The organism is Agriterribacter sp. (assembly GCF_035445465.1).
GTDB lineage: Bacteria > Bacteroidota > Bacteroidia > Chitinophagales > Chitinophagaceae > Agriterribacter.
This window is the reverse complement of the sequence record NZ_DAOMQT010000008.1, coordinates 5,860-63,530: the sequence shown is the minus strand read 5'-3', so window position 1 is coordinate 63,530 and position 57,671 is coordinate 5,860. Positions and strand designations below refer to the sequence as shown.

Sequence of the window (57,671 nt, the reverse complement as noted above, 5' to 3'; positions counted from 1 at the left end):
TTGTGGCCGCTCACTCCGGGAGGTATCGGTTGAAGAGGAAGGTACGCCAAAGTCCCATTGCCAGGCGTTTGCTACTCCATAATCTGCTTTTGTTGTGTCTGTAAAACGGATAGGCACATCCTTACAGCCTTCGCTGAATGTAAACCCGGGAAAAAAGCCCGGATACACTTTAACGATGCTAAATGCAGAGTCTGAACAATTATCATTTCTGTTGGTAATGAGCATCACCCTGTATGTGCCCGTGTCGGGAAAACTAAAGGATGGGCGTGCAAGGGTTGATGTATCGTCTGTTCTTCCGGGTACGCCAAAATCCCAGTAATGCGTTTTAATTAAAGAGCTGGTGCTCCTGTTCCGGAAGTCAACGGTAAGGCCATCGCAGCTTATATATTCGGGTTCAAGCGATGCTGCCGCCATGGAACAGGAAGCTACTTTGATCTGTATATCTTTCCGGTGCACATTAAACAATACGCCCCGCCGGTATTCGCTTACACATACGGTTATCACGTACACACCCGATGCGGGAGCTATGCCCGATACAAGCCCTGTTTTGGTATTCAACGTTACATTAGCCCCCATTGGTGAAGACGCGCCGAATCCAAAAGCGTAGGGAACAGCGGAATAAGGCGGTGCTACTGCAGGGCTGGGCTGCGGATCTCTTGAAGACCCACCCACATAGGCAGAACAAAAGCTGTACGATAAAGAATCATTCTCCTTATCGGTTGCCCCGAAATCGTAGGTAAAGAAATTATCCTCGCAAACGATCACCGTATCCCTGGTAGCAAAAACAGGGCTGCTGTTCTTAGGTGCATCGTCCAGCACAAGCGTACCCGGTATATCGGCTGTATACGTTGCGCCAACCTGCCCGGAAGCAGCCACATTCGACATGTTTTCGATACGGCAGCACCTTTGAAAAGAAACCGTATATCCATAAGGAGACGCCGGTAGTGTAACCGTAAAACTATAAACCCCTACTTCATAGCATACTGCCGGTGGGTTATCAATGCATTCGCCCGGGCTGCCTAACCGCAGCACATCCTTCCTGGTCATGCTGATATCATAATTCTTAAAAAATGATGAACCGGATACATTTTTCTGGTAAACAGTAATGGGTACAACCGGATCTAACTGGGCGCCTGTAGAAAAGCAATCCCGGTATAATTTGAGGGTAACCTGGTAAGTGAAATCAGATCCGGATGAGCCTGTATAAATATACGAAAGCTCGCCTCCCGTAATATGTCTTGCCTTAAGGACAGCGCAAAACCCCAGACAAATAAGAGTTGCAAAAAAATATTTTATTATCTCAGGCATCACATACGTAATTAAGGAACTTCATAACGGTGTCATTGGCCTGGTCTTTCCGTTCCCACATTCCCATGTGAGCTGTATCAGGGAGGATATTAATGAACGCTTTAGCAGGAAGATAGCACTGCTTAAGGCTATCTTCTAAAGATACACTTTTATCCTCCTCTCCTATAATAAATAAAACCGGAATTGTAAGTTTTTTTAAGGTTTCCGTTCTGTCTGGTCTTTTTATCATTGCCCCGTAATACTGTACGAGGGCGGCAGCCGTAAAGTTGCCTGCATCCTTCATAAGCGTTTCAATTTGTTCCGGATGCTGCAGGGTGAATGCGCTGCCAAACAAATTAGGAATAGATTGTTTCAAAAATTCCTGAGCCCCATATCGTTGTATGAATGCTATCCCTTTCCGCCGGGTTGCTTTCTTATCCTCATTATCGGCAAAGGCGGTGGAATGAACAAGTCCCAGCGCGTTTAAACGTTCGGGGTAGTGTTGTGCGAAGGCCAAAGCCACGTATCCCCCCATGCTATGGCCGATAAGAGTACACTGCTTAATATTTTCCCTGTCGAGTACCTGTTTCATGGAATCCGCATACATTTCAATCATAGAAGCAGTACGCTCAGCAGGAACGGAAAGTAAATCTGATTTGCCGCTTCCCGGAAGGTCGGGAATGATAAGGTGAAAATGGCTTTTTAAAAATGCACGCTGGTAATGCCACACCCGGCCATCCTCCCCGAATCCATGAACAAACATTACCGGCGGTCCGTTACCTTCTGTTTCATAATAAATGCGGCTATTATTATATGTGAGCAACTTTCTGTGCATTTTCTGATCGTTTAAACTGTTTCCAGCTTCGCCAGCCTAATAAAACAATTAAAGGAACCAAATCCTTATTCAGCTCCTGGGGTAGCATTACCCAGAAAGCTAACACCAAAGCATACACTAAAACAGAGAGCGCCCAGTATTGATGCATCAATTTTCTTTTGCTCTTCAGGAAAAACGCTGCAATGGCATGGAAAGGTAATGCCCATAACAGGTTGTAATTATTACGGCACAATACATGATCGGTACCCAGCCACATACCCACAAGCAAAATACCCAGTAAGCCGGCACATAAAAAAAGCAAAAAATCAAGAGACTCCAGCGCTTTTTTGCTCCACTGCCTCCGTATTACCGTTAGCGCTATAAACACCATCAGCGCTGCTGCAAAAGCAATGAAAGGAGTAAAAAATGATTTTGGCGATGCGGTTGCAGATGGCGCGGTGTAAACAGAATGCCTTTCCCTCACCAGAGGTTTATTGCCAATAGCGGCGCTGTCGAAGCCTTTGAAAAGATAATCAGGCAAAAACATGGTTTGCTCATTCTGTGCTGGTTTGTCGAGTCCCCTGCCTAACAGAATATCTATTCCCAGCTTGCTCCAGTACATACCGCTCCTGTTCAGACTATTATGAATAAGCTCGCGAAATGAAACATCCGGGTAGGGTAAGATGTTTTTTATTGTAACCGCTTCCGTTGTATTGTTTTTTACAATATCACGGATGCGCGTAGCACAGTTGTCAAACAAAAAATCATATTTATAGAACTTATTGCTGCCTGAAGCGTTAAGTTGTAATGCAGCATTCAGCTTTATCTTTTCTTCTCCACTCAGGTTCAGTTCCTGTTCAATAATGCTCCGTTGTTCCAACTGATAGCTATAGATGAAATCAGGATACGTTTCTACAGAAAGATAGTACAACAATTTGCCCCGTATGAACTTTGGATAAAAGTCGGGATTGAAATCAAAAGTGCCGTAATTGTATACCTTATCCGTAAAGGTGGCGCTATCGGTAACCCGCAAAGCGCTATGCCCGAAAGTGGAATACAATTCCTCACCGGGGCTGCAGGTGAGCAGCGTAATCCGCAAATGCGATGAGTCTGTTTGGGAATAAGCCGTAGCAAAAGCAAAAAAGGCAATGAAGAAAAAGGGAAGTATTTTTTTCACGAATCAATTTTCCGACAAGTTCGGGAATAAAGCGGGAAATGCGATATAAAAGAACCAAATAACAAGAACCAAATAAATTGAAAAAGCCCGGAGCTATAAATTCGAAATTCGAAGCGAAATGCAACCATAAACCACAAATCATAAAATCCGAAGCCGGAAGACCGAAATCCGATAGAATGCAAAGCACCAGGAAGCCAAATTACAAAAAACAAATAGATACAGCTGGCTCGTGCCTACTATGATGACAGGCAAATTTAAAATCTGAAATTCGAAGCCAATCCCAACGGTAAACCACAAATGATAAACCAGGGAATCCTATTGAAAACTTAGCCTGTCTTTAGTAGTAACTCATCCTGAAACATGTAACCTGCGACCTGCAACCCGGACCAATCTCAAATCACCTTACCGTACTCTTCTTATAAACGGCTCTTTTGATACTACTCTTTTTACAGGATCAAAAAATTTAATCAATAAGAACCCGGCAATAAACCCGCCAATATGCGCCGCATAAGCAACACCGCCGCTCTCTTCTCCTCCCAATATACCCAGTCCGCTGATTACCTGGAATGCAATCCATAAACCCAGCGCCAGTAAAGCAGGAACGGATACCATATACCACAACAGGATGGCATGTACTTTCCGGGTAGGATATAATAAAAGATAACCGCCCAGCACCCCAGAAATAGCACCGGAAGCCCCTAAGCTGGGCACTAAGGAACTGTGGTTAAGCATCAGGGTTGAAAAAACATGACTCAGGGAAGCAATGATCCCGCAAATCAAATAAAACAACAGGTAACGTCCATGACCAAGCCTGTTTTCAATATTGTCGCCAAATATCCAGAGGTATAACATGTTACCGCCTAAGTGGGCCCAGCCGCCATGCATAAACATAGCGGTAAACAATGTAAAATAAACGGGTACCGGCGTGGGTTGCAAGCCCGGCAATTCAAACTGCTGCCCTGTATGCGGGTCAATGATGATCTGAGATGCGGTGATAAAATCCTTTCCTGTAATAATTTCTGCCGGAACAGTAGCATAAGCATAGGTGAATGCCAGGTCATTACCCGCTCCCTGCAGGAAAATAAATACCAGGATATTAGCAACTATCAGCAGGTAATTGATGTAGGGTGTGATGGTGCGGTCCGAATTGTCGTCTCCAACAGGTATCAGCATGCAGGATGATTTGTTATTTCAAGATAGGCAATATTTGGTAAACCCAAAATTTGAATGGAATACAAAGCACGAAATCCGGTGTGAAAGCATCAAGAACCAAATCACAAAAAACAAATAAATACAGATGATTCGTGCCCCGCCGCGGCGGGCAGGCTCACCATGACAGGCAAATTGCAAATTCCAAAGCCTCCTTTGCCCTTGTACCCTGAAACCTGTAACTTATATGCAACAAACCACAATAATAAAAGATAAGCCCGGATTAAAACCGATTTCCCTGTATCCTGAAACCTGTAACCCCGATCAATCTCAAATTTTAATTTACCGATAAACCACAAATTACCACATCTCTCTTTACAAAATCGTCTTCGTATCTGTCATAAATACCCTGGTGCTCACCGTATAGGTGCCGCCATTCACGGCTTTGTATTTAAGGTCTACGTAAAATGCACGGTAACCCGATGCCGGTAAAGCTTCCGTGATCTTAAGCTTTTTCTTTTGGGAAATATTAAGGTCGTTGCTGGTCCATTTATCATTGCGGAAATCTGTATCGGGCGAATCGGCATGCCATACAATTACATCCGTAAGCTCGTCTTTGGTAGCGTTGATATTTACCTTCACTCCTTTTTTACTTACAGATGTTGTCCATTTACACTCGGGATAAGCCGTTTGGGTTAGCGTGCTGCCAAAGAATGCTCCCAGGGCCTGAAAAGCCTGTGCGCCCCCACCAAGATTGTGCCCCGCATTGGGAACATAGTGCAGCAGGTTTTTCCCGGGAATGCTGTCTATGTAGTTTTTAATATTGTCTACCACCCAATATTCATCATTGGTACCCATGAAAATCAATTTAGGCATGGTAAGTGTTTTGCGGTATGAATAAGGATCCACCATGGTGGTAACCGCCATTCCGCTTTCCGTTTTTGCACCCTGCGGAATGCCCAGCTTTACATAATCCTCGATCTGCACGCTATAATCACCCAGCGCTTTAATCTGGTAGTCTAAGCTCACGGGCATGTTCAAAACATCAATAACCATAGGCGCTATGGCCTGTGCACGCTTATCATTGGCGCCTGTAAGCCAGGTTGTCCATCCGCGTTTGGAGGCGCCGGAAACCACAAAACGGTTTACCGGGTGGTTCAACTGTTGTTTCGAAAACTCCTGTATGGCGTCCATTGCCCTTACCGCGCTTTTTACCATGGGGAACAATAACGGCCAGGAATAGTCGCCATCTTTTTTAAAATTATGCAGGGTAAAGGATATCAGCTCATCTTCTGTGAGATCATTATACAGGGGCTGGTTGGGCGTTTGTCTTAACACCGCCACAATAGCATGATTTGTTGCCGCCATATCAGCCATGCTTACGTTGAACTTATCATCACGCCCGTTCCAGTTGGGTAAACCATTTTTTATGGAACCGCCTGTAATAAACAAAAGGGCGCCATCGTATTTATTTTCCTTCGGAACCAGCACAGTCAACTGGTGCGTCCATACATGCTCCCGCCACTGCTGCGAGGTAAGTAATAACGCATAGGCTTTTACGTCTCCGATATCATAGGTATCTTTTACTTCCCATTTAAATGTTTTATCTCCATTATGTAAATAACTCTGCAAAGCGGTTGATGGTGTAACCTGCGCCTGAACAAGCGTAAGGAATGAAACGAGGAATACGAATACGCTTAGATAAATCTTCTTCATATTAACTACCGGTTTATACTTTGAATTTATTTTGAATTTGTTGTTTGGTTCTTTGCTTTTACTTTCACTTCCAGTTTTGTTCTTCGGGCTTAAGCATTCCAAATCTATTTTATTTAACCGGCGCCGGGTTTTCTTTTACCCACTTTAACACTTCATTCATATATATTTCACCCGTCATTTCGCCCAGGCTGGTACGACTAACATAATCGTATCGCTTAAAGCTGCTGAAGTCTTCTTTAGTAAGGATATAGCCAAAAGCGTCATTCGTTAATCCAAACAAAAAAGGATGTTTGGTGGGCATGTGGCGTTTTACATAATAGCCAATATTAGGCAGGGCTTCCCCCGGTATAGTGAGCACCTGTGCGGTTCCGATATTGAGCAGGTTAATCTGCGTAGTGGCAAAATTTGTATCTGTTTTTTCGCCCGCCAGCTTCAGCGGAGACTTGCTGAGAATATATTTCATGATCTCTGAATCAATGGGAAAACGGATCGTTTTTGCCGCGCAATACAGACCGGGATTGGTTTGTACAGGAGCGCCGGCAACAATACGTAAAGCTTCATCGGCCAGCAATTCGCCAATGCGTATACATTCTTCCCAGTCGTTGGCTTCTCCTCCTTTTTCGAGCCGGTTATCGGCCGTTACCATTCCGCCCTGGGCGCTGTTCATGAAAAGGGCAACTCCACCCGCTTTGGATTCAATGCGATGGTATAATGGCCCGCACAGGTCGGAACTTAAAATACCCTGCGATGAACCAATAACTTCGGGGTGCACCGCGTAATTCACCAACGTGGCAATGGGCTTGTTCTTATTTTTACCGGTAGTTGCTATGGCCTGTATAATACCGCAGCGGGGATCATACAACTGGGGAGCGTAATAATTGTAAGCGATCTTTCCTTTCGCTTCATCCACTGCGATTTTTAATGACGCAGGTTCTAATTTTTTCACGGCTTCATTTACCGCATCAGCTATTTGCTGCACACACCAGTCTAAATATTTCAGGTCGGCATGCGATTGTCCTTTTTCATCCGGGAATCCGTAAGCGTCCGGAGCGCTGTGGGTATGCGTAACGCCTATAAGAATGTTTTCGGGTGCAATACCTTTGATCAACGCCCTCGACCTGTTTCCTAACACCGATGGCCACCCTAAGTTATCAATATTAACGATAGCGATCCTGGTATTGCCTTTTTCCAGCACCAGGGCGCGGGCGTATAAATCGCCCTGCTTAATGGTTGCCGGCTTAGGGGTGCCGATTCCACCAGACACCGGCAGTAAAGGATCGGGTGTAATGATCCTTACTGCAGCGCCGGCTTTGAATGTTTGGGAATAGGAACCAGGGGTAAAACCAATTATACAGAGAAAAAAAATAAAAACTCTTACATACATCTTATAAACAATTATCTCTCCAATTTAAAATATCGGTACAAGGTGTAAGGCAGAGGGTGTAAGGTATAAGGAAGAGGGCGGAAATGGATTTTACCTTACCCCCTTATGCCCTATACCCAATACCCTATACCTTATACCTTATACCTTATACCTTACGCCTTCCCCATCTACCATGGTTTTCCTGTTCCCTGAACAATCCACGGCCTGGACCACGGGCTGTTTTTAGCGCCGTTTCCGCCAAAGTTGGAATACGGGGTAGTTTCCAGTTTATTATTAGCCACCTCTACATTAGCTCCGTTCAGGTTTCTTTCGCCCAACGGGTAGTAAAAACGTAATGGGAGCTCCGGCGCCTGGGTAAATCCGGCTACACCGTGCAATTCAGGATAACCTGTTCTGCGCCAGTCGAACCAGGCTTCAGCCGCCATACTCCAGCTCGCTATCCACTTCTGAGTAATGATCTGTTCAATAGTACCGTCATAAGCTACTTCAGGCTGGGCAATATAAGCCGGTGCATCAGCACCAAATCCCCACACCGAGAAAGAAGCGGCAATTCCCTGATTATAGTGCGTTTCCGCATCGCCCGCATTCCAGCCCTTTGCAGCCGCTTCTGCCAGAATGAAATGAACTTCTGCCGCGGTTATCAGCCTCACCCTTACGCCTCCTGCATTCCCCTGGGCAAATTTTTTGTTCACCCACGATACATGTGTATTGTGAGATGCCTGCTGAACATCAGGACTCAGGTTATAGGTTTGCGGAGCATTTAATGCTACCGGTAATCCCACATAATAAGGATCCTGATTAATATCATTTATGGTTATTCCTTTTGCAGCAATAAATTCATTGGTTATGATCATTACCCTGGGTCTGTGTACACCATTGATTGTAGTATCAAATACCACTTTACTTATATTTCCGGTAAGATCCGCATCAACATATATGGATTCTGTAACAGGCTCGGCCCATGCCCTGATCCTGGGATCATTTTTACTCAACAGCTCTTTTACCAGGGTGTTGCACATTTTGATCCTTATATAATTGGTGCTGTCTGACTGGGGAACGGCATAAGCAGGCCAGGAATCTGCATCGCTGTTTCCGGGGAAAGCCATTGATGGTTCATCTGCAACAGCAGTAATAACCGGATATTTTGTCGGATCCCCTGCTATTTTTTCAATTCCCTGCTGTGCAACCGAAGGGAGTTTTTCCGAGAGGCGCATATAATACCGCAAGGCAAGGGAATTAGCAAATTTTCTCCATTTAAGTGCATCTCCTGTGTAATAAATATCTGCCGGCCCGGTTGAACTGTTAAAGGAAGCCTCGTCTAAAAGCGTATTTGCTTTTTCAAGATTAAGCAGAATACTATCATATATGCTTTGCTGGGCGTCGAATATTGGGAAAGTGTTTTCAGCACCTCCCAGGTTTCCTTTTAAGGCATCACTGTAGGGAGCATCACCCCACAAATCAGTTATCAAACCAAAAATAAGGCTTTTCATCACCAGTGTTATGCCCTGGTGCAATGGATAGTTGAGCTCTACGGCCTTGTCATATACAAACTGGTTATTTCTTAAGATACCGTAATAACCGCCCCAGTCATTAGAATTTCCCCAGTCGTAGTTATTGTGCCCGCCGGCCCAGCCGTCTTTTTGCGTATGCTGCATTACGCCGGCTATATCAAGATAACCCAGATTAACCAATGCCCTTGCCGATTCTGTTAATACGGTAGACAGCACTAAATTCGGATTAGTGGTGGAAGGGTCTGCACCATTAGGATTTTCGTTAAGCTCCACCAGGTGTTTCTGACATGATAGTCCCGCAATCATGGATACTATCGTCAACGATATGATATAAATCTTTTTCATATAAAAAGGTATAAATGTCTTAGAATGTTATATTAAGTTTAACTCCTACCGGTATAGACCATGGTGTTACATTGTATCGTTCAATACCCTGCTTAAATTGTATTCCGCCCTGAACACCTGTTGTGGGTTGAAATGCATTTTCAGGGTCAATACCAATTTTGGCCTTGGTCCATAAAATTACATTCCTGGTATACACACCAAAACTAACATCCTGCATTCTCAACGATTTTATCAACGACTGCGGTAAAGCATAGGTAAGTGATAATTCTCTCAACTTGATATAAGAAGCAGAGAATAAAGTGGGCTCCATAAAATCCCAGGCATTACTTACCGCATAAAGCAGCGGAATGGTTTTTTTCGTTTTATCGTTAGGGTCATCCATACCCAGAATATTTTCTCCCAGGTTCTCTGTATACCCTGTTGGATTGCCGTTAGCATCATAACCTGACGGATAAACTCCCGGGGCAATCAAACCGCCATAAGGCAAATTAAATCCCGCTATAGATACCGGGTAACTTGCCCTTTCCGGTGAAGGCCAACCCACTCGTATAAATTTTTGACCGTGCGGTATTATCAATTCATCTGCATGGGCAACTAAGTAATCCCGCAGCTCTTTGCCGCTCATAGTACCCGGATCCCAGAAATTATCAAATTGCAGCGCAGCCCTGCCGTCCTCAACGCCATAACGATAGGTTTGGGAAACGAACTGTCCGCCATTCCTCCAGTCAACCGTAGCGCTCAGCGTCCAGCTTTTCCAGCTTATGGAAGTTTGCGCCCCCAATATAAAGCGGGGATTAAAATTGCCAATTTTATTTCTGGTTTGGAGTCCGTCCAACGCTACCCATTTGGCGCCATCCTCGTTATTGCCATCTAATAAAGGCCATCCGTAATAAGGTGAAGATTTATCTTCCACTACTCTTACTTTAGGCCCGTAAATATCTCCCACCTCTTCTCCCAAAAACGTATAAGCGCCACCTTTAGCATCTTCCCAATAAGTAAAATAAGGCATTTCATCGGCCAGCTCCATTATTTTCGTACGGTTGCGGGTAAGATTGGCACTGATGTCCCAGCGCCAGTTCCGGCTTTGAAAAGGTGTACCTCCTACAGTAAGTTCATAGCCATAGCTACGGATCAGACCGGCATTGATATTCTTTGAACCATACCCGGTGGAGGATGGCAGGCCTGTACTGAATATCTGGTTCTTATTATCTACCAGGTAATAGGTAGCCGCTAAGCGGAACCTGTTCCTGAACAGGCTAACATCTATACCTGCTTCATAAGAAGTAGCCAGCTCCGGTTTAAGATTTTCATTGAGCAAGGTTCCCGAAGTAGTTAGCCTGGGCACATTTCCCCAGGTGCCTGCATTGCCTAAAACGCTATATAACATATAAGGGCTGGCATCATTACCCGCCAGGGCATAACCTCCTCTCAGCTTGATTAGGTTAATATTTTCCGAAGTAACACCTAATATTTCATTTGCCAGCACACTCAAAGAAGCTGACGGATAAAAATAAGGCTTAGCGCCCGGTAAGGTACTCGACCAGTCGTTACGACTGGTAAGATCAAGATAAATCATATCCTTAAACCCAACTGTTGCCATTGCGTACAAGCTGTTTACCCCCTTTTCAAAGCGATTGTTGTTATAGTTAAGATTGGCAGGGAGGATATTCTGAACGGTGAATACACCCGGAACAACCAGACCTGTACCGTTTTTAGTGGCTATACTTTCAGCAGAACCATTCAGGTAGCGTACATTTCCCCCACCCGAAACGGAAATATGAAATGCGTTAAGATTTTTCTTATACGTGAGCAGGAAATCTGCGTTACTTTCAAAATTCCTGATATTGGTAATACCATAAGCGCCGCGGGGATCGCTGGTGTAGCCATTTGATATTTTAGTTTCTCTCTTTTCATTAAAATTATCCAAACCATAGCGGAGCATCAGGCTAAGGTCGCGGGTGATCTGCCAGTCGGCCTTTAAATTACCATACACCCTGTCTCTTACAAATGAATTATTTACCTCGTAGGCCAGAAAATAAGGGTTATTAGCCGAAGGATGTGTGGATACTACTGCAAGCCCTTCCTGTCCGGGTACCCAGTAATCTTTCAGATCCAGAATATCATTATTTGGCGACACGGCATAAGCCCATTGTAAAGGATTGGCGCCTCTTTCACCTGCAGGCCGGTTATTCGACCTGTTCCTGCTGAAATCAATATTGGTGCTCAGCCGGAAATTATTGCTTACTTTAAGTGCAGAGCTAAAATTAAGCGTATTGCGGAAAAGGTCAGAATTGGGAACAATGCCCCTGTTACGCATGTCGGACAGGGAAACACGGTAATTCATTTTTTCCGTGTTATTGGCAACAGACACACCATTGGTTGTTGTTATGCCTGTTTGTACAAAATTCTTAACATTGTTAGGGTGCGAAACCAGCGGGATGGCGATTTGCTTACCATTTTCATCTAATGGGCTGTTCCACTGGATGGCATTATACCCTCTGTCTAATTCGGGGCCACCAGAACCTCCCGATTCATCTATAATTACATAATCCGGGTTAAAACGCGGATCCGATACCCCGAGCGGATCAGTAAACAGGTTACCCGATATGCCTACCGGAATGGCAGGGAAAATACCGCTTGCATATTTCGTTTGCCAGTTTAAAAACTTATAGGGCTTGTCAAACACGGTATTAGAAATAAAGTTAACTGTGGTTTTGTCAAGTCCCTTACCGCTTTTGGTGGTGATCAGCACCACGCCATTACCTGCCCTTGAGCCATACAGTGCAGCGGCACTGGGTCCTTTAAGAACGGTTACACTTTCAATATCATCAGGATTAAGCCCTCCGATAGCGTTTCCATAATCCACACGGTTATCATTACCTACCTGGCTTACATTATTGAGCGTATTGGCAATGGGTACGCCATCTACTACAAACAAAGGCTGATTATCATTACTGAGAGAGGTAGCCCCACGGATCACCATGCTTACGGAAGATCCGGCTGCACCGGTTTGATTGATCGTAACACCGGCTACCTTGCCCGACATGGCATTCAGCACATTTTCCTGAGCCACCCGGTTCATTTCTTTACCGGCTACTTCCTCAACGGAATAACCCAGTGATTTCTTTTCACGGGTGATGCCCAGGGCCGTTACCACTACTCCCGAAAGTTCCTGCGCGGTACTTTCAATGGTAGCGTTCACTACCTGGCGACCCGACACGGACAGCTCTACCGTTTTATACCCTACAAAAGTAAATACCAGCACACTATTCGTGTTTTTAACGGTAATAGCATAATTACCATTATTATCACTGGTGGTTGCATTTGACGTGCCTTTTTCCGTAACCGTTACCCCTGCAACAGGCCCGTTTTCATCTGTTACCAAGCCGCGCACCGGAAAGTCGGCCGCAACAGCAGCCAGATTTAAAAATAACACCAGGCTAAAGCAAAATAATAACCTGGCAGTAAAGCAGCAAGTTCTCATAACAATTGATTGGTTTAATAAAAAGAATTTGTTTTCAAGTTAGATTAGAATTACAGTCCTCACTATTGCTTTTCAAGTAATAGCTTCATGGGAACATCACCTAAGCCAGGGAGCTTCACAGATATGGCAAGATTTAACCGGGTTGCCGTAATGTTGTTGATCCAGTGCGGATCTCTCTGATCTTTCTCAGGGAATAACGCCAGCACTGAACTGTACACTTCCGTATCCCAGGCGCCTGATCCGCCTGCCAGCACTTTAGCACCACCACCAAAATCAACAATCCCGTCTACTTTATAATTACCATCACCATTGAAGTTGTATGTATTGTTCCGGGTAAACAAAAACGGATTTGCTCCGGCTGCCGCTGTTAAAAGTGCATTAATAGTAGGATCATCCAGCATACTCATACCTTCATTCAGCCGTATTTTTCCAACACCAGGAACAGTAACACTGGTAGATACGCCCAGTTGAATGTCTTTCTGCTTCCAACTGCCGGTTACCCATTCTTTTTTGGCCGCGGCAAGATCTGTTTTAGGCGATTCATCCTTTTTGCAGGAAGTAATAAAAAAAAGGGAAGCAATAAGCAATGGTAAGGCATACGCCTTTAAAGTTCTTTTCATGAGCAGATGGTTGATGTGATGAATAGTATTTGATTGTTTGGTTTGCGAAATTGTGTATTTAACGTACAGGAGATTTATATTTTTATACAATTCATGAAAACATAATATGCGTTAAAAATAACATGCTGTTTTATAATTAACCGGGCATGCATTTCCGGGTTGAAATAAAGCTCAATTTTATCTAAATTCTTCAAACTAACAAATGTTAATTATTATAAAAAAAATAGCTTAAATTACGATAAGACTTTGGCTGTACCATCGGTTTTGATATGTGAGGAGTCGGCCATGCTTCCGGATCGGAGATCCGGGATAACTATACCATACCCATGCCGGTAAAAGATTTTCAGCACATTTGTTTCCGGAGATTGATCATTGCCCGGAAGGCGAGATTGTTCACTGACTGGTAATTCATGCTCAGCTTCACCGCAATCTGCTCGTAAGTGAGCCCTTCAAAGAAACGAAGGCGCACCACCTGCTTTTGCCTTGAAGTAAGCTGCGCCAGTGCCATATTTAAACGGCTTTTTTGCTCTGTGACCCTTTCTGATGATATGATCATTTCTTCAATATTATGGGTTTCCGCCAGACCCTGTTCATTATCATGCAGCTCATTTACAATTAGTTTGCGTTTAACTTTTTTAAGGATGATGCTTTTCAGCACTTTTACAAGATAGCTGTAAGAATGGTTCACATCACCAATACTTACCCTGTAATGCCATATTTCAATGAAAATTTCCTGCAAGGCATCTTTGGCTAATTCCCTGTTATCTGTCATTTTTAAAGCCGCGTGAAACAGCCTGTCAATATACGTATCATACAGGTATCCCAGGGCTTCGGCATTCCCTTCCTTCAACTGTCGCCAGCAGGCAGCATCGTTCTGGTAATTGTAGTCAGCCATAAGTGATAAAATAAGCAATCAAAAAAAATAATGGTACCATTCCGGCACACTTTAAAAAAATGCTTTTTTTCAAACTTCAATTTTATCCCTATTTTAAAAATTGGGCAATGTTAATTCTTATGAAAAAAATAGCAGAAATTATGATAGGGGTAGGTATGGGGTATGGGGTAATAAGGTGGAAGGTATAGGGTAATAAGGTGTAAGGTATAGGGTAATAAGGTGTAAGGTATAGGGTATAGGGTATAGGGTATGAGGCGTAAGGTATGGGAGACAATAAACAGAGCAATAGGTAGATGAAGCTGCTTTAATTTATTTTATATACTGCCGCAGATCCGCAGATAAACCGGTGTGATCTTATCTGTATAAATATAAAACCGTGGCCCGAAGCTGATCCGGACTCACGGTTTTTTACTGCCGATTTAACTATCGCTTTAAAAGGTATACCGTACGGAAGCGCCTATATTACCTGCATAGAAACGGGAATAACTTAAATAACTATACCCATAATAATCAGGTTTAACAATGGCAAATGTGGGCCTGAAATCAGCACTCACATTTAAAGGAATATTACCAAATTTATAATCTACGCCACCAGTGGGAAATAAACCTAATCCAAATCCGGAATAATCTTTGTTACCCGAGAAAGTGTTATAAGCGGTTAAACCCCCACCTACAAACCATTTCAGCCCTTCTACAGAACCGATAGGAAAATGATGCTGGTAGGAAGCAGAGAAGGAAAGATTGAACTGGTTATAGCCGGAATATACGCTCGCGTATGGCCTGAACCCCAGGTTTAATTCTATCGCTCCCGGTTCCGTAACAAAGGTTTTAAATGAAGCGGCGATAATATCATAATATCCGCCACCTGCGCGCAAGCCAATCCCGCTTTTATAGCTGCTTCCATCCTGTGCCTGCAGCGGCAATACAGAGAAGCTCAACATAAATACAACACTTAATGCGATCAGAATTTTTTTCATCATGTTCATTTTAATAATAAAGAATACAAGTATAAAATTCCCGCAAAAATAGAAGAGCATATTCGATTTTAGTGACTGATTTATTTTTATTGCTTTATGCTAAAATTATATGCCCCGGCGCCTGATCTGCCATCTGTAGCGGTATCCCCGGCATATATGGAGTTGCATAACTAAATCCACCTTATACCTTCCACCCTATACCTTATTACCCTATACCTTATTACCCTATACCTTATTACCCTATATCTTCCACCCTATACCTCACACCTCATTACCCTATACCTCACCCCTTACTCAGTTAAACCGGCGGGCATAAAATTCACCGTCTGTGATATTGAACTTTACAGTATACGCTTCGTCATATAACACACCGGAAAAATCACCTTTCATATAGTCGGCTGTTGCTTCTGTAATTTTTATTATCGCTTTCGTTTCTGTTCCGGGAGGCAGCGCCGGCGCAAATTCTTCCATCCAGGAGAGATAATTCTTCCCGTTTTCATCAATATACACCAGGTTAACAAGCTTGGCCTTTTGCATACCGGATGTGCCCGTGGTATAGCTTGTATAACCAAGTCCTGTTTGGGTTTCATTGTCTGTAGCCAGCAATAAGGTCATATTATTTTTAGTGGCTACCAACGCCTCTTTTAACCCCGCAAGCGAAGTATTATGCTGTAATGCGGTTGCTTTATCAAAAGCGCCTTCTACCTGTCCTTTGTACTCTACCTGTGTTCCGTTAATTTTAAAGCGTATATAATAACCAGATCCCGGATCCCGGGTGTCATTGTCTTTTTTACAGGAATAAGCCATGATCATAATCCCCGGCAACAGTACATACAGGAAAAGCCTGAAAAGAAAATGCTGCTTCATATACACTACTTTAAAAATTAAGAACAGAAGGGAATTTCATTTTGCCGCTAACTGAGGCTTATATGAATTGTCATTCAAAAGTAGCCTGTCTCTTTTATGATACCAATCACCATTTATTATTTGCCTGCTCTCATTTATTATTTGTACCAATCATCCAAATATTATTATCTTCCTGCAAAATGCGCGTTCCCCTTTTATGACCAGGATAATCATTAGCGCCGGCATGCTTATATGCTGCATTGCCGCCAGTGCCCAGCAAAAGGAACTGGATTCCTTATTGCATATATTAAGCCTTCATCCCCAACATGACACTACGCGTATTGACATGCTTAACGAGATCGTATACGCTTATCATACCATTGAGCCGGATAAAGGGCTGCAAACCGCCGATGAGGCCATTGCTTTAGCCCGGCAAATCAATAATGTTTCCCGCCTCGCCTCTTCTTATGCTAACAAAGGTGTTAACTACTGGGCAAAAGGAGAAGACAGCCTGGCAATGGAAATGTACAGGAAGGCATTGAAAATACATGAAGCCGCAGGCAATATATCAGGCGTGGGACGTATGTACAATAATATCGGTCTCCTTTATTTTAATACATCGGATTATTATAACGCCATCACCTGTCATCAAAAAGGATTAGATATTTTTGTTGACTTAAAGGACAGCTCCCGGATTGCCACTTCACTAACCAATATAGGTGTGGATTACCAGTATGTTTCCGATTACCCCAAAGCGCTGGATTATTTCTTTAAAGCGCTGACAATATATGAAGCAAAAGAAAACTCCGGCAATAGCAGTGGTATTGCCAATGCATTATCCAATATTGGCATTATTTACAAAAACCTGGAACAATATGATCAGGCCCTGGCTTACCAGCATAAAGCCCTTAAAGCGTATGAGGAAATGCATAACAAGCAGGGGATGGCTTCTGCTTATGGCAATTTGGGCATTATATACGACCTGCTTTCCCGCCCCGCTGAGGCGATCGGGTTTTACCTGAAAGCTTTACCGCTGAACGAGGTTTCCGGGAACCCGCGACGCATCGCTTCGGACCTTAGTAACCTGGGCGTGGCGTATATGCACCTGTTAGACTATGAAAAAAGTTTTCAATACCTGCTCCGGTCCAAAAAAATATATGAAACTGCAGGCGACAAGCACAATTTGTCGGGCGTTCTTTTACAAATGGGAGCATTGTACCTGAATGCTCCCCTGTCTTTTTTACGGCAGCGCAATATCAGCCCGTTTGCCCGGCATGCCACCGCTATGGAATACCAGAAAGCGGCTTTACAACTGGCTAAGGAAATTGGAGCGCTGAGCCTGCAAAGCGAAGCGCTTAAAAGCTTAAGTGAAATATACGAAGCAAGCCACGAGCCGGATAAGGCGCTGGTAACGTATAAAGAATACGTGTTGCTCAGGGACAGTGTTGTGAACGATGAAAAGCGGGCAGACATGGCGAACAGGGCCGCTGCTTTTGAATTTGAAAAGAAAGCCGTTCTGCTCGGCGCCGAACACGATAAAGCAATAGCGCTTGCCGGCGCTGAAATTAAACGGCAGCGTATTATCCGCAACGCGGTTCTTGGCGGGATAGCAGCTTTATTAGCTGCTGCCTTTGCAGGTTACATTGCATACAAAAGAAAAAGGGATGCAGCTGAACAAAGAAAAGATATTGAATTTAAAGCGCGGGTAGCCGAAACGGAAATGAAGGCGCTGCGTGCACAAATGAACCCGCATTTTATTTTTAATTCACTGAACTCAATAGCCGACTATATCGGTAAAAATGACATACCGGCAGCAGACAACTACCTTGCCAAATTTGCCAAACTGATGCGGCTGATATTAGAAAATTCCGAACAAAAGGAAGTATCGCTTGCCGCCGATCTTAAAGCGCTTGAATTATATATACAGTTAGAAGCCAAACGGCTGAACAATCAATTTGATTATAGTATCAATGTAGCAGAAGATATTGACCAGGATAATACGCTTGTGCCGCCGCTGCTGCTACAGCCCTTCGTGGAAAACAGCATATGGCACGGACTTGCTGATAAAAAGGAAAAGGGAAGGATAGACATCAGGATCACTTCACAAAATAAAATGCTTATCTGTGTTGTGGAAGATAATGGCGTAGGAAGAAATCACATGGCGGTCGCGAACGACCAGGGGGATATCCCAAAAAAGTCGCTGGGTATGAAAATAACCAGGGAAAGGATTGATATCATTAACCAGTCTAAAAATGCGAATGCCAGCCTTACCCTGCACGACCTTACGGAAGGACTGAAGGCAGAGCTGAAACTTCCATTGCAAACCGCGTTTTAAGCGCTAAAAGTTATAAACCTGCTTTGGCGGGACGGAGTCCCGGAAGAACATACTGTATACAAAGTCAGAGACTTTGTATAGCCGTCAGCAGCTTTTGAAATCTTTATTTTTTATCGAACTTTACAGCTATGATTCATTTCAAAGAAGCAGGAATAAAAGATATACCCCTGATCAGGGAACTTACATACGCTGTTTGGCCGCAAACCTACGCAGATATATTAACACCGGAGCAAACAGCCTACATGCTGAACATGATGTACAGCGAAGCTTCATTACAACATCAAATCAATACAAAACTTCACCGGTTCATTATTGCATTTGACGATGATGACGCAGTGGGGTTCGCTTCCTGGTCGTTCACATCCGGTAAAAAAATATGCAGGCTGCACAAAATTTATGTATTGCAAAACCGGCAGGGAAAGGGTATAGGAAAAAAATTGATAAATCATATTATTGCAGTAACCCGGCAGGCAGGCGCCGCAATACTGGAATTAAACGTAAACCGGCATAATAAAGCGAAGGATTTTTATATCCGCCAGGGATTCAGGGTTGTCCGGGAAGAGGATATTGCCATAGGGAATGGCTATTTTATGAATGATTACGTGATGCAAAAATCAATAAGCGTGCAGCAATAACTGTGAACTATATTTTGTTCCGGAAAAGCATCCCGCACCCTCTTACAATTTCAGGTCTTTAATAAGTGCGTTCACTTTTTTCTTAAAACCGCTTAATTCGGCCTGCTGCAGGGCAATGAAGCTATTGTCTTCCAGTTTTCCCCAAACCTTATCCATTTCTTCTTTGGTATCAAAAACCATCGTGCGAAAAGGGTTGGTATAATCTTTCGCTCTTGATTCATAAATCCCTTCCGTTAGCCAGGTTTTGATCTGTACCGACTGAAGCAGTATCTTTTTAAGAACTTCCGGGGTAAATGCTGTAGCGGAAATGCCTGATACCTCCAGCAGTGCGGCTAAAGCATGTTCGAACTTATCTGTATCATAAGCCTGTCCCTGCATCGCATAAAATGCATGCACATCGTCCCAGCTTTTTATTTTGCCTGAACGAACGTGCTTCCTGAATTTTTCCACTTCCTGTTCGGGTATCAGTTGTCCGCCCACATTGATCCACTCATTTCTTTTGGGAGCAGCAGGCAGTTGTTTGATAAATGACGAAAAATTTTTAAAACCGTTTTCCAGAAATTGTTTAATAAGTTGTACTGCCCCATAGTATATAACCAGCTCCTTAAATATGGTGTAGGCCTGCTGTACTTTAATGATAACGGTTTTTCTATCGCTGTTCTCCAATCCTTCGGCCACAATCTCCAGTTCATCAATGATCTTATCTTTCGTTTCTAAAAGCTTTTTACCTGTTTTAATGTATGCCTTATCCGGTATTTGTTTTCCGGGTTCTTTTCTTTCCGAAAAAGACTTTCCCGTGTACAGTGCCAGCAGTTGCAGCGCGTTCAGCAATTCATTAATAGTATCCGGCGCCAGCGCGTCAAACTCAATGCGCTGATCTTTTTCTATACGTGCATCCCGGTCATTATATTTCCATTCATTACGTGCAATGGCATACAGGTTATACATAAACCAGTAAGCCGGCATTACAATCAGCTGGTCTTTTGTGAGATCATTGCTGACCAGCGCAAAAGGTAAAGGAATGTTCAGTTCATACGGGTAATCGCCTTTGGCAAGAATATTAAAGGAAGCGAATTTTGAATTGTGTTTGAGGCTTACGCAGAGCCCCGGCCAAAAACCGCGGCCGGCAACGAGCTCGCCATCCGGGCTGCGTGAATTATGATTAGACCCTATGGTAGCTCCTGCAGCCATATTGCTTTGACCCATTACGGTAGCTGCACATAAAAAAGAATTGTTATGGTGCTGCTCATGCGATGGAAAGATCAGTGAGTTGAGCACTTCGCAGCAGGAAATAGTGGAGTTGTTACCGAGATACGAATTGATCAGCCGCGCTCCGTATTTTAGCTGGGAATGAGAAGCCATTATGAAACGAATGGCTTTAACGCCGTAAAAGGCTTTACAGCCAAACCCTATAATGCCATTCACCATTTCACAGCCCTCTCCTATTTGGGAGGTAGCTTCGGGAGAAGAATTAACAGTAAGGTTTTTTAATTTATTGGCGCCTTTGATATAGGCATCCGAGCCAATCCACACATCTTTAATGATGCTTGTGTTTTTTATAATGGTACGGTCGCCTATTTTTCCGTAGTATCCTCTTTGAACATCGTATTCCTTTTGCGTAAACCATTTAAATTTTTCAAGCAGCACTTCATCATCCCGGTATTTAGACCATAGCCAGGCATCACCCGGCAACATGCGGGTAAACGGGATTACTTTCCTGCCGCCGTTTTCATTACATATTTCCAGCCAGATGCGGATATTTTCACTCTCCCCTTCTTTAATAATTCCATTGCCAAATTTGGCCGCGCTGGTGGTAGCCAGCTCATGAATATTTACCAGTATTACTTCGCTGCCAATAATATAGTGAGAAAGGTAATTTACATTGTCTACCACCACATTGTCGCCAAAATCGCAACTGATGATGGTACTGTTGTATAGGCCCACAGGCATACGCAGGTTATGGTATTCGAGGTAATACGCTTCTAATTTACCAATGCGTACCAATCCGAAAAACTTGCAATTTTTTACCAGTTCCGGGTTAAAAGCGTCAGACACCAGCAGCTTATTCCAGTCGTCGGAGGTATTACGGTTACGTACCAGCACTTCAATTTCCCAGGCTGTTAACCCGCGGTATTGAATGCCGTTCCTGTTTTGAATATTACGCAAATGATATTCATCCTTTCCTTCAGGAAGGTATTCAGAAGTAATAAAATTATATCCCAACGAATCAATAGCTTTTTTGTTGATCTGGTTCATGAGGAAATTTGAGATTTGAAACCTGCCTACCGGCAGGCAAGTTTAAAATTTGAGATTGATCCGGGGTATCAGAACTTACTACTTACCACTGTCTACTTACCACTCCTTATTCCACCGTTACGCTCTTGGCCAGATTCCGCGGCTTGTCTACATCATAGCCCCTGGCAACGCCTATATAATAGGAAAGCAATTGTAAAGGAATCGTACTGATGATAGGTGCAATCAGCTCATCGGCCTCAGGTATGGGTAACACATCATCGGCCATGCCGGTAATGGTTTCATCGCCTTCGGTAATTACGGCAATTACCTTTCCTTTACGGGCTTTTATTTCCTGTATATTGCTGATGATCTTTTCGTGATAGGTATCTTTTGTAGCCACAAAAACTACAGGCAGGGATTCATCTACCAGTGCAATAGGACCATGCTTCATTTCCGCAGCGGGGTATCCTTCGGCATGTATGTAAGATATTTCCTTGAGCTTTAACGCACCTTCCAATGCTATTGGAAAATTATAGCCGCGCCCCAGGAATAAGGCATCCGATACATCTTTGTATTTTAGGGCCACAGCCTTTATATGATCTGCACTTTCAAGGGCATGCTTTACCTTTTCGGGCACTTCATTTAATTCGTTGAGCAGATGTATATAACGATCGTGGCTGATGGTATTTCTTTCTTTGGCGATCATGAGCGCCACCATCGTCAGCACGGTGAGCTGCGCCGTAAACGCTTTTGTGCTGGCCACGCCAATTTCCGGACCTGCATGGGTATAGGCTCCGGCGTGCGATATACGGGAGATGGATGAACCCACCACATTTACGATGCCCAGGATAACAGCGCCCTGTTCTTTCGCTCTTTCAATAGCCACCAGTGTATCCGCGGTTTCACCGCTTTGCGAAATGGCAATGATCATATCTCCCTTATGGATGATGGGATTCCTGTACCTGAATTCGGAAGCGTATTCTACTTCAACCGGGATGCGGCATAATTCTTCAATTACATATTCCGCCACTAAGCCGGCATGCCAGGATGTACCGCAGGCGATAATGAGTATACGGTTAGCATTTTTGATCTTTTCCATATTATTCTGAATGCCCGACATGGTAATCGTTCCCTGCGCCACATCAAGCCTGCCTCTTAAGCAGTCATAAATGGTATGGGGCTGTTCAAAAATTTCCTTAAGCATAAAATGATCATACCCGCCTTTTTCTATAGCCGCCAGCTCCAGGTCTAATTCTTGAATGAAAGGCGTTTGCCTTTCATTGCCCAGGTTCTTTAAGATCAGTTCATCCGGTTTAATGATGGCAATTTCGTAATCATTTACGTATACCACTTCCTTGGTATACTCAATAATAGGTGAAGCGTCACTGGCCAAGAAATGTTCGCCTTTCCCAATGCCTATTACCAGCGGGCTTCCCTTCCTTGCGGCAATAAGCGTATCCGGGTTGTCTTCGTCAACCAGCACAATTACATAGGCGCCTACTACCCGTTTCAAAGCGATGCGCAGCGCTTCTTCCAGAGTACTGCTGTTGTTCTTTTGAATGTCTTCAATAAAATACAGCAGCACTTCGGTATCTGTATCGCTGTGAAACCGGTATCCTTTTTTAATGAGCTCCTGCTTAAGTGATGCATAGTTTTCGATGATGCCGTTATGTATCATGGCCAGTTTACCATTGGCAGAACGGTGCGGATGCGCATTCCTGTCGCTGGGTTCACCGTGCGTGGCCCAGCGCGTATGCCCGATTCCTAGATGTCCTTCCAAATCACAGCCGAGGGTGAATTCCTCAAGACTGGCTACTTTGCCTTTCTTTTTGTATAATTTAACGCCATGATTCAGCAGCGCCACTCCCGCACTGTCATAGCCCCGGTATTCTAATCTTTTTAACCCTTTAATAATAACAGGATAAGCCTGGCGGTGTCCGATGTAAGCAACAATTCCACACATTGTAAATATTTTGTATATTTTATTTAATTGATAATTACATTATTGAACGCAAACGATTGCGCAATATTATAAAAAAATATTACCAAATTTGTATGAGTGCATCCCAAATTTTCACTTTGCATATTTTCCGGCATTTGCAACAGGGTAATAACAGTTTAACCACTTTTGCAAAATATTGTACAGTAAGAAGGTTGTTCCATGAATAACCAGTCGCTAAATCTGTCCGTAGCAGTATACTGTTCAAAAACCAATGAACAGTCGTCTGTTGTTGCATTGAATAATATATGTTCCCGGCCTGCCAGGCGAATCAAATGAAACATGCATCGTTGCGTTTCATTATAAAAGGATGGAAAGTGGGTTTCGAAGGAAATTACGGGAATGCTTTTTTTTAAAGATGCAATAACGGGGTATTCGTGACCTTCAATATCTAATTTAACAATTACCGGGAACATTCTCAGCATCACTTCAGCACTTCTTCAAATAGCTTAAATATGCGTTTATACTCATCCGTCCAGCTTGATGATTCCACGAAGCCATGATCTTCCACAGGGTATAATGCTACCTCCCAGTTATTCTTACCCAGTTCTATCAAACGCTGATTCAACCGCACCACATCCTGGAAATGCACGTTAACATCTACCACGCCATGGCAAATCAGCAAATGATCCTGCAGGCCTTCTGCAAAATATATAGGCGAGCTTTTGCGGTAGGCGATACTGTCTTCCGCAGGTGTATTTAAAATATTGGAAGTATAACCATGATTGTAATGCGCCCAGTCGGTTACCGGGCGTAATGCGGCACCGGCCGCAAATGTGCCGGGAGAAGTAAACAATGCCATAAGGGTGATGAAGCCGCCATAGGAACCTCCGTATATGCCTATATGCTTAGGGTTAACACCGCATTTTTCAATCAGATATTTTGCGCCGTCTATATTATCCGTTAAATCCTTTCCTCCCATGTGGCGGTATATGCCTGTACGCCAGTTGCGGCCATACCCGGCACTGGCCCTGTAATCCATATCCAGCACATAATAGCCGTTGTCGGCCAGCAGGTTATGAAACAGGTATTCACGGAAATAACTACTCCACCATTTATGCGCATTTTGCAGGTAGCCCGCCCCATGTACGAATATTACCGCGGGTTTAGATGGATGCGGGTTTGCCGGGCGGTATAGTCTTGCCGGCACCTGCTTTCCGTCGCTTGCAGTAATGCTTACGAACTCCGGGTCGCGCCAGGGATAAGATTTAAAAGCTTCACTTTGCGCCTTAAAGGTAAGCTGTACTGTTTTTCCGCCCGGCCTGTTGTCCTGCAAATATAATTCCCATGGCTTATTGGAATAAGAATACAATATGGCTACCTGTTTTTCGCCGGGCGAAAGCACTGCCTGGTTAGCGCCTGTCATGGTGGTGATACGCGCTGCTTTACCACCGGTTACGGGTAAACGATATAACTGCTGTTCGCCCGGATGCGTTTCATTAGTGGTGATAAAAAAATATTTATTATCGCCGGATAGCCGGCATTGCTGCACTTCGTACTGACCGGAAGTAAGGGCTGTTTTTTGGCCGGTAGCAACATTTACGGTGTAAATATGCGAATAGCCGGTAGCTTCCGATTGAAACCAAAACAGGTTTTCACCGATCCACCCGGTATTACCGCTATTGATCCCCGGCCCTCCCACCCAGGCTTCATCGCGTTGCCGGTCTAATAACGACAGTTTCCCGGTAACCGCATCTAATTTCATCAGCCACCTGTCTTTGTTGTCCCGCGCATCTATATCAACCACGGCAAAATTATCTTTGGGCGACCAGGTAACCTTAGCTATGCTAACCTCCCTGACTGCATTTTCCTGCTTTTTTTTCTTTAACAATTCAGGATAATCATTTACATAGCCCGGCAAATCGCGTATACCGGGTATAGCTTCCGTTGTAACTGCAATTACAGTATCTCTTTCCCTGTCAAAAACAAACAATTCGGCCGATTCAAAAGGAGCTCCTACCTTGGTTCGTCCACTAATATCTTCGGTAAAGCCGCTCTCGGTAACATAACTGGGGATGATGGTATGCCGGGCGCCGGTTGCCTCCTTAAGCAGGATATAGCTTACAAAGCGGCCGCCGGGGCTGATTTGAAGATCACGCACACTTTTGCTGCCGGTGTAAATAATGCGCAGCTTTTTTGTTTCAGGCAAACTTTTGGCATACGCGTCTGTTGCATCTTTTTTTTCCTTTCTCTCCTTCAGCACCGCTATCCGGTTTAACTGATCTTCTTTCAGCCATTCTTCCTGGCTGTTTGGTTTTTTACTTTTTTCGTTTGCCAGCGGATCGTCACCTTTTTGAAAGGCAGTTAGCTGGATAATTTCACCATTTGCGATATCCCACGCATATAAATTATAGTTAAGGCAGTATACTACTTTGGTATCGTTAAATGAAAAGCCGGGCGCCGATTCCACTTCTGCTGTTTGCGTAATGCGTTTTATTTTGCCGGTTTTACTATCGCTTATAAATACATCACCTTCTTTGGCATATACATACGCGGTTTTTGCGGCATTAAACGTAATGTCACGGGCGTATACGATGTCTTCTTTTTGAAATGAAGGTACTTTTTTGGGTATTGTATTATGGCTGGTGATATAGTACAATGAATCTGCCGGAGCCATATCGGGGTTCCAGTTAAAATACAGCGTTTTTCCATCGGCGCTCCACAACGGGTTTGAGGGAGAAGCTCCTATCCATTTGGGATCTCTCATAATTTTTTCAACAGTCAGGGGCGCCAGCGATTGGGCAAAAACAAAAGAACCCATCAACAGCGCCAGGAAGGAAATGCTGATTTTTTTCATGAATGCTGTTTTTATTTTAAAGCAAAATACCCTGCAGGAAGATATACGCCACGGAAAAATAAATCACCAATCCTGTAACATCTACCAGGGTAGCCACAAAAGGAGCGGATGATGCAGCAGGGTCGGCGCCCAGCTTTTTAAGCAAAAGCGGCAGCATGGAACCGCTGAGCGTTCCCCACAGCACCACGCCAATTAAAGAAAACCCTACAGTAAGCGCTATAAAAAAGGAATGCACGCCATATACCTCCGGAAAAATATGCGACCATAGCTCTACCCGCATAAAACCAATTAATCCCAGAACCGTACCCAGCATCAGTCCTGATAGTATCTCTCTTTTCAATACCCGCAACCAGTCGGAAATATATACTTCACCCATGGCCATGGCCTGTATAATTAAAGTAGAGGCCTGTGAGCCGCTGTTGCCCCCGCTTGAAATGATAAGCGGCACAAACAGCGCCAGTACAATAGCTTTGGTAATCTCATCTTCAAAATAGCTCATGGCGGTAGCTGTTAACATTTCACCCAAAAAAAGAATGACCAGCCATCCTGCTCTTTTACGAAAAAGTTTAAACAGGGGCATCTCCAGGTAGGGTTCATCCAATGCCTCTGTACCGCCTATTTTTTGGATGTTCTCCGTAAATTCTTCGTTGGCAACCCAAAGCACATCATCAATGGTTATTATACCCAGCAATATATTATTATCGTCTACAACGGGAAGGGCTACCCTGTTGTTCATTTTAAATATATTATTGGCTTCTTCCTGGTTGTCGTGCACGTTCAGCGCAATGAACCGGCGGTCAATAATGTCGGCAAGGATAGTATCCGGACTGGCCAGGATGATCTCCCGTATACGGATATCATCTACAAATGCACCTTTTTCATTGATCACATAAATAACGTCAATCGTTTCTATATTTTTGCCTTCTGTTCTGATCTCATGCAATACTTCCTCCACCGTCCAGTCTTCGTGCACGGCTATATAATCCGGTATCATTAGGCGGCCAACAGATCCTTCAGGATAACCCAGCAACGCCAGGGTTATTTTTCTTTCTTCCGGATCAAGCAGCTTAATGAGTTCCCTTACAGCGCCGGTAGGCATCTCTTCAAGGAACGCGGTACGGTCATCCGCCGGCAGCTCATTCAGCAATTCGGCGGTTTTAAGGGGAGATAATGATTTGATGATCCTTTTTTGCTCGGGTACATCTAATATTTTAAAGGTGCTTGCGGCACGGTGAGGCGAAAGAATGGATATGATCTGGGTTTCATAATCTTCATTGTCACTGATCAGTTGTGCCACATCGCTGATGTTCTGGTTATTCAGGAAATCCTGTATGATCAATTTATCATTGGAAGCAATAGCTTCGTCAAACTGGTCCTGCAATGAAATCGCTTCCTGTTCGAAGGGCATAATTTTTATTTTGATGTTGCAAAATTAGAAATAGCTTTGACCACCATTCCATTCCGTGTTAAACTCATCTATTTCTTTGCACGATATGCTTTCTGAGTACCTGTATATAGACAACACCAAAGATAAAGGACGGGGCGTTTTTACCCGCAAAAAAATCGCAGCGGAAACGATTATTGAAATATCGCCGGTGATTGTAATGAACGCCGGTGAAAGAAAACTGCTGGATCAAACCCTTTTACATGATTATATTTTTGTATGGGGTAAAAATAAGGATCAGTGCTGTATGGCGCTCGGCTACATCCCGGTATACAATCACTCCTACGAGGCTAACTGCGAATATTTCATGGATTATGATGAGGATACCATGTGTATTAAAACGGTAAGAGCTGTTCACCGGAACGAGGAATTAACCATCAATTATAATGGCGCCTGGAACAACAGTGAAAAAGTATGGTTTGATGTAAGAGAGTGAGCGCAAATCTGTTATTTGTATTGATTGAGCGTTTCAATCACCTTTTCCCTGTAGCTTCCGCCGAACAATAATAAATGCACCAAAAGCGGGTACAACTGGCATAACGCCACACGCTGCTGCCAGCTGGGCTGCAATGCAAAGTGATGTTCATACGCTTCATAAAACAGGGTATCAAATCCTCCAAAAAGCAGGGTCATGGCAATATCCATTTCCCTGTGCCCGAAATATATGGCGGGATCAAATATCGCTGCTTCTCCGTTAGTGCCGGCAATAAAATTTCCGTTCCACAAATCGCCGTGCAATAATGAAGGCTGCTCTTCCGGGAAAATAGTATGCAGCTTGCTGCAGATATGTTCTGCAGCCGCTACATGCCCCGGCTCAAGCATGCCTTTTTCATGTGCTTTGCGAACTAAGGGAAGTATTCTTTCTTCAGCATAAAAATTACTCCAACTGTTATGCTGCCTGTTACACTGTGTTAGCTTACCTATATAATTGTTATAATCCAGTCCGAACTGCACTGCCCTGTTATAATGGAGCTGTGCCAGGCTTCTGCCGAAGCTTTCCCAAAAACCGGAAGCAGGTTGTCCGGGGTCTATGTATTCTATCACCAGGAATATTTGCTGGTTGAACTTCCCGTCAAAGAGCGGCCGCGGTACTTTTATGGCGCCGGTATCTGCAAGCTGTATTAAACCCCTTGCTTCTTTTTCAAACATGTCCAGTCCAAACAAAGCAGCATTTACCTTAATAAAAAAACTGCCTTTACTTGTTTCGAGCATGAAGCACCGGTTGATGTCTCCTCCGTGTACAACTTTGTATTGATGTATGAATGTGGAAGAAGAAAAAAAATCGGTGAACCGCTGTTGTAAATGTTCAAGCAGGGAAGCGTGTAACATAAGCCCCGGATGTTATTTGCAGCGAAGGTAATATGGAAAGGACAGAAATAAATAACAAGAACCAAATCACAAGAACCAAACTTGCCTACCGGCAGGCAGGCCTGTCCGCCGGGGCGGATAAAATTCAAATATCAAATCCGAAGAAGAAAATCCGAAATCCAAGGAGGGCGCCCCTGTAACCTGTACCTTGCGACTTGCAACCATAAAGAAATACAAAGCACCAAAACACAAATAACAGGAACCAAATAAAATACAAATCCGAAGTCGGAATTTCGAAATCCGAAATCCGAAGGGGCGCCCCCCTGTAACCTGTACCTTGCGACTTGCAACCATAAAGAAATACAAAGCACCAAAACACAAATAACAGGAACCAAATAAAATACAAATCCGAAGTCGGAATTTCGAAATCCGAAATCCGAAGGGGCGCCCCCCTGTAACCTGTACCTTGCGACTTGCAACCATAAAGAAATACAAAGCACCAAAACACAAATAACAGGAACCAAATAAAATGCAAATCCGAAGCCGGAATTTCGAAATCCGAAGCGAAATGCAACCATAAACTACAAACGATAAACCACAAACTGGGAAATCCGAAGAAGGCTATCAGGAAGCTATCGGCAGAAAAGGAGTATTTATCCTATCGCTGCAGCTACACACCCTGCAACCTGCAACTTGTAACCTGCGCCCTACCGTTAATGACGTTTATAAGTACCGTCTTTGCAAGGCGCGAACAAATGCTGGAAGTTAGAACAACTTATGCGCACCGAACCTGCCCTGCACCCTACACCCTGAAACCTGCACCCTGAAACCTGCACCCTGAAACCTGAAACTTCCAACACACTGTACTCTTCTACCCCATCGCCCCTGCTGATACCGCTTAATACGCCACCATCGCGGTAATGCTGTTCCCATTCGGACCAGTCCACACTAATTTGTAATAGTAATTTCCCGAAGGGCATGAAACCGGGTTGCCGCTGGCATCCAGTCCAAATACGGCTGTAGCGGTAGCTGAGCCAACCGTATGTTTTACCGCTCCGCCGGTTAGCCGGAAGTTACAATCCTGGCGGATCACCAAAGGATCGGTGATGGCGCTGGTAAATGCGGCGCCAAAACGATTGGTTCCCCAAACGGCAACCTGGGTGTTGTTGCCTTCAGCATGTGTTCCCGAAACTGCAACTACGATACCATTATCATACGTAAATACCCGTTGCTGCGCCACCTGCCAGTTACGTTTTGAGCCATTATTAAAGGTAACCGATAAGCCGCTGCTGGTTACGGTATGGGTAATTGATTCCAGGGTGGCCAGCTTTAGCAGCAATCCCCCGCTGGTATTGGTATAGGTTTGCTCACCATTAATTGCAATGCTTTTTTTATCGCTTTTGCGTGTAATTTTAAGATCTTTAAATTCAACCTTAACTGCAGCCCCGGCATTTTTCCATTGCATACCCTGTGGAGCAGAAAGTACTACAACACCTTCCCGGCTGCGGGTTCCTATGCAACCGGCACCATCGTAGGTAATCGTAATCGTTTGCGGATTGCTGAGCTGGTCAACCGCTATAGTAGCGTCACAAATAATATTGTCCTGGTGGCGGGCGCTAACAGAACCGGCTTCTAATAACAGATTAGCGTCATAAAATACACCGTCAATTTCCGAAGTAAAGAACAATTCGTCATCAGAGTGAACAGAAACTTCCGGATCATCTTTTTCCGTAGCGGAATGATTATCTTTTTTACAAGCAATAAAGCTGAGCAATAAAGCAAATGAAAGCACCCGGAGAAACCACCTGTTCTGTTTCATAAACATAGTATTAAAAATGAAAGGAATGTGCTGAAAGGTTATATGAACTTGTGCCTGTTCAGCAATCTTCAGATAACGTGAACAGCGGGATTTTTATTTCGGCTGAATTACAGCAGCACTGATTTCATATCAATAAAAAATGAAAAATTAATACCAACAGCTTGATTGAGAGTAATTTACCAAAATGTTAAATAAATGCTATACGAAAATTCAGGATCCTTGTCCTTTAATTTTAAAAATAATATTAATTAATTATCATATAATATTAATAATCATCAACTTATAATATTTTTCATTTAAGCCTATGCATATTATTATTCCGGCATGTTTCTGATATAAATTATTTATGCACATGTATGTGAAAAAAAGCATTCCGAACTAAAAGGTTACTTTTTACATTTCCTTGTATTAAAGGCAACTAAAGGTGTTTACCTTTGCACCATTGCTTTGCAGCCATTTGATTTTATTTACAAACCAACATTTAAAAGAAAAAACATGGTACAGAAAACCTATTTTAAGACCAAGGACTATTGCAAAGTGAAGTTCGCTTTTAAACCTGAGAACGCCGAAACAGTAGAAATACTGGGATTGAACAGTGATTGGGAGAACTCCATCATTATGAGCAAAAAAAAGGATGGAACTTTCAGTGCAGAAGTAAATCTTCCTAAAGATTCAAAACACGAGTTCAAATACAGGATAAACGAAACGGAGTGGGTAAATGAATCTGAAGCCGACGGGCAAAAGCCGAATATCTACGGCGGTACCAACAGCATTATTACCATTTAATTGGGATTCACGAATTAAAGCCGGCAACCACTTATTTAGGCTTGCCGGCTTTTCTATTGTGTGCGATGATTTGCTTACCAGCGGTTAAGGTAGGCTGTCGTTAGCAGGGAAAAACACTCTTACATCCGGATGCATCGTATACATTCTGAACCGTTTACCATCATTAACCACAATTCCACTTGAGGTATCATCACCTATAATCGGGTTCTTTTCATATTTTATCCAGTGTATTAAATCATCCGACACTGCCACGCAGGTTGACCATTCCCGCCAGTCTTCGTAAGCGGAAGCATGATAATAACCATAATATTTTCCCTTGTACTTTATTACCTGGTTCATTGCCACGGCAAACCGGTCGTATAGCTCAGGTCCCATCTTTATCACCGGGTCATCCTGCACATTGGTCCACTGCTTCAGGTCTTTGGAAACAGCAAGCCAGATGCCCAGATCGCCACGCTCATAGAACAAATACCATGTGCCGTTTTCTTTCCATACTGTTGGTGTTCCATACGCACCTTTTGGAATAGGCACGCCATCTACCTTACGAATATCGAGCGGACCCTGTTCTGTCCAGTGAATCCTGTCGGCAGACGTAAGCAGGTGCGCAATGTCATCTCTTCCTTCGGCAAACATATAATAGGTGTCGTCTTCTTTCATCACAAATATATCTTCTACCCAGTCTAACGAATAAATCGGGTTGTCTTTATGCCTGGTCCAGGTAAAACCATCAGGAGAAGAGGCGTACCCCAGGTATTTAACCTTATCCTTTCCATTTTCATAACCAGTGTACCAGAGATGGTAGATACTATCTTCCCGGAGTATATACCCTCTTTCGCGAATCTGACTATCCCACGTGCCGGCGCCGGTGCCTGCAAAAACAGGATTGCTTTTATACGGAACGAAGTGAACAATTTCTCCGGGAAATGCAGTTGAATCGCTGATTGCTTTTTTTGAAGGTTTGCATTGTATGCTGCCGGCAGCCAACAATAAAATAAAAATTGTTTTATACCCGTACATAAAGTGTTGCATTATTTAACTGAAAGATGACGCAATGTGCGTAAAATATCTGAAACCTGAAATACAAGGTTTTATTTTAAATATTCCATCTTTGCTGCCATTATTGGAGTTATATGCACTTATCCTTATGGACGGAAGCCAAAAGCACCCTGCGTTTATCCTTCCCGATTATACTGGGCGAATTGGCCCAAATGGCGCTGCACATTATTGACACTGCCATGGTAGGCGCGCTGGGCTATAAGCAATTAGCGGCGGGTGCACTGGTATTGGCCGTGCTGAATATTCCTTTCGTAATAGGCATTGGCATGACCATTTCCGTTTCACAATTGGTATCTATGTCGCATGGCCGGAAAGATGCGCAAAAAGTATCACATTACTTTTACAATGGCTTCTGGTTATGCGCTGTAACTGCCGTTGTCATTTCTTTAGCGCTTGTGCTGGGTAAAAATGTGCTCTTTCATTTAAAGCAGGATCCTGAAGTTGCCGCACTTGCTGTTCCTTTTTTAGAGCTGATGGGATGGAGCGTTATTCCTATGCTCCTTTTTATGTCGCTCAAGCAATTTACCGATGGTTTGGAACGTACCCGAACCGCAATGGTTATTTCGCTGGTGGCGCTTCCTGTGAACATATTCATCAACTGGCTGCTGATCTTTGGCAACTGGGGATTTCCCCGGCTCGAATTGCCCGGCGCCGGCTGGGGTACCCTCATTACCCGTTCGCTGATGTTTTTTACGCTTGGGGCCGTTATTTTATGGCACCCGCTGTTTCGCCGCTATATTATAGTAAGAAAAAACCAGTGGAAACTCCGGTTAAAAACAATAAAGGAATTGCTCCATATTGGCGTACCCAGCAGTTTGCAGGTAGGGATGGAAGGCGGCGCTTTCGCTGTTTCGGGTATTATCATTGGAACTATTGGCGCAACAGAACAGGCCGCCCACCAGATTGCCCTGAGCTGCGCCTCCTTTACCTTTATGGTATCTATGGGGCTGGCACAGGGAAGCTCCATAAGAGTGAGCAATGCTTATGGCGGCAGGAACAGCTTAAAGATAACCGCTATCGGAAAAAGCACCCTCATCACCGCCTTACTATACGGCACACTCTGCGCTGCTATTTTCATTTCTTTCCGAAATATATTACCGGTTGCATTTAATGAAAACACCAGTGTGATCCGGATGGCTGCCCTCCTGCTGATCTATGCGGCGGTATTCCAGATTTCGGACGCTACACAGGCTATTGCCGCAGGCTTGCTGCGTGGTATTAAAGATGTAAAAGTGCCTACCTTGCTCATCGGTATCGCCTATTGGATAGTAGGTATCCCCGTGGGGTACGTGCTGGCCTTTAACACCAGCCTGGGCGCTTCAGGTATCTGGATCGGGTTTATTGCGGGACTTTCCTGCTCCAGTCTTTTTTTATGCTACCGGTTTTTACGAATGGCAAAAAAAGTATAATGGTGTTTATTGAATTCTTTCCGGATTTTCACCGGAATTCAAAAAAGTATGTATCTTGATCCTGACGATTGTTTAAACCCTATAACCTGTTACCATGAGCTCCGGTATTATTTCAACTGCTTTATTGCCGCTTGCACTGGCCATTATCATGTTCGGACTTGGCCTTTCTCTGAAGATCGCCGATTTTAAACGGATATTCCTGTATCCTAAAGCCATTATCATTGGCTCTTTTACGCAATTGATATTATTACCTGTTTTAGGCTTTACCATTGCGGCATTGTTATTAAAAAGCAGTCCTGAACTGGCTATAGGCCTCATCATTCTTGCCATGTGCCCCGGCGGACCAACTTCCAACCTGCTTACCCACCTGGCTAATGGCGATACGGCTCTGTGCATTTCGTTAACGGCAATTTCAAGCATTGTAAAAATATTCACCATTCCCATTATGGTAAATATCGCCATACAGCATTATATGGGCATTGCTTCCGAGTTTCACCTTGACGTGCTGAGCTCCATCTTTAAAATAGTAACCATTACCATTGTTCCGGCGGCCATTGGTATGCTGGTAAAAGCCTGGGCGCCCGGTTTTGCACAGGGGGCGCAAAAGCCGGTAAAGATCATGTCGGCTGTTTTTTTAGTACTGGTTATCCTGGCTGCTATTTACCAGGAAAGAGGAACCATTATAGAATCAATGATACTTGCGGGCCCGGCAGCGCTCCTGCTGAATATTTCGGGGATGCTGCTGGGTTATTATATTCCCCGGTTTTTTAACCTGCCTTTAGCACAACAAATTACCATCAGCATTGAAACCAGCATACAAAACGGCACGCTGGCTATCGCCATTGCCAGCAGTCCGCTTATGCTGGGGAATGCCACAATGGCTATACCTGCTGTGGTTTACAGCCTTATTATGTTTATTACCGCCGGATTGTTCATTTCACTTGTTAACCGCAGAAAAGTAAAGCTGGCAACTGCATAAAGAGGGCGAGCGGCTTAATATTCTTTAGCCTTTTTTTGTTACCGGGAGTTTTGATGGAGATTTACGGGCGCCTGAAACTTTTGCTTTACCTGCAGGCTTTACTTTAGGTGTTGCTGGTTTTTTTGCGGTTTTAGCAATTTCGTCTGCAAGCCAGTCACTGACCTTCTTTATTTTCTTTGAAAATTTTTTAGCATCCGCTTCTCCCCTCATATCTTCCAGCGCGGTTTCCATTTTTTTGAATACCTGGTTCCGGAGCTCTTTTTTTGAGATTTTTTTATCGCGCATAGGCTTTATTCATTTAATAACTCAAATATAATATTAGCCCGGACTTTCCAATGTTAAGTTTTTATTTTGCCGGTCACCCTGCAACCTGAGACCTGTATTCTTCACTCCCCTTCAGGAAAATCTGCTCCTTTGGTTACTTCCTCCCAGTGGTCAAAATCATTCTGCAATGCTGCCAGCTTATGCTTCGCGTTCCTTAAAGCAGCAGAACCCAGCAACAACACCTGCGGAGGATTTTCCGATTCCACCACTTTTACCATTGCTTTTGCAGCCCGCACGGGATCGCCTTTCTGACTGCCGCTATACCCACGTACGGTATTTTTGTTTGCCCCCGCGGTAGCGGCATAGTCATCAATAACAATCGCAGTGTCTTTAGCCGATCTTCCCGCCCAATCGGTACGAAAGCCGCTTGGTGCAACATTTGTAACCTTAATGCCCAGGTGGCTCGTTTCTTTAGCTAAGGCCTCTGAGTAAGCGGCAACAGCAAATTTGGTAGCATTATAAAAACCGAGGGCAGGAAAAGCAACCAGTCCCCCAATTGATGATATATTAATAATATGGCCCCTGCGTTGTTTGCGCATAAACGGCAGTATTGCTTTGGTAACATGCGCCAGCCCCCAGAAATTGATCTCGAACATGCGGCGTACTTCCTCCTCTTCACTCTCTTCTATAGCCCCAAAATAGCCGATGCCCGCATTGTTAACCAGTACATCAATCCGTCCAAATTTTTGCAATGCCTGTGTTACGGCAGCATTGATTTCCTCCTGCTTTGTTACATCCAGCGCCATAGCGATGGACGAATCTTCGTACGGCGCTGTTATATCCTTCACATCATCTGCATTACGGGAAGTAACCGCCGCTTTATACCCCAGCTTTAATACATATTTGGCTAATTCCCGGCCGAAGCCCGTGGAGCAGCCTGTTATAAACCAAACCTTATCCATAATCTTTATTTTAATTGTATTTTTAATTTGATAATGGCTATCAAAATTAGACATTCGTACAAAGAGAAAGACAGCGGTACTTTAAATATTCATGTATTAGATGCATATCATTTTATGTTTTGTTGTTTGAATACAATATGTGCACTTCATTTACTATACCGTTAAAAGCCGCCTTCGTGTATGGTTGTTGCTTTTTTATGTGCTTTGGCAGTAAAGCACAAAACAACAATGCCGGTTTTAAGGTGATCGCTTTTTATACGGCGAAAAATGACAGGGCGCATATCAGCTTTGTGCATGAAGCCAACAGGTGGTTTACCGCGATGGCAAAGCAACATCAATTCCAATACGACTCAACGAACAACTGGAATAAGCTGAATACAGCCTTCCTTTCCCAATACCAGGTGGTACTTTTTTTAGATACCCGGCCGGAAACACCTGGTCAAAGAGATGCCTTCAAAAAATACATGGAGCATGGCGGCGCCTGGATGGGCTTTCATTTTGCAGGGTTCGCGCTTACGCCATCAGCCTTTCCGCAAAACTGGAACTGGTATCACGATACATTTATCGGTTCGGGCCAGTATAAAGGGAATACCTGGAAACCCACACCTGCTATTTTACGGGTAGAGGATTCAACGCATCCGGTGACCAGGAGGCTGCCGCAAACATTTACCTCTTCCCCCAATGAATGGTATAGCTGGGAAAAGGATTTATGCAAAGACCCGGACATCAAAATCCTGCTATCCATTGATTCTTCCAGCTTTCCCCTGGGTACAGGCCCCAAACCCAACGAAATATGGCACAGCGGCTATTATCCTGTGGTGTGGACGAATACAAAATACAAGATGCTATATCTCAACATGGGACATAATGATATTGATTACGAACATAAAACCAACAAAGAATTATCTTTCCAGTTCAATAATCCTGTTCAAAACAAACTGGTTATTGATGGACTGCTGTGGTTAGGCGGAAAATTACATTAGCTGATCATGCAATAATTTTATACATCATATTTACACCTAAACGATTTTGTAATGGATACAGGCTATACCGTTCCCGGGCAAACAAGGGTCGGACATGTGCATTTAAAAGTAGCGGATATTGAACGCTCGCTGGGGTTTTACCGCAACTTGCTTGGATTTGAGCTTACCACTATGTATGGGAACCAGGCTGCATTTCTGTCTGCCGGCGGCTACCATCATCATATTGGTTTAAATACCTGGCACAGTAAAAACGCGCCGCCTGCACCGGTGCATGGGGTAGGCCTGTATCATACGGCTATTCTTTATCCCACACGCAAAGATCTTGCAGCAATACTCCAACGCCTGTTACATGCCGGTTATCCCTTAACAGGAGCAAGCGATCATGGTGTATCTGAAGCCTTGTATTTAAATGATCCCGATGGCAATGGAGTAGAATTATACTGGGACAGGCCGAAAACGCTTTGGCCGTATAAAGCAGATGGCTCATTGGAAATGTACACGAGGAAGCTTGACCTGGATGATTTGTTAAAGGAATTGCACTGATGGCTAACATTAATTTTTTCACCTAATAAGCAGAACTTACCTGTAAACGGGTTATTTTCGCTGCAAACAAACTCATGCTGATATGTATACGGGATTAAAACATTTTCATTCGGGATTAGCTTATTTATTACTTGCGGCATTAATTGTGGCTGTTATGTATGCCATTGTATCACGCAGAAAACCCTTTACCGCCGGAAGCAGGAAAATAGCTTTAATTGGATTGATATGTACTCACCTTCAGTTTGTGCTGGGAATAGTACTTTATTTTTTGTCGCCGCTGGGCTCTTCCAATTTTTCGGGTGAAGCCATGAAGGAGAAAGTATCCAGATTGTATATCATTGAACACCCTTTGATGATGCTGATCGCCATTGTGCTGGTTACCATTGGCTATTCAAGGATTAAAAGGTTAGGCAGCGACAGTAAGAAGTATAATAGTATCATTGTTTTTTACGGTATTGGTTTACTCCTGATGCTGAGCGTTATTCCGTGGAAAGTATGGCCATAAAAGCAGCCATAGCATTACCCTGCTATACCTCAATATAATCTTCCTCAACTATTTTCGCTTTTTGTTCTGCCTGGCCAATGGGCTGGTACCTTGTGGATATTTTATCGTTAAACAGGGCAGGATCTGTGATAACAGGGCATCTTCCTGCCCGGAAGATGATTAAATCGTAAATAAAACGTATCTTTGCTGTATTATTTGAGTTAATCTTTTGTAAGCGAACAATCTCTGCTCTCATATTTTTCTTTTACACCAGCGCGTTACTCAGGTTATATTTAGTTTCTATCTGATATCTGACATGAGAACATATACAAATGCGGGGTTGAGTTACGGCGTGCAGATAAGCGTGCCGTTATCCATCACAGAAGTACAACAATAATGCGCATAGTATGCAGTTGCCGGAAGTGACCATATTTTTAACTAAATAATTGAAGTATGACAAATGATAAGATTGAAAAGTTCATTGAATGCAAACCCAAGAAGAATGCAAAAGTGAATATTCATTTTAAACAAAGGGCTACCGTAAAAGGCATGTTTATCAGAACCGACGATTATGAGGAATTAAAGTCAAAAAACTTTTGGCGGATTGTAGCCGATTCAAAAGTTGATGAATGGGAACGAACAAAAGACAGCAGCCTGGCCCGCATTTTTAATGGCGCCGAATTTACCCGTTTAAGCGATAACCATTAAATTATTACTGGTTATCCAAACCTATCTGTATACCTAACGCTATCCGGTCTTAAAAAGAAAATTTATATCTGTATGTTCACACAAACATGGAAAAAATATCTTCCCGTAATTGCTATTCTTTTAAAACGCTCTGCCAGCGCGGAACAAACGTTGAGTTTGAACCATACCGACTTTGAGCGGGCAACGGGCGGGCGTAAGATCAAATTCAGCTTTTCGCAGTTGCAGCTCAATAAGGGCCGCATTAACCTGGCAATTAAACAGGCTGCCGTTGCCAAAGAATTGGCGGAACTGTTGCGGGAAGATGCGCTGACCAAAAAGATTATCGCAGGACAATATTTAGAGTTTGCGCTGAATAATAATTTCCAACTGAGCATTAAAAACAATACTCCCCTCGCCGAAGTAGCGCTTGAAGCCGAATCTGAATAACCGGGAATACGGGCAAAAGTCCGCTTAGTTATTGGCTTTGTAGTAAGCGCAAACCGTACGCATAAGACATAGTGTACATTTAGGCTGCGGCCGGCAAATGGCTCTCCCCAGAAAAGACATCGCCATACCTGCATCCCATTCCTTTTGAGGCAATACAGCCATCAGTTGCTTTTCAATTTTATTGGCATCGCTGCCGGAGGCAATACCAAGCCGGGGAGCTACCCGCACCACATGCAGATCAACAATCACGCCTTCTGCCGGCTTACCCGATTCACGTAAAATAACGTTGGCCGATTTCCTGCCAATACCTTTTAAAGCGGTGAGTTCATCCAGCGTCAGCGGTATATTTTTATCTTCTTTGATCCGCTGCCCCATTTCCATCAGCCATTTTATTTTATTGCCAAAATTGCGCACCGAACCAATAAACGGCATTAAGGTTTCGGGAGTGGCTTTGGAAAGCGCCTGCATATCCGGGAAAGCTTCAAATAATTTGGGGGCGATCTCATTGATATGCCTGTCGGAATCCTGCGCCGATAAAACCACCATAACCACCAACTGGTACAAATTACCATGATCCAGCGGATGCTTTGTATCCCCGTATTTTTTTATAAGCGGCTTAATGGCTTCGGCCCAGTTAATTGCAGCAGACATAGTAAAAGTTCAAATGGCAGTAAAATATTGAAAATTAAATTAAAACCCGACATTTGCCTTCCAAAATATTATAAGGATGAATGAAATTTTGCAAAGGGAAGCGGCAATAACACTGGTAAAAGATACTTTTAGCCGGTTTCTTTGTGATTATTTACACCTGACAAAAGTGTCATCTCCGCTTATTGTGTTAGATGGAACGGGGTTGAATGATGACCTGAATGGCATTGAGCGGCCTGTTTCATTTCCTGTTAAATCTTTGAATGAACAACGCGCTGTAGTTGTTCATTCTTTGGCCAAATGGAAGCGTGTTCGGTTAAAAGAGCTGGATGTAGATACCGGCAGGGGAATTCTTACTGATATGCGTGCACTTCGGCCGGATGAAGATTACAGTCCCATACATTCTATTTATGTTGATCAGTGGGACTGGGAAAAGCATATTGATATTACGGACAGAACTTTATCGTACCTGAAAGAAACCGTAAGCGCTATATTTAATGCTTTAAAAGAAACTGAACAGATTGTTTATCAGTATTACCCGGATATGCCGCCTCAGCTTCCGGAACAGATACATTTTATTCATTCGGAAGAGCTGTTACAACGCTTCCCCGGCCTTTCACCCAAGGAAAGAGAAAACGCTATTGCAAAAGCATTCGGAGCGGTATTTATTATAGGTATTGGCAACAAACTGTCACATGGTGAACCGCATGATGGTCGCGCAGCAGACTATGACGACTGGAGCACTGAAAACGAAGAAGGGTACAAAGGCTTAAACGGAGATATCATTGTATGGCACCCTGTTTTGCAGTCTGCATTTGAGCTTTCTTCTATGGGTATTCGTGTAGATAAAAGTGCATTAATCAAACAGCTAAAAGAAAAAAATTGCGAACAAAAATCAACCCTTTCTTTCCATAGCAGTTTACTGACCGGCAAATTGCCCGAAAGCATTGGCGGAGGCATTGGCCAATCAAGATTGTGCATGTTTTTATTAAGAAAATCGCATATTGGGGAAGTGCAGGTAAGTATATGGTCTTCCGAAGAAAAGAAAAGGATGTGTGAGAAGGGGGTTGTTTTGTTGTAATAATTAAACAGGCGCCATAAAACCAGCACTTTGATTATATTTACACTTACAAAACCAAAGACAATTTTATGCAAATAAAAACCTTCGCGTGTTTTTCAGTTATTGTTGCTGCAATTTCCTTTTCCGGGTGTTCCGCCAATAACTCTTCAGCAAACACAGCCAGCGCTCCCGCTGCCGACACCACAACGCTTTCGCCTGTGGAAACAAAAGCCGCCAACACAGATTATAAGCCCGCTTTTGAAGGACAAACAAGAGTAAACGGGGTGAAAACAACCACGCCTTATAAAGTAGAAAAGATAGCCGAAAACCTGGGCAGACCATGGGCAGTAGTGCCTATGCCCGATGGCCGGCTGCTGGTAACAGAAAAATCGGGTTACATGGAGATCCATAGTGCTGATGGCGCATTGGTTAAAAAAATTACGGGTTTTCCAAAAGTAGAAGATGCCGGCCAGGGCGGCATGCTTGATGTTGCATTGGATCCCGATTTTGCGCAAAATAAAATCATCTACTGGTCCTTTTCCGAAAAACAGGGAAAAGGAAACCTGATGTCAGTGGCCAAAGGGAAAATAGCAGACGATGAAGCTACTATCCAAAACCCAACAGTTATTTTTCGCGCCACACCCGCGCTCGACAGTAAGCTGCATTTTGGTTCCCGCCTGGTATTTGATAAAGACGGCAATCTTTTTGTAAGCACGGGTGAAAGATCCATACTGGAAGGACGGAAGCAGTCGCAATGGCTGAACTCGGGTCTTGGAAAGATCTTTAAGATCACCAAAGAAGGTAAACCTGCTCCGGGTAATCCTTTCATAGGCCAGAAGGACGCTATGCCCGAAATTTACGCGTATGGTATACGCAATGCCCAAAGCCTCGACCTGCATCCTGTTACCGGCGATTTATGGGAAGTGGAATTTGGACCCCGTGGCGGCGATGAACTGAACCTTATTAAACCCGGCAAAAATTACGGCTGGCCAACGATTACATACGGCATTGAATATGATGGCAGGAAGATCGGCGACTCTATCCAGCAAAAAGAAGGTATGGAGCAACCTGTATATTACTGGGATCCGGTACTTGCCCCCAGTGGTATGGTTTTTTACACCGGAGATGACATCCCCGAATGGAAAAACAACCTGTTTATCGGCGGACTGGCCAGCACACATATTGCGAGGCTGGTGATTGAGAACAATAAAGTAGTAGGAGAAGAAAGACTGTTAGAAGATCAAAAGGAAAGGATACGCGATGTGGCTCAAAGTAATGGTGCATTGTATGCAGTTACCGATTCCGGTATTATGTTCAAAATAAGCAAACAATAGTTTTTTATTGCTATACTGATTATCCCCCGGCAATACAGCCGGGGATTTTTTTTCAGGATATGCATAATACTACTATAGTTCCTGATATTTTTAGAAAGAGACAGCGCAGATGGGCAGCTGATCTGCGAACCTAACTTAAGCGGGTCACTATCAAAATGTAATTAAATGCTTACAGTTCATATTTCGGTAATTGCTGATTTAGCCACAAAGTCACCAGGGTACAAAGGAAACCGCTTTGAGGCTTCGTGTTTTTGTGGCTAAATTGCGTTTTTACATCTATCTATACCGCACGTTCAAACTCCAACTATAAACTTCCAAACTATAAACGCTATTTAGCAGGTGTTAATACAATATTCCTGTATTCAATTGGCCCGTGATCTCCCTGTATGTATAAGGGACCCGGTTCTCCTTCGTTGCTGTCTAAAGCGCCACCGGTAATGCCGGGTATTGCCTGGTTGCAAATTACCGTTTTACCATTCAGTACAACGGTAATCATTCTGCCCACAAGCGTAATGTCATAAGCCTGCCATTCGCCGGCATCTTTAGCAGCCATCTCGCTGGGTGTAAGAAATCCGTATACCGCTCCCAGCAAATCCTTTTGCGGTTGTTTCCCTTTGCTGTCTTCTATCTGCACTTCATAGCGGCCGCGCAGGTAAATGCCGCTGTTGCTGCCGCTGGGGCAACGAAATTCAACATGCAGTTTAAAATCGGTGAATGTTTTCTCCGTGATGAGGTTAGCGCCGGAGCGCGGGCTTTTTAATACCCCGTTCTCCACAACCCATTGATTTTCTCCGAGTGCTTTCCAACCCGTGAGGTCTCTACCATTAAATAGCTTTACAGGCGTTCCCCACACCGGCGCTTTGTCTCTTATCAGCAAAGGCGCCCTGCGGGCCGTCCAGTTATAGGTTTTTCCATCGGCGGCAATCATAGTACCTGTCAATAGCTCTCCCTGCAGGCTTCCTTCAAAAGAAAGATCATTATCCTCTTCCTCCCACTGCGGGGGTAAGCTGAAACTTAACTTTCCGTTATTGAAGTGAATAATAGACACGGGACGGGCGCTTCCGGTAATCCCTACATACTGCCCTACCAGGCGTTTATGCCCCGAGTGCATAATTTCAAGCCAGGCCGGAAATTTTTTACCGCCGTCTTCAATCGTGATATCCCAGCGCCCTTCAATAGCCGGATCGGCTGGCTTTTCAGAAAAAATGATGCTTTTGGCAGGCGAAGACACTACAGACAGCATAAAAGCAACCGGCAGTATAAGATACTGAGCAATGCGCTTCATATAAATGGTTGATATTTTTTTCATTTGTAGCTATTGATTTTTTTAGTGACCGAATGGAACTTCGCATATACATTCCCCTGTGTGAAGAAGTGTATCATCCTTCGTTTCATACGCTAATGTACTAAAGAAACAAATACGATGAAGTTATATAGCTAACAAGGGTGCATTTAAAATTGTCGCCGGTTGGTGGGGACACCAACCGGGGCGGCCTGCCGTGGGCGGTGTCTCCACCGCCCACACGAAGCAAAGCGGTGCGACAATTTTAAATGCACCCGCTAACAAAGACATGAAAGATTACGGCCTTATCATTGAAATATTTTCACATGTAGCACATCAAAATATTAATTAACCCAATTATAAACTAAGTTACAACGGTACCCTCGTATCTGTGCGGAGCCGCTTTACTGCTATATGCTATGGAAAATGATGTATATTGAGTGCTAAATATTTTTATTCAAAAATTGCTTCGTTATGAACAACAAATCCACTATACGCTTCCGGTCATTCATATTGTTTTACGCTCCTGTGATCTTTGCATTGGTATGGAACATATTTTCCGCTGCTGATATATATGCGCAGGAAAGCGCGAAGCTCCCCGAGGAATACCAGTTTAAGCTGGGCGTTACCTATGAAATGTTCTCCGGTAAAAATGATAAACTGAAAAAGGGACAGGAAATGAGCATGTGGTATTCGGAAGCCGGTTATACAGGCATTGGCATGGGCGGACAAACCGCTATGTTTATGGTATATGATATGAAATCTATGAAAATGCTTACCCTGATGGAGGCGCAAAAAATGGCAATGGTTATGGATATAAAGAAGCTGATAGACCAGGTTACGGACAAAGCCGGCGTAAACGCAGAGGATACGCCGGATGGAAAGATTACCAAAACCGGTAAATCAGAAAAGATACTCGGCTATACCTGCGAACAGTATAAAATAAGCAGCGATAAAGCTGAAACGCTGGTTTGGATCACCAGTGAGCTGGGGTCAGGCTTTGGCGACTATGCCAAAAGTATGGCCATGGCGATGGGCGGCGGTAAGGCAACGAAAGGCAAAGGCTTTCCGGACATGCAGGGCGTAGCCAACGGTGTAATGCTCAAAATGGAATCAACAGATACCTCAAAGGGCGAGCTTACCCGGATGGAAGCTACTGCTGTAGATAAAGACGGGAAAAAATTTAATACAAGCGGATATAAAATGATCAATATGACCGGAAGGTAAATTATAGAGATTGATTTAAAAAAACGGAGTTTTTGATGCAAAGGTAATTTAACGGCCTTTACAGGTTCAGACTAATGCATTACGGCTATCTTTGTTACAAACGTTATGCATGACATCCAACGACCCGCTTCATGGCAAAACACTCGAAATGATCCTTAAAGAACTGGTGCATCATTTTGGGTGGGAGGATCTGGGCAGTATGATCAGGATCAATTGTTTCACCAGTAATCCCAGCATCAATTCTTCCCTTAAGTTTTTGCGTAAAACGCCCTGGGCAAGAAAAAAAGTAGAAGCACTGTATATTAAATCCATGACCTGAAAATTTAAAATGAACGATCGCCATAGAGAACAAATTATAGCACAAACAAAAAAGTGGATCACTGATGTAGTGGTAGGCTGTAATTTTTGCCCGTTTGCCGCGAAAGAATTGAAGCGTGGTTCCATTCATTATCAGGTATTAGCCGATGCCGGTACGGCAACCACGCTGGAAACCGCATTAATGATGCTGCGCCTGCTGGATGACAGCAGTGATATAGAAACCGCTTTCTTAATCCTGCCCAACAGCTTCCGGTTATTCGATGTTTATCTCAGTCTTGTGGAACGGGCAGAGCAATTGCTCCGCCAGGAAAACTATGAAGGTATTTACCAGGTAGCCAGCTTTCACCCGCAATATGTATTTGCGGGAAGTATTAATAACGACCCTTCTAATTATACCAATCGTTCTCCCTATGCCATGCTGCATTTTTTAAGAGAAGATAGTGTAAGCAAAGCTGTAGACAACTACCCGGGCATTAATGAGGTGCCCGAACGCAACATCGCGTTTACAAGAGAAAAAGGGCTTCGTTATATGCAGCAATTACTGATGAACAGTTTGCTGTTTCAAAAATGATTTTATAATTTATATTGTACACCCATTCCAAAAACGGCCAGCGGAAATTTTCTTTCGCTGGTTAGCCATGTACCGCTATAGGTATATGATCCTATAATATCGAGATGCGGCGCTACAGCGCATCCCACGGTAGTGGAGATCACAGGCCGGAGCCTGGTTTTGGAATAACGGTAATGGGCGCCTCCGCCATCGAGTTCAAGAAACCATCCGCCTGTTTCCCTTTTAAAATCCTGGTGCAGGTAACGTGGTGCTCCAAAATTAAACCTGTATCCCCCCATAAGAATGATAGCGCTTACGTTATTGAACTTACCATCATCAAATGAACCCCAGAGCGGGCCATCCGTTGGAATGGTATGCGTTCCTTTTACCGTAATAACATACTGGTTATAGGCATCGGCGTTTTGCTGCGCGTTAAGCATGAGCTTAAGATCAATACCTATCCCATAAGTGGCGGGATAAGAAAAACCATTGTAAGTGCCCTGAACATTTACCGCTATCTGCGGTGATTTTGTGGGATAAGGAACTGTTTTTTCGATAACCTGTGCCTGTACGGGCAGCATAAAATAAATAGAGCAGGTGAATCCTAAAAGTAAAAGCTTTTTCATTACGTAAAATTTGGTTGAAACAAAAAGGCTTTTCCGTTCTATATCCGGATCATTTATTAAATGATCATAGAAATGGGATTCAGGTCACAAATATAAAAGTATAATTTTTTGAAATTGTTACTATTCGGTAAAAAGCGGGTTTTCATCGCTCAATGACAGGAAAATGCTGCAATTTTTGGAAAAAAGATGGACCAGCGCAGCAGTTTATGGTTTAAAAATACTGTTGAATTGATATAGGATAATCAGCCAGCGCAATTGCCGGTTCTTCAATTTCGGGATGCCATAATTTTTCCCATTCAAAACTATAATATCCCTTATACCCTCCTTTTTCCAAAGCTTCTATTGCTTCAGACAGAGGCACTTCACCCTGGCCTAAAAGCGTATATTGTAACTTTCCGTCGGCTAACTTTCCATCTTTGATATGGGTATGGCGAATATATTTTTTTAATTTTTGATATACCTCCATTGGGGGCTCCTGCGTTACCGACCACATATTAGCTATATCCCACACCAGTCCGGTATGCGCATGTTCGGCCGATTGCATGATCTTTTCCAGGTCGCTCGTTTTAACCACATCGCCATGGGTTTCCATCAATACCGTTACCTTGCTGCCATTAGCATAGTTACCCAGCTCCAGCAAACCGCTGGCAATAAGATCCATTGTTTCATTTCTATCCTGGTCTTTGGGAAAGTTATTGGGAAACACCCGTACATAGGGGCAGTTTATTTGCTGTGCAAGATCAATGAACCGGCGGCCTTCATCTATGTTCTTATTCCTTTCCGCTCCTTCAGCAAAGTGCAGGGTGGCGGAAGAGCCCAGTCCCGCAAACCGCAGTTCTTTTTCTTTCATCAGCGAAACCGTGTTGGACCTGCTTTGCGCAGTACGGAATACGGAACATTTTGTAAGATCCAGCTCACGCTGTATACCTCTTAGTTCAATACCCTCATAGGCATGCGCTGCTGCAAAATCAGCAATTTGCTGAAAGTTCCAGTCGGGGCATCCCAACGTGGAAAAAGACAATAAGAGTTGCTTCTTTTTAGTATCAAAAGAAGAACCGGCAATGGTTGCTCCCAGTAATGCGGCAGACGTGTGCAGGAATTTCCTTCGTGTAAACCGGCTCATGAAAAATATTTATTACTTCAGCTTTAAATCCGTAATAATGTTTTGTATGCGCTGATCCAGTTCGGTGCTCACTTTGTCGAAATCGCCCGCGCCGGCAAGCTTTGCATTTACACTAAAATAAAATTTTATTTTAGGTTCGGTGCCTGAGGGTCTTGCGGAAATCTTGCTGCCATCTTCCAGGATAAACTGCAGCACATTGGATTTCGGCAGCCTGATCTCCCATTCTTCCCAGGTTACGGGATTCTTCCCTTTCCGCAATTCATAATCCAGCAACTGCACTACCCGCGATCCGTTAATGGATTGAGGCGTGTGCTGCCGGAAAGATTCCATCATTTCAGCAATCTCTTCCTGTCCGCGCATACCTTTTTTGGTAATGGAAATAAGATGTTCTTTATAATACCCATACTGCACATACAGGTCAATCAGCTTTTCAAAAAGGCTTCTTCCCTTATTTTTTTCATAAGCGGCCATTTCGCTGAGTATGGCCACGGCGCTTACCGCATCCTTATCCCTCAATTTTGAACCTACCATTAAGCCATAGCTTTCTTCGCCGCCGATAATATAATTTTCACTGCTCTCTTTTTCTTTGATGAGCTCCGCAATCCATTTAAAGCCGGTGAGCACATCATAGCAGGTAACGTTATTTTCACCGGCTATGCGGTTGATCATATCGGTGGTTACAATGGTTTTTACTACCATATCGTTGGGCTTCGCAATGCCCTTGGCTTTACGCGCTTCTATAAGATAATTAAAAGCAAGCACGGCGGTTTGATTACCATTTACCAGCACCCAGCTCCCTTTGTGATCTTTAACGGCAATGCCTACCCTGTCGGCATCGGGATCGGTTCCCAAAAGAATATCGGCATCCAGTTCTTTCGCTTTTTTTAACCCGATGCTCATGGCTTCACTTTCTTCCGGGTTAGGATATACCACTGTTGGAAAATTACCATCCGGCTTCGCCTGCTCTTCTACGATCGTAACATTGGTAAAACCATACCTTTTCAATAATTCCGGCACCAGCATAATGCCTGTACCGTGTATGGGAGTGTATACGATTTTGAGATCATGCTGTTTTGCAATTACATCGGGATATACGCTCAAATCCTTTGCCATCTGCCAGTAAGCTTCATCCATATCCCTGCCAATGAGTTGAATAAGCGCTTCTCCCCCACCTTCCTGTCCGGCAGGCAGGCTCCATTTCACTTCATCAACAGAAGCAATTTTATCTACTTCGGCAATCACATTTTTATCGTGTGGCGGTACTAATTGTCCCCCGTCGTTCCAGTAGGCCTTATAGCCATTGTATTCTTTAGGATTATGGGAAGCCGTACATACTACGCCCCCCTTACAACCCAATTGGCGGATAGCAAAAGACAGTTCCGGCGTGGGCCGCAGCGATTCAAACAGGAATACCTTTATGCCGTTGGCAGCCATAACATGGGCTGTAATTTCTGCAAACTGGCGGCTGTTATTGCGGCTGTCGTGCGCAATGGCTACGCTTATCCTGTTATCCGGATAGGCTTTCTTTAAATAGTTGGCATAGCCCTGCGTGGCCATTCCAATGGTATATTTATTAATCCGGTTGGTGCCTGCGCCCATAATACCTCTTAACCCGCCGGTTCCAAATTCAAGATTACGGTAAAAGGCTTCCGTAAGCTCATCGGGGTTTTCCGCCTGTGTTGTTCTTATTTCGTTTTTAGTGGCTTCATCAAAAGATCCGTTGAGCCATGCGTTTACCCGCTCTTTAATTTTGGTGTCCATAATATATCATTATAGTTTGCAATCAAAAATATATGCACATCGAATTTCGGGGGAAATAAGGAAATGCTCAAAATTATTCTAACCAGGCTCCGGAAATATGCCCGTTTTCCACTTCAACAAATATGTGTTCCTGTAAAGTAGTAGCCACGGCATATCCAACGTAGTCGGTATGCACCGGAAAGGTTTTATGCGTTCTGTCTACAAGGGCAAGCGTCTGGATCTTTTTGGGCTGATCCTGTAAGAAAGGCTTTAGTGCGTAAAGCATGGTTTTACCGCTATTGGCCACATCATCCACTACAATTACCACGGCATCGTCAAAACTTCGCTCACTGCTTAACGTGATCTTTCCGGGACGCCTTTTATCATCTACCCCTATGTCCATCACCTCAATTTGTCCTTTAAAAATACCCGTTAACAGTTGTTGCAGCTTTTGAGCAATTACCAACCCGTTTTCCCTGATGCCTGCCAGTAATATCTGGTCTTCGCCTGTATTACGTTCCACTATTTCAAATGCTATCCGCCTTAGTATCTTGTCTATTTTTTCCTTAGTAAGAATGTAGTTCTTCATCCTTCATGAATTGATCGTATCAAAACTAAGGGGTATTAATGAATAAAACAATTCGTACTAAACATCCTACCTTAGCATTACAACTATGTTATGATGCATATTGTTTCGCAGGTTATTTTTATTATTGCCGCTGCCACGGGCATTGGCCTGTTTGCAAAACGCATTTCGGGTATACGTAAAAATATACTTACCGGGCGCGATGCAGATTACAGCGATCAGCCCTCCGTTCGCTGGAAAAATGTGCTGCTGCTTGCCTTCGGGCAAAAAAAAATGTTTAGGAACCCATTGGTTGCGGTGCTTCACTTTTTTGTATATGCCGGCTTTATCATCATCAATATAGAAGTGCTGGAAATTATATTAGACGGCATATTGGGAACACACCGGCTGTTTGCACCTGTTTTGGGCAGCTTGTATGGTTTCCTGATCAATGCATTTGAAATACTGGCGGTGCTCGTAATCGTATCCTGCGCTATTTTCCTCATCCGCAGAAACATTATAAAACTGAAAAGATTTATCAGTAAAGACTTAGACGGATGGCCCCGCAGCGACGCGAACTATATATTGATCACAGAGATTGTGCTGATGCTGCTTTTTTTAACCATGAACAGCACAGACCTGGTATTACAAAGTAAGGGATATGGACATTATGGAGAAAACGCCACAGACCGGTTTTGGGTATCGGGCATGCTTACCCCATTGTATAGTTCATTGAATGAAGCTATGCTGGTGGCTATAGAAAGAAGCTGCTGGTGGCTGCATATACTGGGCATCCTGGCGTTTATGAACTACCTGCCTTATTCCAAGCACCTGCATATCATGCTGGCCTTTCCCAATGCTTACTACGCAAGATTGCTGCCCAAAGGAGAAATGAACAATATGCCTGCTGTTCAAAACGAAGTATTGTACGCCATGCAGCCGGAGCTGGCTCCTGCAGACGCAGCTCCTCCCTCCCGCTTTGGCGCTAAGGATGTATTTGACTTAACCTGGAGAAATTTACTCGATGCCTATTCCTGTACCGAATGCGGAAGATGTTCTGCCGCCTGCCCTGCTACTATCACCGGAAAAGCATTGTCGCCCCGGAAGATCATGATGGATACAAGGGACCGCGTGGAAGAGACCGGGAAAAACATCAGGATAAACGGGACGTTTAAAGATGATGGCAAAACCCTATTGCATGATTATATTACAGTTGAGGAACTGCGCGCCTGTACTACCTGTAATGCCTGTGTTGAAGAATGCCCGGTAAGCATCAGCCCGCTTGAGATCATCCTGGAATTGCGCCGTTCACTGGTTATGGAAGAAAGCAACGCTCCCCAGGAATGGAACGCGATGTTCAGCAATATCGAAAATAATTTCGCACCCTGGCAGTTCAGTCCCGATGACAGAGATAAATGGGCGGGGGAAACGGGGTAAACTGTTGCAGGTTACAGGGTTACAGGTTACAGGGTTACAAGGAAATACCCCTGCAACCTGTAACTTGAGACCTGTACCCCACATTCATTTATCGCTTTTTGCCAGCACTTTAAGGTTTAGCGTAACATTATCCCCCATGGTAATGCTGCCGCCACCTACGTTATAGTCCCGGCGGTTTAATGTAAATTCGCCCTCAAAAATATAGTCATCATCTTTGGGAGTTACTTTAAACGGGAAGGAAATTTCTTTGGTAATATCTTTAATGGTAAGCTTTCCGAAAACAAAAAGATATGCTTTGTTTGTGCTCGTTGTGATTCGTTCAGACAGAAAGTGAATATGCGGGTACTTAGCGATCTCAAAATAATCTTCCGACCGTAAATGATTATCACGCTGGTTAATGCCGGTATTGATCGTTTTAACGTCTATCGTTACATCAAAATGAGAAGCGCTGAGGCTATCGGGAAAGAAAATGATCTTTCCCTCCAACCCTTTAAAGCTTCCGCTCACGTTCACGCCAAAATTCCTGATCTTAAACCCGATCTCCGATCCTTCGTCGGTGGGTGTAAAATGCTGTCCGAAACTTATATTCGTTATAAACAAAACAATAATAAGCGTAGCTATACGGTTCATGCCTGGTAATGGGTTGTTAAAACCATTCAAAGGTATTAACAGATTTGTTAAGGCCCTGCTTATGTTCAAAAACATAATGTGCCCATAACCTCCAGCGCCGTAAAATAGTATAATGATAAATTTCGTTTAGCTTTGAAACTAAAATCAAATTCAGCATGGAGATTCCGGTAATGTCGGCATTGTATGCCAGCCAGGAAAGTCCCGACATATTATTTTGGGTAGGCTGTGCCGGTAGTTTTGATCAGCGGGCACAAAAAATAACAAAGGCTTTTGTAAGCATTCTTAATAAGGTGCAGGTAAAATATGCCATTCTTGGAAAAGAAGAAGCCTGTACCGGCGACCCGGCAAGAAGGGCCGGCAATGAATTTTTGTTCCAGATGATGGCTTACCAGAATATCCAAACGCTCAACAATTACGGGATCAAAAAAATCGTTACTGCCTGTCCGCATTGTTTTAATATCCTGAAAAATGAATATCCCCAACTGGGGGGTAATTACGAAGTGATACACCACGCCGTTTTTCTGCAGCAGTTGATTGATGAGGGAAAGATCAGAATGAAAGAAACCGGGGATTTCAAAGGGAAACGCATTACCTACCACGACAGTTGCTATTTGGGCCGCGCCAATAATATTTATGAAGCGCCGCGTAAAGTGCTGCAGGCGCTTGACGCCGAGCTGGTGGAAATGAAACGCTGCGGGAGCAAAGGAATGTGCTGCGGCGCCGGCGGAGCGCAAATGTGGAAGGAAGAAGAGAAAGGATCCACACGAATTAACCTCGAAAGAACCAATGAAGCGCTGCAAACCGGCGCCACGGTCATTGCATCAGCATGTCCATATTGTAATACCATGCTTACTGATGGTGTAAAGAGCAATGAGAAAGAAGCGGGTGTGGAAGTGCTGGATATAGCCGAATTAATCAATGCGTCAATGCAGTAAATATGAAAGACCTGAAATGGAAAATACTGTCTTCCGAATATCTTTATAAAGCCACATGGTTTACGATCCGCAAAGACAGGTGTGAAACGCCGGAGCAAAAGATCATTGACCCCTATTATGTATATGAGTTTCCTACCTGGGTAACCGCCGTGGCACTTACCGAAAACAACCAGGTGGTAATGGTGCGCCAGTACCGGCATGCATTAGGCGAAACCATCATGGAAATTCCGGGAGGCTGCGTAGATGATACCGACCCTTCCCTGCAGGCGGCTATCGAACGTGAATTGCTGGAAGAAACCGGGTATACATTCACTGATTACGAGTACCTGGGGAAAATATCTCCCAATCCTTCTACCAACAACAACCTCATGCATATGTATCTTGCCCGTGGCGGCAAAAAAGTGCAGGAGCAGCAATTAGACCACAATGAAGAGATAGAAGTATACCTGTTTAGCATTGAAGAGATCAAACAAATGCTGAAAGAAAATAAAATACTGCAGGCGCTTCATGTTACCTGCCTGTTTTATGCTTTAAATAAGCTGGGGTATATGGAGTATTAAATTAAGTTCGAAGCAGGAAGAACGAAATTCGAAGGAATACAGAGTATAAGCAAGCATCAAGAACCAAATCACAAAAATCAAACCTGCCTGCGGCAGGCAAGCTTGTCCGCCGGGGCGGATAAAATTCAAATGTTAAATTTGAAGAGGAAAATTCGAAATCCGAAGGGAAACTCCAACAATAAACCACAAACCATAAACTGCAAACTAAAAAAATCCGTCTCCGATCCTGGAGATTGCCTACCTGCCGGTAGGCAGGCTTCGACCCTTAAAAAGTAGCACACATTATTCAGATCGGTTTAGGGTCTCGCAAAGACGTTCAAATCCGAAGCGAGACACAATCTCAAATTTTAGATCTCAAATTTCAATAGCCACCGATAGCTGACGGCTAACACAGAATCTTATGCCTCCTAAAAAGGAAAGCATCAAGTGATTTCGGTATGTTGGCTTGCGCTTTCATACTTACTTACCCGATGCTTTCGTGATGGGCTTCCATCTTCTGACGGATTTCCGCTCATCGTGTTACTTTCTTACTGTTTCCGGTATTACTTGTAACGTTTGTACAATAAAGATACGTCATGGTTTTACCTGTTTCCAAATTTTTTACTGATTTACTATGCACCGGAAATGCACCCGGTTATGCACAAAAAAAGGGAGTTTCGCAGGTTTTAGACCGAGTTGTGCACAAACATTTCAAATTTGAAATTTGAAATCTCAAATTTCATGATCTCATATTCTCATACTGCAACGGAATACCCAGTTCCCATGTTTTGGAAGCCTGGATCACAGCCTGCAGGTCGTCTATTTTCTTTGCCGTAACCCGTACCAGGTCATCATTTATGGATGCCTGAACTTTTAACCCGGAGTCTTTAATGAGCTTAATGATCTTTTTGGCATCTTCCTGTTTTAAACCGTTACGTACCGTTACTTCTTTTTTCCATGCTTTACCGCTTTGCGCCCCTTCTTTCGACAGGTCAAATGCCTCCGGCGCTATGCCCTGCTTATGTGCCCGGCTGATCAGCACATCCATTAACTGCCGCATTTTCATGTCATCGTCTGTTTCAATATTTAATTTGAATTCTTTTTTATTGAGATCAATCACAACATGCGCGTTCTTAAAATCAAAACGGTTAGTGATCTCCTTTTTCGTAACATTCACAGCGTTATCCAATAGCTGGGCGTCTACTTTACTTACCATATCAAATGAAGGCATAGCGATTGTTTTTTCAGATACAAATATATATTATATCTCACCATTGGAACTAATATGTTGGTATTTGTACAACAGTTTTGTGCGAACGGAAGCAACGAAAATCAATAAAAAAATTAATCCGGATTACCCAAAAAAGTTAGCTCCAAAAATTTTCGTTTGCTTATTTGGTTTATTTTGAGCGGATAAAACGATTTGTCATGTTTAAAAAAGGTATGTTTCTCGTCCCTGCCACCATTTTAAGTATTCTTTTTTTTGCAAGCGCCATGGCGCAGCATAAAAACGCCGGCCGTGAATTTTATGAAATAAAGTTGTACCATTTCACCACACCCGCCCAGGAAGAAATATTAGACAAATACCTGTCTGAGGCCTATATACCGGCATTACATAAAGCAGGCATTAAAAGCATTGGCGCTTTTAAACCGCTGGATAATGACACTGCCGCCAACAAAAAACTATATGTTCTTATTCCGCTCAGATCAATGGAACAATGGCTTACCCTGCCGCAACAATTACAAAAGGATGCCGGTTATGTTAATGCGGCAAAGGCTTATACAGATGCAGCTTACAATGCAGCCCCCTATACCCGTATGGAATCTATATTGCTGCGTGCTTTTAACCTTGCACCACAATCGGCCATCCCCGGATTAAAATCAGGCAAAAAGGAAAGGGTATATGAGCTGCGCAGCTATGAAAGCGCTACTGAAAAGTTGTATTGGAATAAAGTGCACATGTTTAATGAAGGCGGAGAAATCCCTCTTTTCAAAAGACTTCGGTTCAATGCCGTTTTTTATGGTGAGGTAATTGCCGGGAGCCGCATGCCCAACCTGATGTATATGACCAGCTTTGAAAACATGGCCGACCGCGATGCGCACTGGCAAGCATTCAGGGATGATGCCGAATGGAAAGCGCTTTCCGCAAAGCAGGAATATAAAAACAATGTGTCAAGGAATGAAACCATATTAACATATCCGGCACCGTATTCGGACTATTGAGATATTTGTCGCAAATACCCCCTCAAAATGGCAAAAGGTGCCATTGTTTTTTTCTCAGGCCAGGTCTACCTTTATAATATATAATATTATACTATTACGCTTAAACCGGGAAAAAATGAAAGTCGTAAAGAAAATACTGTTTGTTCTCCTCGGGCTAATCGCATTATTGCTTGTAGTGGCCCTGTTTGTTCCTAAAGCATTTAAAAGCGAGCGGCAGATCGTTATTAACAAGCCCCGTCAGGAAGTGTTTAACTACCTTAAATACGTGAAGAACCAGGACAACTTCGGCGTATGGCAAAAGGCTGATCCGGAAATGAAAACAAGCTCTGAAGGAACAGACGGGCAGGTTGGTTTTAAATACAGCTGGGATGGGGAAAAAGTAGGTAAAGGATCGCAAACGATTACAAAAATTGTGGAAGGGGAGCGTATTGAAACCGAACTTGATTTTGGTTTTGGCGACCCTGCTGCGGCATTTTTTATTGTAAAAGACGCCGGAACTGACCAAACATCGGTAACATGGGGGATCACCGGCCGATCACCCTGGCCCTTAAACCTGATGGGCCTGTTTTTTGATGTGGGGAAGGATTTTGAAAAGGGTCTGCAGCATTTAAAAGTTGTACTGGAAAAATAATGACAATGACCGCATCTCAAACAGTTGATGAATACATGAAAAAATTCCCGGAAGGCATCCAGGAACGATTGAAGCAGATCCGTTCAGCTATAAAGCAGATCGCGCCAAATGCAGAAGAAAGTATCAGCTATGCTATACCCGCTTACAAGCTGAATGGCAAACCATTGATATATTTTGCCGGGTACAAAAATCATATCGGCTTCTATGCAACACCGTCGGGCCACTCCCAATTTGCAAAAGAGCTCTCACAGTACAAGCAGGGAAAAGGCTCTGTGCAGTTTCCCGCAGACAAACCCCTGCCTTTGTATCTGATTGAAAAAATAGTACGGTTCAAAGTAAAGGAAAATAGCAAAAACACCAAGCCACTCCAAAACAAAAAGCAGCAGTCCGGAGCCTTAAATAGCGATATCCAAACGTACAATACTACATTGCCGGAGGAAGACAGGAGTATTTGTACTTTGCTGGCACATGAGATCAGTAAGGGTCTGCCTGAAGCCGAAAATAAAATATGGCACGGGCATCCTGTTTGGTTTCTGGAAGGAAATCCGGTTGCAGGCTACAGCAAGCTGAAGAATCATATACGGCTGATGTTTTGGAGCGGGCAATCGTTTAACGAGGAAAAGCTGGCACTGAAAGGTAAAAAATTCAGGGATGCGTCTATAAGCTACTCATCGGCAGCGCAGATCAATACAAAAGACTTACAACGCTGGTTGAAAAAATCAAGAGACATCCAGTGGGACTATAAAAACATTGTAAAACGCAAAGGGGTGCTGGTGCTAAAAACGGGCGACAGCCAGCCCTGATCACCAATACAAAATAACTAAAATGAAAAAGGTTCAAACAGAAAATTTTGTTGATTATTTTAATACTGCCTGGCCGAAGGCGCTGGCAAAGTTGAAAGAGATCAGCGGGCAATAATAACCAACCGCTTAATTGCAGCGGTTTTCACCGGATTTATACCCCTGTGCGTATAACACACAAGCTTTTATTATCATTTCCCGCTGGTATGAGGAAAAGCCGGAATGTCCCATTTTTTCCACAATAGTTTTACATTAAGCCGGTATTTCCCGGAATGGTAAGAATTATCAAACCTAATAGTTATATTTATTGCACTGGCACAATTTTATATATACTTTACTGAAAATACATTTTATGCAAAACTGGCTCAGAACTTTACTTGCAGGATACGGCGCTTATAAATGGGGTGGCGGTTGTCTTGGCTCTATACTTGTTTTCGTAATCATTTACTATCTTTTAGGATATTGTTAGTGTTGTGTGAAACAGGAGAAGGGGTAAATAGTGAATTGTGAGAGGTGAATTCACTATTACCCATTGCCTATTCACTTCTATCCTCTCACTTTTCACGATAATATACAGACATCATTTGCCTGATTTAACACTATCTTTTTATGTACTCCCGATAGCA

The 57,671-nt window shown here is 43.6% G+C and carries 52 protein-coding genes (1 of these 52 running past the window's edge); 22 read left to right on the top strand and 30 right to left on the bottom strand.

The window, feature by feature from the left end; all coding sequences use genetic code 11:
* The 12 genes from PLE34_RS06450 to PLE34_RS06395 all read right to left on the bottom strand — a co-directional run.
* Nucleotides 1-1,308, bottom strand: partial view of a T9SS type B sorting domain-containing protein gene (locus PLE34_RS06450; RefSeq protein WP_324555095.1) — the beginning only. The gene continues 1,314 nt to the left of window position 1, outside the view; only the first 1,308 of its 2,622 coding nucleotides appear in the window; its start codon is at nt 1,306-1,308; its stop codon lies off the left edge, out of view.
* Entirely contained in the window at nt 1,301-2,122 is an 822-nt protein-coding gene (locus tag PLE34_RS06445) for an alpha/beta fold hydrolase (protein WP_324555093.1), read from the bottom strand. The genes PLE34_RS06450 and PLE34_RS06445 overlap by 8 nt, the downstream gene beginning before the upstream one ends.
* Nucleotides 2,097-3,278, bottom strand: coding sequence for an Lnb N-terminal periplasmic domain-containing protein (locus tag PLE34_RS06440; RefSeq protein ID WP_324555090.1), 1,182 nt, complete (start codon nt 3,276-3,278; stop codon nt 2,097-2,099). The genes PLE34_RS06445 and PLE34_RS06440 overlap by 26 nt, the downstream gene beginning before the upstream one ends.
* 402 nt (nt 3,279-3,680) lie before the next feature.
* Nucleotides 3,681-4,451 carry a rhomboid family intramembrane serine protease gene (locus PLE34_RS06435; protein ID WP_324555088.1) on the bottom strand — a complete coding sequence of 257 codons (771 nt, stop codon included), beginning with the start codon at nt 4,449-4,451 and terminating at the stop codon, nt 3,681-3,683.
* Between the two features lie 351 nt (nt 4,452-4,802).
* Nucleotides 4,803-6,143 (bottom strand): PhoPQ-activated pathogenicity-related family protein, encoded by a 1,341-nt coding sequence (locus tag PLE34_RS06430; protein WP_324555087.1) that lies wholly within the window; start codon nt 6,141-6,143, stop codon nt 4,803-4,805.
* A 109-nt stretch (nt 6,144-6,252) separates the two neighbouring features.
* Entirely contained in the window at nt 6,253-7,527 is a 1,275-nt protein-coding gene (locus tag PLE34_RS06425; RefSeq protein WP_324555085.1) for a hypothetical protein, read from the bottom strand.
* 167 nt (nt 7,528-7,694) lie between these two features.
* Entirely contained in the window at nt 7,695-9,383 is a 1,689-nt protein-coding gene (locus PLE34_RS06420; RefSeq protein ID WP_324555083.1) for a SusD/RagB family nutrient-binding outer membrane lipoprotein, read from the bottom strand.
* Between the two features lie 19 nt (nt 9,384-9,402).
* Nucleotides 9,403-12,867 carry a SusC/RagA family TonB-linked outer membrane protein gene (locus PLE34_RS06415; protein ID WP_324555081.1) on the bottom strand — a complete coding sequence of 1,155 codons (3,465 nt, stop codon included), beginning with the start codon at nt 12,865-12,867 and terminating at the stop codon, nt 9,403-9,405.
* A 62-nt stretch (nt 12,868-12,929) separates the two neighbouring features.
* Nucleotides 12,930-13,487, bottom strand: coding sequence for a hypothetical protein (locus PLE34_RS06410; protein WP_324555079.1), 558 nt, complete (start codon nt 13,485-13,487; stop codon nt 12,930-12,932).
* A gap of 343 nt (nt 13,488-13,830) precedes the next feature.
* Nucleotides 13,831-14,382, bottom strand: a complete 552-nt coding sequence (locus PLE34_RS06405; protein WP_324555078.1) for an RNA polymerase sigma factor — start codon at nt 14,380-14,382, stop codon at nt 13,831-13,833.
* A 431-nt stretch (nt 14,383-14,813) separates the two neighbouring features.
* Complete coding sequence (locus PLE34_RS06400; RefSeq protein ID WP_324555077.1) at nt 14,814-15,362, bottom strand: hypothetical protein; 549 nt, start codon at nt 15,360-15,362, stop codon at nt 14,814-14,816.
* A gap of 291 nt (nt 15,363-15,653) precedes the next feature.
* A complete protein-coding gene (locus tag PLE34_RS06395; protein WP_324555076.1) occupies nt 15,654-16,226 on the bottom strand; it encodes a hypothetical protein in 573 nt (190 codons plus the stop codon).
* A gap of 196 nt (nt 16,227-16,422) precedes the next feature.
* Between PLE34_RS06395 and PLE34_RS06390 the strand changes: the two genes are divergently transcribed.
* Both PLE34_RS06390 and PLE34_RS06385 read left to right on the top strand, forming a co-directional pair.
* Entirely contained in the window at nt 16,423-18,540 is a 2,118-nt protein-coding gene (locus PLE34_RS06390) for a tetratricopeptide repeat protein (RefSeq protein ID WP_324555074.1), read from the top strand.
* Nucleotides 18,541-18,668: 128 nt separating this feature from the next.
* Complete coding sequence (locus PLE34_RS06385; protein WP_324555072.1) at nt 18,669-19,175, top strand: GNAT family N-acetyltransferase; 507 nt, start codon at nt 18,669-18,671, stop codon at nt 19,173-19,175.
* A gap of 42 nt (nt 19,176-19,217) precedes the next feature.
* On the opposite strand, the gene PLE34_RS06380 is transcribed toward PLE34_RS06385, so the two are convergent.
* From PLE34_RS06380 to mgtE, 4 genes are all read right to left on the bottom strand, one after another.
* Complete coding sequence (locus PLE34_RS06380) at nt 19,218-21,431, bottom strand: DUF4954 family protein (RefSeq protein ID WP_324555070.1); 2,214 nt, start codon at nt 21,429-21,431, stop codon at nt 19,218-19,220.
* Between the two features lie 106 nt (nt 21,432-21,537).
* Nucleotides 21,538-23,373 (bottom strand): glutamine--fructose-6-phosphate transaminase (isomerizing), encoded by a 1,836-nt coding sequence (glmS, locus tag PLE34_RS06375; RefSeq protein ID WP_324555068.1) that lies wholly within the window; start codon nt 23,371-23,373, stop codon nt 21,538-21,540.
* 460 nt (nt 23,374-23,833) lie between these two features.
* Complete coding sequence (locus PLE34_RS06370; RefSeq protein ID WP_324555066.1) at nt 23,834-26,206, bottom strand: S9 family peptidase; 2,373 nt, start codon at nt 26,204-26,206, stop codon at nt 23,834-23,836.
* 16 nt (nt 26,207-26,222) lie between these two features.
* Nucleotides 26,223-27,614 carry a magnesium transporter gene (gene mgtE / locus PLE34_RS06365; RefSeq protein ID WP_324555064.1) on the bottom strand — a complete coding sequence of 464 codons (1,392 nt, stop codon included), beginning with the start codon at nt 27,612-27,614 and terminating at the stop codon, nt 26,223-26,225.
* Nucleotides 27,615-27,699: 85 nt separating this feature from the next.
* Here mgtE and PLE34_RS06360 point away from each other — a divergent pair, with 85 nt between their 5' ends.
* On the top strand, nt 27,700-28,086 hold the full coding sequence (locus tag PLE34_RS06360) for an SET domain-containing protein-lysine N-methyltransferase (RefSeq protein WP_324555240.1): 387 nt from the start codon (nt 27,700-27,702) through the stop codon (nt 28,084-28,086).
* 11 nt (nt 28,087-28,097) lie between these two features.
* On the opposite strand, the gene PLE34_RS06355 is transcribed toward PLE34_RS06360, so the two are convergent.
* Nucleotides 28,098-28,979, bottom strand: coding sequence for a fructosamine kinase family protein (locus tag PLE34_RS06355; protein WP_324555062.1), 882 nt, complete (start codon nt 28,977-28,979; stop codon nt 28,098-28,100).
* An 877-nt stretch (nt 28,980-29,856) separates the two neighbouring features.
* The gene (locus tag PLE34_RS06350; protein WP_324555060.1) at nt 29,857-30,777 is read right to left on the bottom strand and encodes a hypothetical protein; all 921 of its coding nucleotides are present in this window, start codon (nt 30,775-30,777) and stop codon (nt 29,857-29,859) included.
* Nucleotides 30,778-31,272: 495 nt separating this feature from the next.
* Here PLE34_RS06350 and PLE34_RS06345 point away from each other — a divergent pair, with 495 nt between their 5' ends.
* Nucleotides 31,273-31,563: an isoamylase early set domain-containing protein gene (locus tag PLE34_RS06345; protein WP_324555058.1), complete on the top strand. Its 291-nt coding sequence runs from the start codon at nt 31,273-31,275 to the stop codon at nt 31,561-31,563.
* An 84-nt stretch (nt 31,564-31,647) separates the two neighbouring features.
* On the opposite strand, the gene PLE34_RS06340 is transcribed toward PLE34_RS06345, so the two are convergent.
* A complete protein-coding gene (locus PLE34_RS06340) occupies nt 31,648-32,592 on the bottom strand; it encodes a glycosylase (protein ID WP_324555056.1) in 945 nt (314 codons plus the stop codon).
* A 101-nt stretch (nt 32,593-32,693) separates the two neighbouring features.
* Between PLE34_RS06340 and PLE34_RS06335 the strand changes: the two genes are divergently transcribed.
* Both PLE34_RS06335 and PLE34_RS06330 read left to right on the top strand, forming a co-directional pair.
* Complete coding sequence (locus PLE34_RS06335; RefSeq protein WP_324555055.1) at nt 32,694-34,028, top strand: MATE family efflux transporter; 1,335 nt, start codon at nt 32,694-32,696, stop codon at nt 34,026-34,028.
* 94 nt (nt 34,029-34,122) lie between these two features.
* Complete coding sequence (locus PLE34_RS06330; protein ID WP_324555053.1) at nt 34,123-35,007, top strand: bile acid:sodium symporter family protein; 885 nt, start codon at nt 34,123-34,125, stop codon at nt 35,005-35,007.
* A gap of 24 nt (nt 35,008-35,031) precedes the next feature.
* Here PLE34_RS06330 and PLE34_RS06325 read toward each other — a convergent pair whose 3' ends face one another.
* Together PLE34_RS06325 and PLE34_RS06320 are read right to left on the bottom strand one after the other, a co-directional pair.
* The gene (locus tag PLE34_RS06325; protein WP_324555051.1) at nt 35,032-35,292 is read right to left on the bottom strand and encodes a hypothetical protein; all 261 of its coding nucleotides are present in this window, start codon (nt 35,290-35,292) and stop codon (nt 35,032-35,034) included.
* Nucleotides 35,293-35,393: 101 nt separating this feature from the next.
* Complete coding sequence (locus PLE34_RS06320; protein WP_324555049.1) at nt 35,394-36,233, bottom strand: oxidoreductase; 840 nt, start codon at nt 36,231-36,233, stop codon at nt 35,394-35,396.
* 137 nt (nt 36,234-36,370) lie between these two features.
* Here PLE34_RS06320 and PLE34_RS06315 point away from each other — a divergent pair, with 137 nt between their 5' ends.
* The 3 genes from PLE34_RS06315 (at nt 36,371) to PLE34_RS06305 (ending at nt 38,264) form a co-directional block, all read left to right on the top strand.
* Entirely contained in the window at nt 36,371-37,216 is an 846-nt protein-coding gene (locus PLE34_RS06315) for a ThuA domain-containing protein (protein WP_324555047.1), read from the top strand.
* Nucleotides 37,217-37,267: 51 nt separating this feature from the next.
* A complete protein-coding gene (locus PLE34_RS06310) occupies nt 37,268-37,759 on the top strand; it encodes a VOC family protein (RefSeq protein ID WP_324555046.1) in 492 nt (163 codons plus the stop codon).
* An 82-nt stretch (nt 37,760-37,841) separates the two neighbouring features.
* A complete protein-coding gene (locus PLE34_RS06305) occupies nt 37,842-38,264 on the top strand; it encodes a hypothetical protein (RefSeq protein WP_324555045.1) in 423 nt (140 codons plus the stop codon).
* A 22-nt stretch (nt 38,265-38,286) separates the two neighbouring features.
* Here PLE34_RS06305 and PLE34_RS06300 read toward each other — a convergent pair whose 3' ends face one another.
* Nucleotides 38,287-38,499, bottom strand: a complete 213-nt coding sequence (locus tag PLE34_RS06300; protein WP_324555043.1) for a hypothetical protein — start codon at nt 38,497-38,499, stop codon at nt 38,287-38,289.
* Nucleotides 38,500-38,696: 197 nt separating this feature from the next.
* Here PLE34_RS06300 and PLE34_RS06295 point away from each other — a divergent pair, with 197 nt between their 5' ends.
* Together PLE34_RS06295 and PLE34_RS06290 are read left to right on the top strand one after the other, a co-directional pair.
* On the top strand, nt 38,697-38,951 hold the full coding sequence (locus PLE34_RS06295; RefSeq protein ID WP_324555041.1) for a short-chain dehydrogenase: 255 nt from the start codon (nt 38,697-38,699) through the stop codon (nt 38,949-38,951).
* A 72-nt stretch (nt 38,952-39,023) separates the two neighbouring features.
* Nucleotides 39,024-39,377: a hypothetical protein gene (locus PLE34_RS06290; protein WP_324555039.1), complete on the top strand. Its 354-nt coding sequence runs from the start codon at nt 39,024-39,026 to the stop codon at nt 39,375-39,377.
* A gap of 24 nt (nt 39,378-39,401) precedes the next feature.
* On the opposite strand, the gene PLE34_RS06285 is transcribed toward PLE34_RS06290, so the two are convergent.
* The gene (locus PLE34_RS06285; protein ID WP_324555037.1) at nt 39,402-40,028 is read right to left on the bottom strand and encodes an endonuclease III domain-containing protein; all 627 of its coding nucleotides are present in this window, start codon (nt 40,026-40,028) and stop codon (nt 39,402-39,404) included.
* Between the two features lie 76 nt (nt 40,029-40,104).
* Between PLE34_RS06285 and asnA the strand changes: the two genes are divergently transcribed.
* On the top strand, nt 40,105-41,106 hold the full coding sequence (gene asnA, locus PLE34_RS06280; RefSeq protein ID WP_324555035.1) for an aspartate--ammonia ligase: 1,002 nt from the start codon (nt 40,105-40,107) through the stop codon (nt 41,104-41,106).
* Nucleotides 41,107-41,174: 68 nt separating this feature from the next.
* Entirely contained in the window at nt 41,175-42,419 is a 1,245-nt protein-coding gene (locus PLE34_RS06275; protein WP_324555033.1) for a PQQ-dependent sugar dehydrogenase, read from the top strand.
* A gap of 328 nt (nt 42,420-42,747) precedes the next feature.
* Here the strand turns inward: PLE34_RS06275 and PLE34_RS06270 are convergent, their stop codons facing one another.
* Nucleotides 42,748-43,728: a 3-keto-disaccharide hydrolase gene (locus tag PLE34_RS06270; protein WP_324555031.1), complete on the bottom strand. Its 981-nt coding sequence runs from the start codon at nt 43,726-43,728 to the stop codon at nt 42,748-42,750.
* 447 nt (nt 43,729-44,175) lie between these two features.
* On the opposite strand from PLE34_RS06270, the gene PLE34_RS06265 reads away from it, so the two are divergent.
* The 3 genes from PLE34_RS06265 (at nt 44,176) to PLE34_RS06255 (ending at nt 45,817) form a co-directional block, all read left to right on the top strand.
* Nucleotides 44,176-44,928: a DUF4412 domain-containing protein gene (locus PLE34_RS06265; RefSeq protein ID WP_324555030.1), complete on the top strand. Its 753-nt coding sequence runs from the start codon at nt 44,176-44,178 to the stop codon at nt 44,926-44,928.
* Between the two features lie 109 nt (nt 44,929-45,037).
* Nucleotides 45,038-45,247, top strand: a complete 210-nt coding sequence (locus PLE34_RS06260; protein ID WP_324555029.1) for a VF530 family protein — start codon at nt 45,038-45,040, stop codon at nt 45,245-45,247.
* 9 nt (nt 45,248-45,256) lie between these two features.
* Complete coding sequence (locus PLE34_RS06255; RefSeq protein WP_324555027.1) at nt 45,257-45,817, top strand: DUF1415 domain-containing protein; 561 nt, start codon at nt 45,257-45,259, stop codon at nt 45,815-45,817.
* Nucleotides 45,818-45,819: 2 nt separating this feature from the next.
* On the opposite strand, the gene PLE34_RS06250 is transcribed toward PLE34_RS06255, so the two are convergent.
* The 4 genes from PLE34_RS06250 to PLE34_RS06235 form a co-directional block, all read right to left on the bottom strand.
* The gene (locus tag PLE34_RS06250; protein WP_324555025.1) at nt 45,820-46,422 is read right to left on the bottom strand and encodes a hypothetical protein; all 603 of its coding nucleotides are present in this window, start codon (nt 46,420-46,422) and stop codon (nt 45,820-45,822) included.
* 211 nt (nt 46,423-46,633) lie between these two features.
* Nucleotides 46,634-47,545, bottom strand: coding sequence for a sugar phosphate isomerase/epimerase family protein (locus PLE34_RS06245; protein ID WP_324555023.1), 912 nt, complete (start codon nt 47,543-47,545; stop codon nt 46,634-46,636).
* A gap of 12 nt (nt 47,546-47,557) precedes the next feature.
* Entirely contained in the window at nt 47,558-49,306 is a 1,749-nt protein-coding gene (locus PLE34_RS06240) for a phospho-sugar mutase (RefSeq protein ID WP_324555021.1), read from the bottom strand.
* 73 nt (nt 49,307-49,379) lie between these two features.
* Nucleotides 49,380-49,874, bottom strand: a complete 495-nt coding sequence (locus PLE34_RS06235; RefSeq protein ID WP_324555019.1) for a phosphoribosyltransferase family protein — start codon at nt 49,872-49,874, stop codon at nt 49,380-49,382.
* A gap of 90 nt (nt 49,875-49,964) precedes the next feature.
* Between PLE34_RS06235 and PLE34_RS06230 the strand changes: the two genes are divergently transcribed.
* On the top strand, nt 49,965-51,287 hold the full coding sequence (locus tag PLE34_RS06230; protein WP_324555017.1) for a 4Fe-4S dicluster domain-containing protein: 1,323 nt from the start codon (nt 49,965-49,967) through the stop codon (nt 51,285-51,287).
* Nucleotides 51,288-51,371: 84 nt separating this feature from the next.
* On the opposite strand, the gene PLE34_RS06225 is transcribed toward PLE34_RS06230, so the two are convergent.
* Nucleotides 51,372-51,917, bottom strand: a complete 546-nt coding sequence (locus tag PLE34_RS06225) for a YceI family protein (RefSeq protein WP_324555015.1) — start codon at nt 51,915-51,917, stop codon at nt 51,372-51,374.
* A 155-nt stretch (nt 51,918-52,072) separates the two neighbouring features.
* Here PLE34_RS06225 and PLE34_RS06220 point away from each other — a divergent pair, with 155 nt between their 5' ends.
* Both PLE34_RS06220 and PLE34_RS06215 read left to right on the top strand, forming a co-directional pair.
* Nucleotides 52,073-52,852, top strand: a complete 780-nt coding sequence (locus tag PLE34_RS06220) for a (Fe-S)-binding protein (RefSeq protein ID WP_324555013.1) — start codon at nt 52,073-52,075, stop codon at nt 52,850-52,852.
* A 2-nt stretch (nt 52,853-52,854) separates the two neighbouring features.
* Nucleotides 52,855-53,412, top strand: a complete 558-nt coding sequence (locus PLE34_RS06215) for an NUDIX hydrolase (RefSeq protein WP_324555011.1) — start codon at nt 52,855-52,857, stop codon at nt 53,410-53,412.
* A 718-nt stretch (nt 53,413-54,130) separates the two neighbouring features.
* Here the strand turns inward: PLE34_RS06215 and PLE34_RS06210 are convergent.
* Entirely contained in the window at nt 54,131-54,622 is a 492-nt protein-coding gene (locus PLE34_RS06210) for a YajQ family cyclic di-GMP-binding protein (RefSeq protein WP_324555009.1), read from the bottom strand.
* A gap of 197 nt (nt 54,623-54,819) precedes the next feature.
* Here PLE34_RS06210 and PLE34_RS06205 point away from each other — a divergent pair, with 197 nt between their 5' ends.
* From PLE34_RS06205 to PLE34_RS06195, 3 genes are all read left to right on the top strand, one after another.
* Nucleotides 54,820-55,614, top strand: a complete 795-nt coding sequence (locus PLE34_RS06205; protein ID WP_324555007.1) for an NIPSNAP family protein — start codon at nt 54,820-54,822, stop codon at nt 55,612-55,614.
* A gap of 115 nt (nt 55,615-55,729) precedes the next feature.
* Nucleotides 55,730-56,245, top strand: a complete 516-nt coding sequence (locus tag PLE34_RS06200) for an SRPBCC family protein (protein ID WP_324555005.1) — start codon at nt 55,730-55,732, stop codon at nt 56,243-56,245.
* A gap of 5 nt (nt 56,246-56,250) precedes the next feature.
* The gene (locus PLE34_RS06195; protein ID WP_324555003.1) at nt 56,251-57,048 is read left to right on the top strand and encodes a DUF1801 domain-containing protein; all 798 of its coding nucleotides are present in this window, start codon (nt 56,251-56,253) and stop codon (nt 57,046-57,048) included.
* The last annotated feature ends 623 nt before the right edge of the window (nt 57,049-57,671 follow it).

What these genes read in the sequence shown, in the direction of transcription:
- PLE34_RS06285 (WP_324555037.1), bottom strand. Translation starts at nt 40,028, where the DNA reads ATGTCTGCTGCAATTAACTGGGCCGAAGCCATTAAGCCGCTTATAAAA.
- PLE34_RS06420 (WP_324555083.1), bottom strand. Translation starts at nt 9,383, where the DNA reads ATGAAAAAGATTTATATCATATCGTTGACGATAGTATCCATGATTGCG.
- PLE34_RS06425 (WP_324555085.1), bottom strand. Translation starts at nt 7,527, where the DNA reads ATGTATGTAAGAGTTTTTATTTTTTTTCTCTGTATAATTGGTTTTACC.
- mgtE (WP_324555064.1), bottom strand. Translation starts at nt 27,614, where the DNA reads ATGCCCTTCGAACAGGAAGCGATTTCATTGCAGGACCAGTTTGACGAA.
- PLE34_RS06225 (WP_324555015.1), bottom strand. Translation starts at nt 51,917, where the DNA reads ATGAACCGTATAGCTACGCTTATTATTGTTTTGTTTATAACGAATATA.
- PLE34_RS06435 (WP_324555088.1), bottom strand. Translation starts at nt 4,451, where the DNA reads ATGCTGATACCTGTTGGAGACGACAATTCGGACCGCACCATCACACCC.
- PLE34_RS06290 (WP_324555039.1), top strand. Translation starts at nt 39,024, where the DNA reads ATGTTCACACAAACATGGAAAAAATATCTTCCCGTAATTGCTATTCTT.
- PLE34_RS06400 (WP_324555077.1), bottom strand. Translation starts at nt 15,362, where the DNA reads ATGATGAAAAAAATTCTGATCGCATTAAGTGTTGTATTTATGTTGAGC.
- PLE34_RS06270 (WP_324555031.1), bottom strand. Translation starts at nt 43,728, where the DNA reads ATGAAAAAAATATCAACCATTTATATGAAGCGCATTGCTCAGTATCTT.
- PLE34_RS06315 (WP_324555047.1), top strand. Translation starts at nt 36,371, where the DNA reads ATGTGCACTTCATTTACTATACCGTTAAAAGCCGCCTTCGTGTATGGT.
- PLE34_RS06320 (WP_324555049.1), bottom strand. Translation starts at nt 36,233, where the DNA reads ATGGATAAGGTTTGGTTTATAACAGGCTGCTCCACGGGCTTCGGCCGG.
- PLE34_RS06220 (WP_324555013.1), top strand. Translation starts at nt 52,073, where the DNA reads ATGGAGATTCCGGTAATGTCGGCATTGTATGCCAGCCAGGAAAGTCCC.
- PLE34_RS06350 (WP_324555060.1), bottom strand. Translation starts at nt 30,777, where the DNA reads ATGAAACAGAACAGGTGGTTTCTCCGGGTGCTTTCATTTGCTTTATTG.
- PLE34_RS06445 (WP_324555093.1), bottom strand. Translation starts at nt 2,122, where the DNA reads ATGCACAGAAAGTTGCTCACATATAATAATAGCCGCATTTATTATGAA.
- PLE34_RS06385 (WP_324555072.1), top strand. Translation starts at nt 18,669, where the DNA reads ATGATTCATTTCAAAGAAGCAGGAATAAAAGATATACCCCTGATCAGG.
- PLE34_RS06355 (WP_324555062.1), bottom strand. Translation starts at nt 28,979, where the DNA reads ATGTTACACGCTTCCCTGCTTGAACATTTACAACAGCGGTTCACCGAT.
- PLE34_RS06250 (WP_324555025.1), bottom strand. Translation starts at nt 46,422, where the DNA reads ATGAAAAAGCTTTTACTTTTAGGATTCACCTGCTCTATTTATTTTATG.
- PLE34_RS06300 (WP_324555043.1), bottom strand. Translation starts at nt 38,499, where the DNA reads ATGAGAGCAGAGATTGTTCGCTTACAAAAGATTAACTCAAATAATACA.
- PLE34_RS06335 (WP_324555055.1), top strand. Translation starts at nt 32,694, where the DNA reads ATGCACTTATCCTTATGGACGGAAGCCAAAAGCACCCTGCGTTTATCC.
- PLE34_RS06360 (WP_324555240.1), top strand. Translation starts at nt 27,700, where the DNA reads ATGCTTTCTGAGTACCTGTATATAGACAACACCAAAGATAAAGGACGG.
- PLE34_RS06245 (WP_324555023.1), bottom strand. Translation starts at nt 47,545, where the DNA reads ATGAGCCGGTTTACACGAAGGAAATTCCTGCACACGTCTGCCGCATTA.
- PLE34_RS06370 (WP_324555066.1), bottom strand. Translation starts at nt 26,206, where the DNA reads ATGAAAAAAATCAGCATTTCCTTCCTGGCGCTGTTGATGGGTTCTTTT.
- PLE34_RS06295 (WP_324555041.1), top strand. Translation starts at nt 38,697, where the DNA reads ATGACAAATGATAAGATTGAAAAGTTCATTGAATGCAAACCCAAGAAG.
- PLE34_RS06430 (WP_324555087.1), bottom strand. Translation starts at nt 6,143, where the DNA reads ATGAAGAAGATTTATCTAAGCGTATTCGTATTCCTCGTTTCATTCCTT.
- PLE34_RS06380 (WP_324555070.1), bottom strand. Translation starts at nt 21,431, where the DNA reads ATGAACCAGATCAACAAAAAAGCTATTGATTCGTTGGGATATAATTTT.
- PLE34_RS06310 (WP_324555046.1), top strand. Translation starts at nt 37,268, where the DNA reads ATGGATACAGGCTATACCGTTCCCGGGCAAACAAGGGTCGGACATGTG.
- PLE34_RS06410 (WP_324555079.1), bottom strand. Translation starts at nt 13,487, where the DNA reads ATGAAAAGAACTTTAAAGGCGTATGCCTTACCATTGCTTATTGCTTCC.
- PLE34_RS06305 (WP_324555045.1), top strand. Translation starts at nt 37,842, where the DNA reads ATGTATACGGGATTAAAACATTTTCATTCGGGATTAGCTTATTTATTA.
- PLE34_RS06210 (WP_324555009.1), bottom strand. Translation starts at nt 54,622, where the DNA reads ATGCCTTCATTTGATATGGTAAGTAAAGTAGACGCCCAGCTATTGGAT.
- PLE34_RS06330 (WP_324555053.1), top strand. Translation starts at nt 34,123, where the DNA reads ATGAGCTCCGGTATTATTTCAACTGCTTTATTGCCGCTTGCACTGGCC.
- PLE34_RS06265 (WP_324555030.1), top strand. Translation starts at nt 44,176, where the DNA reads ATGAACAACAAATCCACTATACGCTTCCGGTCATTCATATTGTTTTAC.
- PLE34_RS06345 (WP_324555058.1), top strand. Translation starts at nt 31,273, where the DNA reads ATGGTACAGAAAACCTATTTTAAGACCAAGGACTATTGCAAAGTGAAG.
- PLE34_RS06200 (WP_324555005.1), top strand. Translation starts at nt 55,730, where the DNA reads ATGAAAGTCGTAAAGAAAATACTGTTTGTTCTCCTCGGGCTAATCGCA.
- PLE34_RS06390 (WP_324555074.1), top strand. Translation starts at nt 16,423, where the DNA reads ATGACCAGGATAATCATTAGCGCCGGCATGCTTATATGCTGCATTGCC.
- PLE34_RS06395 (WP_324555076.1), bottom strand. Translation starts at nt 16,226, where the DNA reads ATGAAGCAGCATTTTCTTTTCAGGCTTTTCCTGTATGTACTGTTGCCG.
- PLE34_RS06215 (WP_324555011.1), top strand. Translation starts at nt 52,855, where the DNA reads ATGAAAGACCTGAAATGGAAAATACTGTCTTCCGAATATCTTTATAAA.
- PLE34_RS06240 (WP_324555021.1), bottom strand. Translation starts at nt 49,306, where the DNA reads ATGGACACCAAAATTAAAGAGCGGGTAAACGCATGGCTCAACGGATCT.
- PLE34_RS06255 (WP_324555027.1), top strand. Translation starts at nt 45,257, where the DNA reads ATGAACGATCGCCATAGAGAACAAATTATAGCACAAACAAAAAAGTGG.
- PLE34_RS06260 (WP_324555029.1), top strand. Translation starts at nt 45,038, where the DNA reads ATGACATCCAACGACCCGCTTCATGGCAAAACACTCGAAATGATCCTT.
- PLE34_RS06230 (WP_324555017.1), top strand. Translation starts at nt 49,965, where the DNA reads ATGATGCATATTGTTTCGCAGGTTATTTTTATTATTGCCGCTGCCACG.
- PLE34_RS06195 (WP_324555003.1), top strand. Translation starts at nt 56,251, where the DNA reads ATGACCGCATCTCAAACAGTTGATGAATACATGAAAAAATTCCCGGAA.
- PLE34_RS06205 (WP_324555007.1), top strand. Translation starts at nt 54,820, where the DNA reads ATGTTTAAAAAAGGTATGTTTCTCGTCCCTGCCACCATTTTAAGTATT.
- glmS (WP_324555068.1), bottom strand. Translation starts at nt 23,373, where the DNA reads ATGTGTGGAATTGTTGCTTACATCGGACACCGCCAGGCTTATCCTGTT.
- asnA (WP_324555035.1), top strand. Translation starts at nt 40,105, where the DNA reads ATGAATGAAATTTTGCAAAGGGAAGCGGCAATAACACTGGTAAAAGAT.
- PLE34_RS06415 (WP_324555081.1), bottom strand. Translation starts at nt 12,867, where the DNA reads ATGAGAACTTGCTGCTTTACTGCCAGGTTATTATTTTGCTTTAGCCTG.
- PLE34_RS06275 (WP_324555033.1), top strand. Translation starts at nt 41,175, where the DNA reads ATGCAAATAAAAACCTTCGCGTGTTTTTCAGTTATTGTTGCTGCAATT.
- PLE34_RS06325 (WP_324555051.1), bottom strand. Translation starts at nt 35,292, where the DNA reads ATGCGCGATAAAAAAATCTCAAAAAAAGAGCTCCGGAACCAGGTATTC.
- PLE34_RS06405 (WP_324555078.1), bottom strand. Translation starts at nt 14,382, where the DNA reads ATGGCTGACTACAATTACCAGAACGATGCTGCCTGCTGGCGACAGTTG.
- PLE34_RS06340 (WP_324555056.1), bottom strand. Translation starts at nt 32,592, where the DNA reads ATGCAACACTTTATGTACGGGTATAAAACAATTTTTATTTTATTGTTG.
- PLE34_RS06235 (WP_324555019.1), bottom strand. Translation starts at nt 49,874, where the DNA reads ATGAAGAACTACATTCTTACTAAGGAAAAAATAGACAAGATACTAAGG.